The organism is Shewanella zhuhaiensis, from assembly GCF_022484835.1.
In the GTDB taxonomy this organism is placed as follows: domain Bacteria; phylum Pseudomonadota; class Gammaproteobacteria; order Enterobacterales; family Shewanellaceae; genus Shewanella; species Shewanella khirikhana.
Window position 1 is genome coordinate 230,687 of the sequence record NZ_JAKUDL010000003.1, and the last position, 56,262, is coordinate 286,948.

General features: G+C 55.4%; 56 protein-coding genes (2 of these 56 only partly in view). 31 read left to right on the forward strand and 25 right to left on the reverse strand.

Annotated features, from left to right (window positions below; all coding sequences use genetic code 11):
- The 6 genes from MJ923_RS10615 to MJ923_RS10640 form a co-directional block, all read left to right on the forward strand.
- Positions 1-794 carry the 3' portion of an FtsX-like permease family protein gene (locus MJ923_RS10615; RefSeq protein ID WP_240591059.1) on the forward strand. The gene continues 421 nt to the left of window position 1, outside the view, so 794 of the gene's 1,215 nt are visible here — the last part of the coding sequence; the start codon falls outside the window, past its left edge; it ends in the stop codon at positions 792-794.
- Positions 795-866: 72 nt separating this feature from the next.
- Positions 867-2,309: a sigma-54-dependent transcriptional regulator gene (locus tag MJ923_RS10620; protein WP_240591060.1), complete on the forward strand. Its 1,443-nt coding sequence runs from the start codon at positions 867-869 to the stop codon at positions 2,307-2,309.
- A gap of 5 nt (positions 2,310-2,314) precedes the next feature.
- Positions 2,315-3,664 (forward strand): sensor histidine kinase, encoded by a 1,350-nt coding sequence (locus tag MJ923_RS10625; RefSeq protein WP_240591061.1) that lies wholly within the window; start codon positions 2,315-2,317, stop codon positions 3,662-3,664.
- Between the two features lie 152 nt (positions 3,665-3,816).
- Complete coding sequence (locus tag MJ923_RS10630) at positions 3,817-4,230, forward strand: curli production assembly/transport protein CsgE (protein ID WP_420854458.1); 414 nt, start codon at positions 3,817-3,819, stop codon at positions 4,228-4,230.
- 2 nt (positions 4,231-4,232) lie between these two features.
- Complete coding sequence (locus MJ923_RS10635; protein ID WP_418856581.1) at positions 4,233-4,622, forward strand: curli assembly protein CsgF; 390 nt, start codon at positions 4,233-4,235, stop codon at positions 4,620-4,622.
- Positions 4,619-5,407 (forward strand): CsgG/HfaB family protein, encoded by a 789-nt coding sequence (locus tag MJ923_RS10640; protein WP_126168038.1) that lies wholly within the window; start codon positions 4,619-4,621, stop codon positions 5,405-5,407. The genes MJ923_RS10635 and MJ923_RS10640 overlap by 4 nt, the downstream gene beginning before the upstream one ends.
- Positions 5,408-5,475: 68 nt before the next feature.
- Here MJ923_RS10640 and MJ923_RS10645 read toward each other — a convergent pair whose 3' ends face one another.
- Both MJ923_RS10645 and MJ923_RS10650 read right to left on the reverse strand, forming a co-directional pair.
- On the reverse strand, positions 5,476-6,060 hold the full coding sequence (locus tag MJ923_RS10645; protein WP_240591062.1) for a TetR/AcrR family transcriptional regulator: 585 nt from the start codon (positions 6,058-6,060) through the stop codon (positions 5,476-5,478).
- A gap of 9 nt (positions 6,061-6,069) precedes the next feature.
- Complete coding sequence (locus MJ923_RS10650; protein WP_420854431.1) at positions 6,070-7,509, reverse strand: coniferyl aldehyde dehydrogenase; 1,440 nt, start codon at positions 7,507-7,509, stop codon at positions 6,070-6,072.
- 161 nt (positions 7,510-7,670) lie between these two features.
- Between MJ923_RS10650 and MJ923_RS10655 the strand changes: the two genes are divergently transcribed.
- Both MJ923_RS10655 and MJ923_RS10660 read left to right on the forward strand, forming a co-directional pair.
- Entirely contained in the window at positions 7,671-8,054 is a 384-nt protein-coding gene (locus MJ923_RS10655; protein WP_126168035.1) for a SpoIIAA family protein, read from the forward strand.
- 42 nt (positions 8,055-8,096) lie between these two features.
- Positions 8,097-8,528 (forward strand): universal stress protein, encoded by a 432-nt coding sequence (locus MJ923_RS10660; protein ID WP_240591063.1) that lies wholly within the window; start codon positions 8,097-8,099, stop codon positions 8,526-8,528.
- A 195-nt stretch (positions 8,529-8,723) separates the two neighbouring features.
- Here the strand turns inward: MJ923_RS10660 and MJ923_RS10665 are convergent, their stop codons facing one another.
- Both MJ923_RS10665 and MJ923_RS10670 read right to left on the reverse strand, forming a co-directional pair.
- A complete protein-coding gene (locus tag MJ923_RS10665; protein WP_240591064.1) occupies positions 8,724-10,259 on the reverse strand; it encodes an MFS transporter in 1,536 nt (511 codons plus the stop codon).
- 248 nt (positions 10,260-10,507) lie between these two features.
- Positions 10,508-10,870 carry a DoxX family protein gene (locus MJ923_RS10670; RefSeq protein ID WP_240591065.1) on the reverse strand — a complete coding sequence of 121 codons (363 nt, stop codon included), beginning with the start codon at positions 10,868-10,870 and terminating at the stop codon, positions 10,508-10,510.
- A gap of 100 nt (positions 10,871-10,970) precedes the next feature.
- Between MJ923_RS10670 and MJ923_RS10675 the strand changes: the two genes are divergently transcribed.
- Positions 10,971-11,864, forward strand: a complete 894-nt coding sequence (locus tag MJ923_RS10675) for a LysR family transcriptional regulator (RefSeq protein ID WP_240591066.1) — start codon at positions 10,971-10,973, stop codon at positions 11,862-11,864.
- Positions 11,865-11,881: 17 nt separating this feature from the next.
- Here the strand turns inward: MJ923_RS10675 and MJ923_RS10680 are convergent, their stop codons facing one another.
- The gene (locus MJ923_RS10680) at positions 11,882-13,192 is read right to left on the reverse strand and encodes a DUF5666 domain-containing protein (RefSeq protein ID WP_240591067.1); all 1,311 of its coding nucleotides are present in this window, start codon (positions 13,190-13,192) and stop codon (positions 11,882-11,884) included.
- Positions 13,193-13,423: 231 nt separating this feature from the next.
- On the opposite strand from MJ923_RS10680, the gene MJ923_RS10685 reads away from it, so the two are divergent.
- Together MJ923_RS10685 and MJ923_RS10690 are read left to right on the forward strand one after the other, a co-directional pair.
- Positions 13,424-14,164, forward strand: coding sequence for a sporulation protein (locus tag MJ923_RS10685; protein WP_240591068.1), 741 nt, complete (start codon positions 13,424-13,426; stop codon positions 14,162-14,164).
- Between the two features lie 209 nt (positions 14,165-14,373).
- The gene (locus MJ923_RS10690; RefSeq protein WP_240591069.1) at positions 14,374-15,657 is read left to right on the forward strand and encodes an MFS transporter; all 1,284 of its coding nucleotides are present in this window, start codon (positions 14,374-14,376) and stop codon (positions 15,655-15,657) included.
- Between the two features lie 86 nt (positions 15,658-15,743).
- Here the strand turns inward: MJ923_RS10690 and MJ923_RS10695 are convergent, their stop codons facing one another.
- The 4 genes from MJ923_RS10695 to MJ923_RS10710 all read right to left on the reverse strand — a co-directional run bounded on the left by MJ923_RS10695 (position 15,744) and on the right by MJ923_RS10710 (position 20,560).
- Positions 15,744-15,962, reverse strand: a complete 219-nt coding sequence (locus tag MJ923_RS10695; RefSeq protein WP_240591070.1) for a hypothetical protein — start codon at positions 15,960-15,962, stop codon at positions 15,744-15,746.
- A 100-nt stretch (positions 15,963-16,062) separates the two neighbouring features.
- Positions 16,063-16,356 (reverse strand): hypothetical protein, encoded by a 294-nt coding sequence (locus MJ923_RS10700; RefSeq protein ID WP_240591071.1) that lies wholly within the window; start codon positions 16,354-16,356, stop codon positions 16,063-16,065.
- Between the two features lie 1,180 nt (positions 16,357-17,536).
- Complete coding sequence (gene pntB, locus MJ923_RS10705) at positions 17,537-19,021, reverse strand: Re/Si-specific NAD(P)(+) transhydrogenase subunit beta (RefSeq protein WP_240591072.1); 1,485 nt, start codon at positions 19,019-19,021, stop codon at positions 17,537-17,539.
- 12 nt (positions 19,022-19,033) lie between these two features.
- Complete coding sequence (locus MJ923_RS10710; protein WP_240591073.1) at positions 19,034-20,560, reverse strand: Re/Si-specific NAD(P)(+) transhydrogenase subunit alpha; 1,527 nt, start codon at positions 20,558-20,560, stop codon at positions 19,034-19,036.
- A 349-nt stretch (positions 20,561-20,909) separates the two neighbouring features.
- On the opposite strand from MJ923_RS10710, the gene MJ923_RS10715 reads away from it, so the two are divergent.
- The 3 genes from MJ923_RS10715 to MJ923_RS10725 all read left to right on the forward strand — a co-directional run bounded on the left by MJ923_RS10715 (position 20,910) and on the right by MJ923_RS10725 (position 25,259).
- Positions 20,910-22,718, forward strand: a complete 1,809-nt coding sequence (locus tag MJ923_RS10715; RefSeq protein ID WP_240591074.1) for an assimilatory sulfite reductase (NADPH) flavoprotein subunit — start codon at positions 20,910-20,912, stop codon at positions 22,716-22,718.
- The gene (cysI, locus tag MJ923_RS10720; protein WP_240591075.1) at positions 22,718-24,433 is read left to right on the forward strand and encodes an assimilatory sulfite reductase (NADPH) hemoprotein subunit; all 1,716 of its coding nucleotides are present in this window, start codon (positions 22,718-22,720) and stop codon (positions 24,431-24,433) included. Before MJ923_RS10715 ends, cysI begins: the two co-directional genes overlap by 1 nt.
- A 97-nt stretch (positions 24,434-24,530) precedes the next feature.
- Positions 24,531-25,259 (forward strand): phosphoadenylyl-sulfate reductase, encoded by a 729-nt coding sequence (locus MJ923_RS10725; protein WP_240591076.1) that lies wholly within the window; start codon positions 24,531-24,533, stop codon positions 25,257-25,259.
- Positions 25,260-25,317: 58 nt separating this feature from the next.
- Here the strand turns inward: MJ923_RS10725 and MJ923_RS10730 are convergent, their stop codons facing one another.
- The 3 genes from MJ923_RS10730 to MJ923_RS10740 all read right to left on the reverse strand — a co-directional run bounded on the left by MJ923_RS10730 (position 25,318) and on the right by MJ923_RS10740 (position 29,122).
- The gene (locus MJ923_RS10730; protein WP_126168020.1) at positions 25,318-25,860 is read right to left on the reverse strand and encodes a thioredoxin family protein; all 543 of its coding nucleotides are present in this window, start codon (positions 25,858-25,860) and stop codon (positions 25,318-25,320) included.
- Between the two features lie 114 nt (positions 25,861-25,974).
- Positions 25,975-27,429: a cytochrome c oxidase accessory protein CcoG gene (ccoG, locus tag MJ923_RS10735; RefSeq protein ID WP_240591276.1), complete on the reverse strand. Its 1,455-nt coding sequence runs from the start codon at positions 27,427-27,429 to the stop codon at positions 25,975-25,977.
- A gap of 265 nt (positions 27,430-27,694) precedes the next feature.
- Positions 27,695-29,122, reverse strand: a complete 1,428-nt coding sequence (locus MJ923_RS10740) for a sigma-54 interaction domain-containing protein (RefSeq protein WP_240591077.1) — start codon at positions 29,120-29,122, stop codon at positions 27,695-27,697.
- 247 nt (positions 29,123-29,369) lie between these two features.
- Here MJ923_RS10740 and MJ923_RS10745 point away from each other — a divergent pair, with 247 nt between their 5' ends.
- Positions 29,370-30,875: a S10 family peptidase gene (locus MJ923_RS10745; RefSeq protein WP_240591078.1), complete on the forward strand. Its 1,506-nt coding sequence runs from the start codon at positions 29,370-29,372 to the stop codon at positions 30,873-30,875.
- Between the two features lie 37 nt (positions 30,876-30,912).
- Complete coding sequence (locus MJ923_RS10750) at positions 30,913-31,539, forward strand: LysE family translocator (RefSeq protein WP_240591079.1); 627 nt, start codon at positions 30,913-30,915, stop codon at positions 31,537-31,539.
- Positions 31,540-31,602: 63 nt separating this feature from the next.
- Here MJ923_RS10750 and MJ923_RS10755 read toward each other — a convergent pair whose 3' ends face one another.
- Positions 31,603-31,923, reverse strand: a complete 321-nt coding sequence (locus tag MJ923_RS10755) for a DUF3144 domain-containing protein (RefSeq protein WP_240591080.1) — start codon at positions 31,921-31,923, stop codon at positions 31,603-31,605.
- Positions 31,924-32,099: 176 nt separating this feature from the next.
- On the opposite strand from MJ923_RS10755, the gene ung reads away from it, so the two are divergent.
- Positions 32,100-32,765, forward strand: a complete 666-nt coding sequence (gene ung / locus MJ923_RS10760) for a uracil-DNA glycosylase (protein ID WP_240591081.1) — start codon at positions 32,100-32,102, stop codon at positions 32,763-32,765.
- A 110-nt stretch (positions 32,766-32,875) separates the two neighbouring features.
- Here ung and ispB read toward each other — a convergent pair whose 3' ends face one another.
- Positions 32,876-33,847 carry an octaprenyl diphosphate synthase gene (ispB, locus tag MJ923_RS10765; protein WP_240591082.1) on the reverse strand — a complete coding sequence of 324 codons (972 nt, stop codon included), beginning with the start codon at positions 33,845-33,847 and terminating at the stop codon, positions 32,876-32,878.
- Between the two features lie 283 nt (positions 33,848-34,130).
- Between ispB and rplU the strand changes: the two genes are divergently transcribed.
- From rplU to MJ923_RS10800, 7 genes are all read left to right on the forward strand, one after another.
- Positions 34,131-34,442: a 50S ribosomal protein L21 gene (rplU, locus tag MJ923_RS10770; protein WP_126168012.1), complete on the forward strand. Its 312-nt coding sequence runs from the start codon at positions 34,131-34,133 to the stop codon at positions 34,440-34,442.
- A gap of 14 nt (positions 34,443-34,456) precedes the next feature.
- Complete coding sequence (gene rpmA, locus MJ923_RS10775) at positions 34,457-34,711, forward strand: 50S ribosomal protein L27 (protein ID WP_037439204.1); 255 nt, start codon at positions 34,457-34,459, stop codon at positions 34,709-34,711.
- Positions 34,712-34,840: 129 nt separating this feature from the next.
- A complete protein-coding gene (gene cgtA, locus MJ923_RS10780; RefSeq protein WP_240591083.1) occupies positions 34,841-36,013 on the forward strand; it encodes an Obg family GTPase CgtA in 1,173 nt (390 codons plus the stop codon).
- Between the two features lie 20 nt (positions 36,014-36,033).
- Positions 36,034-36,795, forward strand: coding sequence for a threonine/serine exporter family protein (locus MJ923_RS10785; RefSeq protein WP_126168010.1), 762 nt, complete (start codon positions 36,034-36,036; stop codon positions 36,793-36,795).
- Positions 36,792-37,259: a threonine/serine exporter family protein gene (locus tag MJ923_RS10790; RefSeq protein WP_126168009.1), complete on the forward strand. Its 468-nt coding sequence runs from the start codon at positions 36,792-36,794 to the stop codon at positions 37,257-37,259. Before MJ923_RS10785 ends, MJ923_RS10790 begins: the two co-directional genes overlap by 4 nt.
- Before the next feature lie 23 nt (positions 37,260-37,282).
- Entirely contained in the window at positions 37,283-37,765 is a 483-nt protein-coding gene (folA, locus tag MJ923_RS10795) for a type 3 dihydrofolate reductase (RefSeq protein ID WP_240591084.1), read from the forward strand.
- Between the two features lie 85 nt (positions 37,766-37,850).
- Entirely contained in the window at positions 37,851-38,255 is a 405-nt protein-coding gene (locus MJ923_RS10800) for a DUF3718 domain-containing protein (protein WP_240591085.1), read from the forward strand.
- A 179-nt stretch (positions 38,256-38,434) separates the two neighbouring features.
- On the opposite strand, the gene MJ923_RS10805 is transcribed toward MJ923_RS10800, so the two are convergent.
- The 7 genes from MJ923_RS10805 to lptD all read right to left on the reverse strand — a co-directional run bounded on the left by MJ923_RS10805 (position 38,435) and on the right by lptD (position 47,312).
- Positions 38,435-40,456, reverse strand: coding sequence for a methyl-accepting chemotaxis protein (locus MJ923_RS10805; RefSeq protein ID WP_240591086.1), 2,022 nt, complete (start codon positions 40,454-40,456; stop codon positions 38,435-38,437).
- Positions 40,457-40,560: 104 nt separating this feature from the next.
- Positions 40,561-41,370 carry a symmetrical bis(5'-nucleosyl)-tetraphosphatase gene (locus MJ923_RS10810; protein WP_240591087.1) on the reverse strand — a complete coding sequence of 270 codons (810 nt, stop codon included), beginning with the start codon at positions 41,368-41,370 and terminating at the stop codon, positions 40,561-40,563.
- A gap of 1 nt (position 41,371) precedes the next feature.
- Positions 41,372-41,752 (reverse strand): Co2+/Mg2+ efflux protein ApaG, encoded by a 381-nt coding sequence (gene apaG, locus MJ923_RS10815; RefSeq protein WP_126168004.1) that lies wholly within the window; start codon positions 41,750-41,752, stop codon positions 41,372-41,374.
- 33 nt (positions 41,753-41,785) lie between these two features.
- Positions 41,786-42,589, reverse strand: a complete 804-nt coding sequence (gene rsmA, locus MJ923_RS10820) for a 16S rRNA (adenine(1518)-N(6)/adenine(1519)-N(6))-dimethyltransferase RsmA (RefSeq protein WP_240591088.1) — start codon at positions 42,587-42,589, stop codon at positions 41,786-41,788.
- Between the two features lie 9 nt (positions 42,590-42,598).
- Entirely contained in the window at positions 42,599-43,588 is a 990-nt protein-coding gene (gene pdxA / locus MJ923_RS10825; protein ID WP_240591089.1) for a 4-hydroxythreonine-4-phosphate dehydrogenase PdxA, read from the reverse strand.
- 3 nt (positions 43,589-43,591) lie between these two features.
- Complete coding sequence (gene surA / locus MJ923_RS10830; RefSeq protein WP_126168001.1) at positions 43,592-44,896, reverse strand: peptidylprolyl isomerase SurA; 1,305 nt, start codon at positions 44,894-44,896, stop codon at positions 43,592-43,594.
- Between the two features lie 121 nt (positions 44,897-45,017).
- Positions 45,018-47,312, reverse strand: a complete 2,295-nt coding sequence (gene lptD / locus MJ923_RS10835) for an LPS assembly protein LptD (RefSeq protein ID WP_240591090.1) — start codon at positions 47,310-47,312, stop codon at positions 45,018-45,020.
- Between the two features lie 157 nt (positions 47,313-47,469).
- Between lptD and MJ923_RS10840 the strand changes: the two genes are divergently transcribed.
- The 5 genes from MJ923_RS10840 to MJ923_RS10860 are packed head-to-tail and all read left to right on the forward strand — an operon-like array spanning position 47,470 to position 51,548.
- On the forward strand, positions 47,470-48,516 hold the full coding sequence (locus tag MJ923_RS10840) for an aminoglycoside phosphotransferase family protein (RefSeq protein ID WP_240591091.1): 1,047 nt from the start codon (positions 47,470-47,472) through the stop codon (positions 48,514-48,516).
- Positions 48,513-49,184 carry an N-acetylmuramate alpha-1-phosphate uridylyltransferase MurU gene (gene murU / locus MJ923_RS10845; RefSeq protein WP_240591092.1) on the forward strand — a complete coding sequence of 224 codons (672 nt, stop codon included), beginning with the start codon at positions 48,513-48,515 and terminating at the stop codon, positions 49,182-49,184. Before MJ923_RS10840 ends, murU begins: the two co-directional genes overlap by 4 nt.
- Before the next feature lie 9 nt (positions 49,185-49,193).
- Positions 49,194-49,964, forward strand: a complete 771-nt coding sequence (gene djlA, locus MJ923_RS10850) for a co-chaperone DjlA (protein WP_240591093.1) — start codon at positions 49,194-49,196, stop codon at positions 49,962-49,964.
- 16 nt (positions 49,965-49,980) lie between these two features.
- Positions 49,981-50,592, forward strand: a complete 612-nt coding sequence (locus MJ923_RS10855) for an outer membrane beta-barrel protein (RefSeq protein ID WP_240591094.1) — start codon at positions 49,981-49,983, stop codon at positions 50,590-50,592.
- Between the two features lie 2 nt (positions 50,593-50,594).
- Positions 50,595-51,548 carry a D-2-hydroxyacid dehydrogenase gene (locus tag MJ923_RS10860; protein ID WP_240591095.1) on the forward strand — a complete coding sequence of 318 codons (954 nt, stop codon included), beginning with the start codon at positions 50,595-50,597 and terminating at the stop codon, positions 51,546-51,548.
- A gap of 25 nt (positions 51,549-51,573) precedes the next feature.
- Here MJ923_RS10860 and MJ923_RS10865 read toward each other — a convergent pair whose 3' ends face one another.
- From MJ923_RS10865 to purT, 4 genes are all read right to left on the reverse strand, one after another.
- A complete protein-coding gene (locus MJ923_RS10865; RefSeq protein WP_240591096.1) occupies positions 51,574-52,386 on the reverse strand; it encodes a DUF4198 domain-containing protein in 813 nt (270 codons plus the stop codon).
- An 8-nt stretch (positions 52,387-52,394) separates the two neighbouring features.
- Positions 52,395-52,901: a DUF2271 domain-containing protein gene (locus MJ923_RS10870; protein WP_240591097.1), complete on the reverse strand. Its 507-nt coding sequence runs from the start codon at positions 52,899-52,901 to the stop codon at positions 52,395-52,397.
- Between the two features lie 7 nt (positions 52,902-52,908).
- Positions 52,909-53,514, reverse strand: coding sequence for a PepSY-associated TM helix domain-containing protein (locus tag MJ923_RS10875; RefSeq protein ID WP_240591098.1), 606 nt, complete (start codon positions 53,512-53,514; stop codon positions 52,909-52,911).
- A gap of 325 nt (positions 53,515-53,839) precedes the next feature.
- Positions 53,840-55,018, reverse strand: a complete 1,179-nt coding sequence (gene purT, locus MJ923_RS10880; protein WP_240591099.1) for a formate-dependent phosphoribosylglycinamide formyltransferase — start codon at positions 55,016-55,018, stop codon at positions 53,840-53,842.
- 197 nt (positions 55,019-55,215) lie between these two features.
- Between purT and MJ923_RS10885 the strand changes: the two genes are divergently transcribed.
- Both MJ923_RS10885 and MJ923_RS10890 read left to right on the forward strand, forming a co-directional pair.
- Complete coding sequence (locus tag MJ923_RS10885) at positions 55,216-55,656, forward strand: DUF3302 domain-containing protein (protein ID WP_240591100.1); 441 nt, start codon at positions 55,216-55,218, stop codon at positions 55,654-55,656.
- Positions 55,657-55,658: 2 nt separating this feature from the next.
- Positions 55,659-56,262, forward strand: partial view of an HlyD family secretion protein gene (locus MJ923_RS10890; RefSeq protein ID WP_240591101.1) — the 5' portion only. It continues 542 nt past the right edge of the window; 604 of the gene's 1,146 nt are visible here — the first part of the coding sequence; its start codon is at positions 55,659-55,661; the stop codon falls past the right edge of the window.

A 56,262-nucleotide genomic window follows, 5' to 3' on the forward strand; every position in this document is an offset into this window, starting at 1 on the left:
TTGAGGGGCGCAACTTCCTGCCCGGTCGTATCGCTCAGGGCCTGGATGATACTGAGGTGCCCCGTGAGGTACTGGTCACCAAAACCTATGCCAAGGAAGCCTTTGGTGATGAAAGCCCCATCGGCAAGCGGGTGTATGAGGGCAGCAAGGTATTCACTATTGTCGGTGTGGTTGAGAAACTCCAGGGCGCCTGGGTGAATAATGACGACATCGAAAACAGCGTGATGGTGAACGTCAATATGAATGGCGGCGGGCAGTTCAACACCATAGTGGTGCGCGCCGATGCGGTGGATCACTCTTATCTGCGGGAAGCCATTAAGGAAGCGCTGCACAAGGATGACCCTCGCCGGGTGCTGTTTTCCTTCAGAAGCATCGCCGAATACCGCGAACGGGCTTATGCGCAACACGCCATGATGGCCTTTGTGCTCGGGGCCATGATAGTGCTGTTGCTGGGCATTACCGCGCTGGGGCTGTCGGGCATGGTGATGTTCAATATCGAGCGGCGCACCAAGCAAATCGGCACCCGTCGGGCGCTTGGGGCCACCCGTGGCAATATTCTGGGCTGGTTCCTGACCGAAAACTATCTGCTGTTGGCGGCTGGCGCTCTGATAGGCTCGCTGCTGGCTTTTGAACTCAGCCGTCAGCTGATGGCGTTTTTCAGCCTGGATGCCCTGGCCTGGCAATATCCGGCGATGACAGTGGCGCTGCTGTTTTTGGTAACGACAGTTGCGGTGATTATCCCGGCCAGAAAGGCGGCGGCAATCTCCCCATCCATCGCCACCCGAAGCGTATAAGCTGTCTAACGAGGGCTCGCAAATTGCGGGCCCTTAAGTTAAGGTTTAGCAAAATTACTCAAAATGAATCAAATGGATAAGATACTCATCGTCGACGACAATCTGGATGTTTGTCAGGCGCTTTCGCTGATGCTCGAGCTGAACGGCTATAAAAGCCATTGTGTGCAGAGCCCGGAAGCGGCGTTGAAGGCCATTGGCGAGCATGAATTTGCGCTGGTGATCCAGGACATGAACTTCACCCGCGATACCACCAGTGGTGAGGAAGGGCGAGAGCTGTTCCATGCCATCCGCGCTGAATGTCCATCCATTCCTATCATTTTGCTGACCGCCTGGACCGAGCTTGAAATGGCGGTGGAGCTGATGAAAGCCGGCGCCGCTGATTATCAGGGCAAGCCCTGGGACGATGCCAAGCTGCTCATCAGTATCGGCAACCTGATTTCGCTGCATAAGCTGTCCCGCGAAAATGGAGAGCTTAAGCGCCAGAAGGCGGAACGTACTGCGGTATTTGATGAAGCCGACCTTTGCGGTTTGGTGTTTGGCAGCCCGGCGATGGAGCGCTGCGTGGACTTGGCGCTGCAGCTGGCCAAATCCGATGTCTCTGTGCTTATCACAGGCCCCAACGGCGCCGGAAAAGACCGCCTCGCCGATATACTGCACGCCAACTCGCCGTTAAAAGATAAGCCCTTTATCAAGGTGAATGTGGGGGCGCTGCCGATAGAGCTGATGGAAGCCGAGCTTTTTGGTGCCGAGGCCGGCGCCTTTACCGGCGCTACCAAGGCGCGGATTGGCCGTTTTGAAGCTGCCGATGGCGGCACCCTGTTTCTGGATGAAATTGGCAATCTGCCACTCTCCGGCCAAATCAAGTTGCTGCGGGTGCTGCAAACCGGTGAGTTTGAGCGTCTTGGCAGCCATCAAACCCGCAAGTGCAAGGTGCGGGTGCTGAGTGCGACCAATGCGGACCTGCGGCAGGACATTGTCGATGGTCGTTTCCGGGAAGACCTTTTCTATCGCCTCAATGTGGTCGAGCTGGCATTGCCGCCATTGGCGGAGCGTAAAGACGACGTGCTGCCGCTGGTGGCGTACTTTACCGGCGGTCGCGAGCTGGATGATCAGGCCAGGGCGGCGCTGCTGGCCCACAACTGGCCGGGCAACGTGCGTGAGCTTGAAAACGCCTGCAAACGCGCATCTATCCTGGCACGGGCCGAGGCCCTGAGCGCTGCCGATTTCGGCCTGGCGGCGGTGTCACCCGTTAATTCAGCCGCCAGCGCAACCTCGCCGGCAGCGGCATTTGCGGCATCCGCTCAGATTTCTGAGTCAGTTGCGACTGCCGCTACAGCAGCGGCTCCTGAGTCAATCAACAGCGAGCCCGATCGCAGTGAGATTGAAGCGGCACTCGCAGAGCATCGCGGGGTAATAGCCCGGGTGGCCAAGTCCTTCGGCCTTAGCCGTCAGGCTCTGTACCGGCGCATGGAGAAGTTCGGCATTGAGGGCAAGCCCTCCAAAGAGAGTGAGTAAAGTCCTTGGCGGATGATAAACACGAACCCCTGGCGGCGCTGGGATTAAGAGCAAGACTGCTGCTGGCCATTGCGTTCAGCTGGGCGCTTGGCAGTGCTCTGGTGTGGTTGGTGGTGAGCCGCTTTGGCGTTGACTGGCTGATGCCGTCGCTGGCGCTGGGCGCGCTTGTGTCGCTGATGCTCAGCGCCTGGCTGACCCGCAGGCTCAGCAATGCCCTTAAGTCGATGGAGCTTGGGCTGCTTAATCTTATCGATAACGACTTCAGCGCCTCGCTGCCGGGCAGTGACGACCCAGTGCTCAGTAAACTCTCGTCGCTGTTTAACCGCGCCAGCGAGACATTGCGCCGTGAGCGGCAGCATCTGTATCAGCGCGAACTGCTGCTCGATAAGGTGATCCAAAACTCTCCCAACCTGATGTTGCTGCTTGATAGCAGCGGCCACATCATTTATGCCAATGATTCTGCCCGCCATGAACTCCATGGCGGCAAAGGCATCACAGGCATGACCCTGACAGCCCTCGCTGCCGCCATCGGTGAGCCCATGGCGCCCATTCTGACCGGTGACACCGACGGCCTGTTCACCCTAGAGCGGGAAGGCGACAGCGAGACCTGGCATATCAGCCGTGGCCGCTTCACCCTGAATGGTTTTGAACATCAGCTTATTTTGCTTAAGCAGATGACCCGCGAGCTCAGTCGTCAGGAAGTAGCAGTGTGGAAAAAGGTCATACGGGTTATCAGCCACGAGCTGAATAACTCGCTGGCGCCGATGCGCTCCATGGTGAACTCGGGCCGTATGCTGGCGGGCAAGTTGGATGAGCCCAGGCTCAATCTGATTTTCGATACCATAGACAAGCGCACGGCACATTTGGGCGAGTTTATTGAGGGCTACGCCCGCTTTGCCCGCCTGCCTCGGCCCATCAAGGCGCCGGTGGATATGGCGCGGCTGTGCCATGAACTCGGGCTGCAAACCCCATTTGTGGTGGTTGGTGAACTGCCCACCGAGCCCTTGATTGCCGATGAAGTGCAGCTGGAGCAGGTGCTGCTGAACCTTTTGAAAAACGCCCACGAAAGTGGCTCGGCGCCTCAGGAGGTGGCCATGGCGGTTCGGACTCAGCCTGCTTCGGCTGCCAGCCCCGCAGGGGTTGTGATTGAAGTGATGGACAGAGGGCCGGGGATGTCGCCGGAAGTGCTGTCTCAGGCACTGTTGCCGTTTTACTCAACCAAGCAGCAGGGCACCGGGCTTGGGCTTGCCCTTTGCCGCGAAATCATCGAGGCTCACGATGGCCGCATCAGCCTGCAAAATCGCAGTGGTGGCGGCTTGGCAGTGCAGCTGTTTTTGCCCGCCCAGGGCGCCTGAACAAAAGTATTAGTCGCCAGTTTGCTATCTATACCTTTGGGCTAATTTGCTGTAAAGATTAGCCTTTTATGATGACCTTTCCGAGCCATTCCTGATAAATTGCTTGCTTGTTCGTGAGTGATGTAGCGGGACACTGCGGCCTAAGGAGAGGCATCTTGAAGCAGGCATTATTGACAGCCTTATTGCTGTCCTTGTTATCGTTTTCACCGTTTTCTGCCAAGGCAAATGACGATGAAGTGGAGATCAGTGGTCTGGTTATCGACCGAACCCTGACCCGTTTTGGCAAGGAATTCAGCTTCTATTACTCCTCCTATTGGCGCGAGTTGCCCTTTACCCAGGGCTTTAATGTGACCCTTACCGAAACCGTATTTCCCCAGGCCGGCACCCTGCTGGTGATGGAGATTAACGGCACCAAGATTTACAGCACTCACTTTGGCCGCAGAGCCAGCTCAATCAAGGATAAGGCCGAGCAGGCGGTACTTATCACGGTGGACTATTTGGCGCAGGTCAGGGCCAATGCCATCGTCGGTGATGACATAGAACTCGGACACAGCAAACAGGAATGACAATGAAAAGGATGTTAGTGATGGCGGTGCTGGCGCTCGGCTTTTCCGCCCAGGGGACCGAATTGGTCTACACCCCGATAAATCCGAGCTTCGGCGGCTCGCCGCTCAATGGCTCGTTTCTGCTGAACAAGGCCCAAAGCCAAAACGATAACCAGTCGCCTTCCAACGAAAAAGACTTCGTGACCCGCTTTAAAGAGTCGCTGGAGCGCAACATTATCAACTCCATCACCCGCAAGGTGGCCGATGGCGATATCACTGACGGCGTCTATGACACCGGCGATTATCGCATTGAGGTGGCCTCCAATGGCGCCGGGGTTATCCTCACTATCACCAACCAGCTCACCGGCGAAGTGACAGTGATTGAGATGCCCGTGTATGGAGGTAACCCATGAGACTCTTAGCCGCCGCTTTGCTGCTTTCTCTGGGTGGTTGCAGCCTTGTGCCCAAGCCGGATCTGAATATCACCGAGGCACAGGTAAATCCACTGAGCCAGACCATGGAGTCGCTCAAGGCTCAGCCCGGCCCCAAATTCCCCATTCCTGTGGCCGTGTACTCCTTCCGTGACCAAACCGGGCAATATAAACCGCAGGCCAACGTAAGCAGCTTCTCCACCGCCGTGACCCAGGGCGCCACCTCCATGCTGGTGCAAACCCTGCTGGATTCGGGCTGGTTTACACCGGTGGAACGTGAAGGGCTGCAAAACCTGCTGACCGAGCGTAAGTTTATCAATCGCCAGAAGAAAGGCGATGAGCTGCCCACCATGGCCAATGCCAGACTGCTGCTTGAAGGCGGCATTATCAGCTACGAAACCAACACCAGCACAGGTGGTGTGGGGGTTGAATACTACGGCATTGGCGCCTCTGAAATGTACCGTGAAGATCAGGTGACCATCTATTTGCGCGCAGTGGATGTGCACAGCGGTAAGGTACTGATGTCGGTAAACACCACCAAGCGGGTGATGTCCCAGGAGATGCGCGCCGGGCTGTTTCGCTTCACCAGCCTCAATCGCCTGGCGGAGGCCGAGGTAGGCTTTACCACCAATGAGCCGGTGCAGTTTTGTGTGCAGCAAGCCATTGAAGTTGCTGTGGCCGAGCTGATTGAAAAAGGCATTCGCCAGGGTTACTGGTCTGCCTCGCAAACTGCCCCCGGCAGCCAGCAGCTGGAGCAGGAAGGCTGATGTAGCCTGTTCCCCAATAACAAAAAGGGTGCCTTTGGCACCCTTTTTGTTTGTCACAGTCCTGTTCATCAGGGGCGCATGGCACGCCAGAACAGCTGAAAGCTCGCGTCTCTGTGCTCTGGGTCCAGGGCAAGTTCGGGGCGGTCCAGAAAAAAGCGGGTGGCAGACAGATACTGGCCGTGGCAGTTCTCCAGCATTATCGGCAGCGGCAAACGGGCGAGAATCCCTTGCTGTTGCCCCTGGCTAATCATGGTGCCGATAAAGCCGAGGATCCCCTGCATCGCTTGTTCCCGAAGGGCTAGCGGGATTTCCACCGACAGTGAAAACTGCTGGAAAAACTGCTGCTTGTCCGGGTTGCTTATGCCCCAGTCGAGGGCGCCGAGCCAGAGGGTTTTGGCCTGCTGCTCCAGGTCGCTGCCGGGCAATGCCATGGCGCCAAGGGCATCGGCAAACTCCTTTTTCACTGTCAGAAACAGCGTTTCCAGCAGTGCTTCCTTGGTGGGAAAGTGGTGAAACAGGGTGCCGGTTGCCACCCCCGCCGCCTTGGCGATGCTGGCGGTGGAGGTGCCATGAAAGCCCTGTGAATTAAAAAGCTTCAGGGCTGCATCCAGGATCTGGCTGCGTTTATCTGCGCCGCCGCTGACTTTGCTCATAGCCAAACCTCAGCGCAAGAATACTTTCATCAGCAACTGCTGAATGGCATTGCCGTAGGGCGGATGCACCAGCTTGCCGGTATTCAGGCGGCCGCGCTTGAGCACGGTTTTGGCGTGGCTGAAGGTGCGAAAGCCTTCTTCGCCGTGATAGTGCCCCATGCCAGATGGACCTATGCCGCCAAAGGGGGCATCGTCTGCGGCTACGTGGAATACGGTTTCATTGAGGCAGACACCGCCGGAGTGGGTGGCCTTGAGCACCTTGTCCTGGGTCTGGCCATCGAAGCTCATCAGGTACAGCGCCAGCGGTCTTGGGCGGGCATTGATGTACGCGATGGCGTCTTCAAGACTGGCGTAGGGAATGATTGGCAGCAGCGGGCCGAAGATTTCCTCCTGCAACACCTGCATCTCATCATTCACATTGGTCAAAAGCTGGGTCGGCAACTTGCGGATGGCATCGAGCGGCGCTTCACCGCTGGCACTGTGCACTGTCGCGCCCTTGGCTTTGGCATCGTCCAGTACAGTCATCAGCCGTTGCCACTGGCGCTCGTTGATAATGGCGCCATAGTCGTTATTGGTTTCAACCTTGCCATAGAGGGCGGCAAATTTGGCCTGATAGGCGGCAATAAAGGCATCTTCCTTGCCCTGAGGCACCAGTACATAGTCGGGTGCTACGCAGATTTGTCCTGCATTCAGGCACTTGCCATAAATCATCCGCTCAACGGCGGTATCCATGTCCATGTCTGGCGCCACAATCACCGGCGACTTGCCGCCAAGCTCCAGTGTAACCGGCGTCAGATTGGCACTGGCAGCGCGCATCACATGCTTGCCCACAGCAGTGGAGCCGGTAAATAGAATATGGTCGAAGGCGAGCGCCGAAAACGCGGCGGCCACATCGGCTTCGCCTTCAACAACCGCCACCTGATGTTCGGCAAAAACCTTTGCCAGCAGGGATTTAAGCACCTTGTTGGTTTCGGGGGTAAATTCCGACATCTTCAGCATGGCACTGTTACCGGCGGCAATGGCGGTGACCAGCGGCCCCAGGCTCAGCATCACCGGGAAGTTCCAGGGCACGATAATGCCAATAACCCCTTTGGGCTGATACTCCACCTTCACACTGGCCGGTGCCAGCAGTATGCCTGCATGGCGGCGGCTGGGTTTGGTCCAGCGCTTGAGGTTGGACAGGGTGTAGTTGATGTGATTCACCACCGGCATGATGTCGGAGATACGGCTGTCGTCGGCGCTGCGATGGCCATAATCCCGGGAAAGCGCAGCTATTAGCGCATCCTGTTGTTCGAGCAGTGCGGCTTTCAGTGATTGCAGTGCGGCTTTGCGGCTGCTTAAGTCCGGATAGCTGTGGCTGGCAAAGTGCGAGCGCTGGCTGGCAAAAATCTGCTGCATTGCGGCTATTTCGCCGGATGTGGCTTGCTGCATCTGGGTGGCTGCATTCATGGTGATATCCTTGCTGAAAATAAAACCGACTGATTAGTCGGTCTATGGTAGTCCGGGGGACGGATTTTGACAATGCCTTCGAGAAAAACTTGATCGGGATCACCTTTGGCAGGGGCAATGCCTGCCTACAATAAACAGAGAAAGTGGTGAAGGAGCACAATATGACAACTCTCAGACACGGACTCACCATTGGCGTTGAACGCCATGGCAAAGATGATTTCTTTGTGGTGCTCAAGGTGGTTGGCACTTTAACCCACGAAGACTACGAGCGCATGGTGCCTGTGCTGGAAGGCGCCATTGAAGGCGTAAAAGACCCTGACATCTACATGCTGGTGGATGCCACCGAGCTGGAAGGCTGGGAAGCGCGGGCCATGTGGGACGACCTGAAGCTTGGCATCAAACACGGGCGGCACTTTGAAAAGATTGCCGTGGTGGGTAAACCCGGCTGGCAAGAGTGGCTGACCAAGCTTGCCGACTGGTTTACCCCGGCCGATGCCAGGTTCTTTGTTGACCGTCAGGATGCGCTGGAGTGGCTTGGCGATTGACGTCAGGCATGCACATTAACCAGGCTGGATCTGGAGGTAATTATGGTCAGTAACGCAATTTTGTGGCCGACCGACTTTTCGGAAACGGCATCCCATGCCCTCAGGTATGCGGTGGAAATGGCCAACCTGTATCAGGTGGGGCTGAAAATTTTGCACGTGGTCCCAAGGCCCATGGGCGATGAAAACTTTATGATTTTGGCTATCACTCCAGAGGAGCTGGCCAAGAGCATGGAGGAGGCGGCCGCCGAGAAGATGAAGTCGCTGCTCGCCAAACTCAATACCGATTTGCAGGTGGAAACCAAAATCCGTATGGGTGAGGCCGCCGATGAAATCATCACAGAGGCCAACGAGTCTGACGTGGGCATGGTAGTGATTGCCAGCCACGGATACTCAGGCATTCGCCACTTTTTGCACGCCAATGTGGCTGAAGCTGTGGCCAATGGTGCCAAGTGCCCTGTGCTGGTGGTGAAGTAAACCACGAATGAGGTGGTGACGCAGGTTTCGAGCGGGGCTGTGTTGTGCGGGCTTATGTCTTGAAGGCGCAAGCCCAGGAAGGTTGTATGCTCACAAACCTACGGGGATCCCCGTTTGTCTGTCGCTTTGCCAACATGACAATAAAAAAGCAGCCCTGTGGCTGCTTTTTTGAGGTTAACGCGTATTCAGGCTATCTCAGGCGCTTTGCTGCTGCATCTTCAGCAGCCACTTGCCGTAGATAAAAATTCCCACCGCCGAGATGGTGCCGATGGCGGCGATGATGTACCAGGCCATGCCAATGTTGTGGGCATTGTAGAGCACTTCCGTCAGCTCGCGGCTGCCGCGGCCGGTGAATTCCACCAGGCGGGTAAAGGCTTCACCTTGGGGGATGGCGGCCACATCAGCCGGACTCATGCCTTCTTCACCCAGCATCTGGCGGGCGAACTTTTCTTTAGAGGCGTACATCTCATACAGCTTGGGGCCGAAGTAGCCTTCCAGGCCCCAACCTATGCCCTGTGGCAGCATCACAAAGCCCAGATACATGGCTTTTTTGCCCTCGGGGGCGATATTGCCCATAAACTCGTTCTTTTTCGGGCTAATCATCATTTCGCCCACAGAGAACATGGCAATCGCCAGCACTATGTACCAGGCGGCGTGGGTGGCGCCAATCATCACAAAGGCACCGATGGACAGCAGACAACCCCACAGCATGGCGGTGGTGATGCGGTACTTGGCGGTCAGCGCGGCCACCAAGAAGCAGCTTGTCATGATAAGGCCTGCGTTCAGGTTCAGCATGCCTTCTGGCATTACCTTGGTGCCTTCGTTATTCAGCCCCAGCCAAAACTGCAAAATGCCGCTGCGGGTGCCTTCTTCGCCAAACAGGGTCGAAACAATCACGCTGGTATCCACCCATTCGGCAATGTGAATGGGCAGTACATCAAACAGCGAGTTAAACAAAAACCAGAAACCGGCAAACACCAGCATGTAGTAGATCACCACCGGCTTTTTCAGCTCGTTCCAGGCATCCTTCCACAGGAAGTCCTGCTTCAGCTCGCCGGCCTTGATTTTACGCTGGCGCTCGAGACGGGCTTCTTTGCCGGGCTCTTTATAGGTAAGCAAAAACAAAAAGTTAAGCGAGATAATTGCGGCGCATGCGTAGAACACATTGTCCCAGGAGAGCTGGCGCATATGCACGGCTACCAAGGGGCCGAGGAAGCCGCCGATATTCACCACCTGATAGAAAATCCCCCAGGCCATGGAGCTGTTGTCGCGCCTTGTTGCCAGCACCAGGGTGCCCTGAATACCTGGCTTAAAGATACCTGTACCGGCCGCAAGCAGCATGGCGCCTGCCAAAAAGCCCCAAAAGCTTGGGAAAAACGCCATGCACAGATAACCGCAGATTTTAATGATGGTGGAGGCGAAGATGGTTTCTTTGTAGCCCACCCGGTCGGAAATACCGCCGGTAAAAACCGGAATAAAGGTCTGTAAAATCGCCCAGCTGGAAATAATAATGCCGTAGTCAGACAGGGTAATGCCCAGACCGCCTTCGGACACAGGCGCTTTGGCATACAGACCGGCACTGGCTTTTACGCCGTAGTAGGCAATGCGCTCCACCAGTTCCATGCCGCCAACCAGCCAGAAAATGTAACCCAGGCTCATGATGGAGGCCCACATGCCGAGCTGTTTGACCTCGGTAAGGTCGTTGCCCGACAAATTGCTTGATTGACTCATGACTTGTCCTTCTCTTTGTCTTTTTTTATTGGTGTTGTTATCGCGGCACGACATCAAGGGTAATGCCGCTTCCGGGGGAGTCTGCCGCCGGAATAGGCCACTTTACCCTGTTTGCTGGTAAAGGCCAAAAAATGCGGCCGAAGATGTGGCACAGCGCGGCCTGTCTGAGGGGAGAAAAGGACAAAAAAAGGGGAGCCTGAGAAACTCCCTTCCAGATGGAAAATCGCTGCATTAAAGGCCGGTGAACCCTAGAAGGGATACCAGATAGCCTCTTTACGGCGCAGGTTGATGATATAGAAACAAAGCGCCATAAAGATCAGCGCCGGAAAGGGTGAGGGCACATCGAAGGCAATATGAAAACCTGCCGCGCCAGCCATTATTGGCACAAGTCCGGTGGCGGCAAGGGCGCTCCAGCGGGGCAGCAGCAAGCCGATACCGGCGGCCACTTCGGCAGCGCCAATAAAGTAGCCAAACCAGGCAGGCAAGTTCATGGCATGAAAGGCACGGTGCAGCTCGGGCACGCCAGCCAGTTTGGCGGCGCCAAATCCAAGCATGGGCAGCGCCAGCAAAACAATGGGCGCGAGCTTTAATATGCCTTTGAGCTTACTCATAAAATGCTCCGATGTTGATGAACCGTCCTCAGTATTCACAGGTTAAAAAATAAATTATATTGATGTTAATTTATCAGGATGATTTATCAGGTTTATCTTTATGCCCTCTATCGATCAGCTCAAGGTGCTTAAAGCCGTGGTGGAATGCGGCTCGCTGCGCCTCGCCGCCGACAGCCTGTGCAAGACCCAACCGGCGCTGACCCACGCCATTCGGCAGTTGGAGTCCCAACTCGGGCTGCGTCTTTTCAGTCGTGAGGCTTACCGGCTGGCGCTTACCGACGAAGGCAAACGCATCCATCAACTGGCGCTGCGGACCCTGGAGACCCATAACGAGCTGTTGCAGGTGGCGACCTTCCTGGCGGGAGGGAACGAGGCCTCAGTCACGCTGGCGGTGGAAGCCTCTTTTGAGCTGGCGCCGATATTGCCGGCTTTTGAGACGGTGCAGGCCGAGTTTCCCGCCTGCGAAATCGTTATCCGTCAGGAATACTTAACCGGTGCGGTGGAGCTGGTGCAAAAAGATCTGGCCGAGCTTTGCATCAGCCCGGTGAATCCGGCACTGAGCCCCGGAGTGAGATTGCAAAGCCAATTCCTGACCCGGGGCGAGATGGTGAATGTGGTGTCGCCCAAACTGCTTGCCCGTCACCCAGAGCTTCACTCGGTGGCGCAGCTGAAGGATGAATACCAGATCCTGGTGCAGGACAGCGGCAGCGGCACCCGTGGCCTCAAGCTTGGGGTGCAAAGCGCCCAGCGCCACTGGTACGTCAACAGCTTTGCCACCAAGCTGTCACTGATTGAACAGGGGATGGGCTGGGGGCGCTTGCCGTTGTGGATGATAAAAACGGCCCTCGAAGAAGGCCGTTTATTGGTGCCGGCACTGAATGATTGCAGTGCCCGAGAACAGTTTGGATACTCACTGGTGCGCCGTGCCGATGGCGCGCCGGGCCCCGTGGCCACGCGGCTGTGGCAGGCGCTTGCGGGGATGGCCGCGTTGTAAGCATCCATTTTCAAGCGTTAGTTATCGATGACACAGCCGCTGATTTGCTGATTGGCGCCCAGGGTGCATTCAAACTCGCCGTGCTTGCCAACAAAGGCATTCAGGCTGCCATCCACGGTTTGATAACCGAAGAGTCCGGCCTCGGCGTCCAGCGCCTGGACCTTACCTTCGAGTTCGATGCGGCTGGTTAGCTGCTCGGCCTCGATTTCAGTCACGATAAATTCGCCCGACTGCTCGTAACCTGAGAGCGCTACCCAGTTGCTGCCGTTGACATCGGTGGGCAAGAGGTCATCAAACTCGGCGGCGGATGACAGGGTCAGGCTGATGCCATTAAGGCTGATGCCATTAAGGCTGATGCGGCCATTGGCATCCAGGATGGCAAAGCCAGGAGCTTCAAATTCACGCTCATCCAGCTCAAGGCCGCTGTCGCCCTTGTGCTCAAATTCAATTTCTTTGGCCACCAGGTTCATAGCGCCCAGATCCCAGCTGCCTTCCACTTCAATTTGGTTACCCACCTTCAGTTCGGCGGCGCTGCCGTCTTCAAAACGGGTCTGGTCGGTGATGGCCACCGAGGTTTGCTGATTGAGCAGCAGGTGCGAGCCGTCCTGACTCATCCAGCTGATTAGCCCTTCGGCCTCGATTTCATCGCCCTGATTATGCTCGCGGTTTTGCTTTTCGATACTGCTGGCCTTGAGGTTCAGACCATCGAGCAGGCCTTCAACTTCGACCAGGTCGCCGTTGTTCAGGCTGATGGAACTGGCGCTGTAGTCAACGGTTACTTTGCCGAGTTTGAACTGTTTCGCCGCGGTACTCAGCGCCGTGACCACACCTTCGAGTTCGCTGTGGCTGTCGTCGCTTTGCTCAATAAAGCTGGCTTTAAGCTGATCGCCATCGAGGTAAAAGCCACTCACTTCCAGCATATCGCCTACCTTGATGGCACTGAGGCTCAGGCCATCATCGAAGCGAGCCTCTTTGGTGAGCACCCGAATGCCCGCCATGGTCAGCACATCGCCATCAATATTACTCACCGGGGCCTGTAATTCGCTGTTGAGGATCACGTCGGTAGCGACGCCTTTTTCCGTTTTAATGTCGAGCACCATGCCGGGCTTAAGCTCAGATAAGCTGGTGCCTTCGAAGCGGGCACCGGCGGCGTCCAGGCTGCGGCCATTGATGTTAAGGATGCTGCCGGATACGGCTTCGAGCTCACCGGAAATACTGGCCGCGGCGGCTGGGATAACAGGCTGGCCACTGTCGTTATTGTCGCTGCCGCCGCAGGCGGTGAGGCTGGCGACCAGGGGAATAAGTGTCAGAGAAGCTAACTTCTTCATGTTGCAAAGTACTCCTTATTGCAATCGGGTTATCAGGGAAGGGCGCGGATTCTAGCGCCGCAGATGGCGGCCAGAGAAGGGATGTGAACCACAATTAATCCTGATTTAACCTCGGCGGGAGAAGATGTGATCCAGGCCAAATTGGCCGTGTAAATGACTGTGAACCCGGGCTTTACCCGGGCCGGGCACAACCGCATAATGCCCGCTTCTTTTGATACTGTGGATGGATACATGTTCAAGAAACTTCTAGCTGCCGTTGGTATTGGCAGCGCCAAAGTTGATACCCAATTGCACCAAAGCCGCCTGTTCCCCGGACAGGAATTCGAGGCGACTATCGTTATTCAGGGCGGCGATGTGCCGCAAAAAGTCGAGGGTATCGATCTTGCTCTGATGACCCGCGTGAAAGTAAGCGGTGAGAACGGCGACTTTTTTAAAAACCATTGCCTGGCCAAGTGGCGGGTGGCCAAGTCGTTTGAAATCCAGCCCGGCCAGGTGCTTGAAATCCCCTTCAAGGGCCAACTGCATCCGGAAACCCCCTTCACCGCGCTGCCGGTGCGCAACAACCAGTGTCAGGTTTGGCTGCAAACCGGGGTGGACATAGACGTTGCCCTCGACCCATCCGATAACGATGCCATTGAAATTTTGCCCACTCCGGTACTGGAACATGTGCTGACCGCCATGAACGAGCTGGGCTTTGCCCTCACCAAGGCCGATGTGGAGCAGGGCTTTTTGAATGCCCCAGGTTTCCGCTCCCGCTCCGGTTGCTATCAGGAGCTGGAATTCCACCCCCGCAGCTTCGGCTTCTCCAGCCTGCGTGAAGTGGAAATTTCATTGGTGTGCGACACAGCCGAAACCCATCTTTTGATTGAACTTGACCGCGCCTTTCGTGGCGATGGCTACACCGCCTTCTCGCTGGCCAATAACGCCAGCGCCAGTGACGTGCTTACCAGACTCAAACAGCATATCCGCTGACAACAACCTCCCCCCCAAAGGCGCCTGATGGCGCCTTTGTTATTTGCAGTTTTGCTGTATTCAGGTGGCGCCCCCAAGCGCCTTTCTTCTGCTTCGCGTTTATTTCAGCGCTTATTCCGCAGACATGTTATGTTGTAAAAACGTTAAAGCATGAGTAAGTTAGGCCGCTTCCAGGCAGTTTGCTTTATGCCCCAGCCCAGAGATGGATTATGCAAAGCGATATTTCCCTTGCCAGAGTGAAGCAGTTTCCGCGTCTGATGTGGATTTTGCTGTTTGGCTCTTTTATTACCCGTGGCAGCTACTACATGGTGTGGCCGTTTCTGGCGGTGATCCTCTACGAGCGCTTTGGGTTGTCGGCCACCGAGGTGGGGCTGATTTTATCTGCGGCGGCGCTGGTGTCTGTGCTGGTAAGTTTTATCGGCAGTGCCCTGTCGGACAAAGTTGGCAGGCAAAAGATGATGTATGGTGCAGGCGTGCTCTACATTATCTCGTTTTCGCTGCTGGCCGAAGCCGATTCGGTGCCCGGATTTGCATTGGTCATCACCCTCTGCTCTATTGCCGCATCGCTGTGGCGGCCTTTGGTGGCGGCCCTGATTGGTGACATCATCCACGAGCCCCAAACCCGCGAGCTTGCGATGCAGAGTCTGTATTTTATCGTGAATGTGGGCTGCGCCGTGGGACCCATTGCCGGTGTCTGGCTGGGGTTAACCGGCGAGCAGTCGAGTTTTTACATCACCACTGTGGCCTTTGCGATTTTGCTGTTGCTGCTCTGGTGGGGATTTGCCAACCACGAGTTTAGCCAGGTGACTCATCAGGGTCAGTTCGGCGAGGAAGGGAATGCGGCCAACTCTGGCAGCGATGACCAGGCTGCATCCGGGATGCGCTATACCCTGCGGGTACTTGCCAAAGACAGGCTGCTGCAAAGCCTTATTCTGGCCAATGTTATCTGCATGTTTATCTTCGGCCAGATGGATGGCTCTCTGGTGCAGTACCTAAGCCGCGCCGGGGTGCCCAATGTGCTTGAGCTTATTTCGTCGATGATTTTCACCAATGCCATGATCATCATCACCTGCCAGTTTTTGCTGCTCAAACTGATGGCTCACTGGTCTTTGGTCAAGCGTATTCAAGTGGCGCTGGTGCTGCTAATCGCATCGCAGCTGTGGATGGGGCTAAACCCGGTCGACTTATTCTGGGGCTGGATTGGCGCCGTGGTAGTGATGAGTCTGGCGGAGGCGGTGCTCTTTCCCACCATGAACGTGCATATCGACCGCATTGCCCCGCGCCATCTGCGCGGTGCCTATTTTGGTGCATCATCCTTCTATGAATTTGGCTTTGCCCTGGCGCCCCTGGGCGGCGGCATAGTGCTGGATCTGCTAAACGGCTCCTGGCTGTTCCTTAGCTGCGCCGCCCTCACCCTGCTGGTGATGTATTTGTACAGCAAGCTGGAAAACCTGTCCCGCCCCGACTTTGCGACCGAGCTTGCAGGGGACTAACGCCCCTCTAATAAGTGAACCATATGCTGGCGGGCGATTTGCACTGCAAATGGCATGACAGCCTTGATGAATCTTAATTAAGAGGCTTATTTGGTGAATATTAAGAAACTGACTGAAACAACTAAACAAGAAACACCAAGCAACCTGTAAAGTTTTCTAGCCTTTTTCACACCTGCTTCTTTGTCTTCAGCATGTTCATATAGCCAGCGTCCTGTTTGACCATCAAACGCTAAGATGAACTCTGTCGGTAGCAAGATCAGCAAAACACCAATTATTCCAATAACGCTCAACATGAAGGTAACCATAGCCAGAACCTAACGCTTTGTTAAGGGGCTGGCGCCATGCGCCAGTCCCACGGAGCCAGCCGAGGCTGGCGGAGTAAACTTGAGCAACTGGTTATGTGGGCTAATGATTTGCACCAACTTTGCCCCAATCACCGTTCAAAACTTCATCGATAAATTCCTGAGCATTACCTTCCGTTTCAATGTTGAAACACGAATAACCATAACCAAGGCTGGCAATTTCAGTGCCGTAAGTAGCAAATTTATGACCATCACTGTCAATCAACATACCTTGGGTGGCTCCGTAACCGCGAATCAAACATGTAAACGTTTCAAAACCGTGAGATAGAGACAATTGAAAAGGGCTGACTATATCGATACTTGGATGCTCAATTAATTGGCGTAGCAGAGTTGTCATAGTTTACCCACATAACGCTTTGCTAATGGGCTGCCGCAGCGCAGGTAGGCAGTCCCGTGGAGGCCACGCTTTTTTGTGGCCGTAACGAAATTAAGCAATTTGTTAGAGCTACTTTTTATTTGGTTTAAGTAATATTAAGCGTATTAATGGGCGAGCAATCAATAAAATAAACGCCAACGAGGCCACAAAAAGGACACCTAACTGATAAAATGGGTTCAGACCGTACAACAAGGAACTTTCACTAGGCTGTGTAATTTGAAAATAGAGAAATACACTAACAGCACTTACCGCTATCATTATGACCACAAGTAAAATTGTATTTAATGGTTCACTGTATTTAAACTCTATTTTTTTTTCGTCGCTCAAAATACACTCCAATCCATAGGTAGCTCTAACAGTTGTATAGTGCGCATGCGCATAATCTCCCCACGTGGCGCGCAGAAGGCTTTGGCTCTCGCTAAAAATGCAAGACTATTTGCATTTTTGCCACTTACGCGGCCGCTAACGCCGTCAGGCTACTTGGCGAAATCACTCGCAACACGCTGTTTTTAAATTTGATTATTGAACTTAGCAAAAATCACCTTGGGTGGAAAGCGCGCATGCGCATGATTTGCGCCCGTTTTGTTTCGTGCACCATCTTGCGTGAGAAAGAGTCAGGCCAACCAAAACACCTTTGCTGAGGAATATAGAATATAGGACAGGCATAACTCCTAGATTGCAGGATACTGTCTTCATCCCCATCGGTGCCGCTGAGGGTGTTGGGATTGGGCGCGTAGACGAGACAGGATGTCGAGTCTGGTTCGGCCGAACAGGGATGTGAGTCCGAACCAGTAGCGAGCAATCCCATAAAGCCGAGGGGCTTTCGGCGCCGTCTGGGGCGGCAGGGACTCTTATTCATAAATCGGCAAGAGGGGATTGCTGTAGATCCCCTCTTGGTCGGGTGTGGGTTGGCGAGTGTCGCAAAGCGACAGGCTTACGAACGAGAACCAGGGATGGCGAGCTGGCCATTAAGCATGGATGCATTTGACCCACGACCTTAAGCCGCTTGAAAAGCGGCTCTACAGAACAAGACAAGTCACCCCAATGGCAATTGGAACTGTCGGAAAGCCGGGATAAAAAGGGCGCCCGATGGCGCCCTTTTCAGAGGTTATCAATGATGCTTATCGTAAGCATCCAAGGCTTACAGCGCCTTCAAAATCGCCTCGACACTGTCCTTGGCATCGCCAAACAACATCTGGGTGTTATCGCGGAAGAACAGCGGGTTCTGTACCCCGGCGTAGCCTGTGTTCATGGAGCGCTTAAAGCCGATAACGGTTTGGGCTTTCCATACTTCCAGCACCGGCATACCGGCGATGGGGCTGGCTGGGTCTTCCGAGGCCGCCGGGTTTACGGTGTCGTTGGCACCAATCACCAGCACTACGTCGGTCTCGGGGAAGTCGTCATTGATTTCATCCATTTCCAGCACTATGTCGTAAGGCACCTTGGCCTCGGCCAGGAGTACGTTCATGTGGCCCGGCAGACGACCGGCAACCGGGTGGATACCGAAGCGTACTTCAATACCACGGTCACGCAGCTTCTGGGTGATTTCGGCCACTGGATACTGGGCCTGTGCCACTGCCATACCGTAGCCGGGGGTGATGATGACTGAGCTTGCGTTTTTCAGCATGTCGGCCACATCTTCGGCGTTGGTTTCGCGGTATTCACCCAGGTCTTCATCACCGCTGGATACGGCACCGTCAGTACCAAAGCCACCGGCAATCACCGAGATAAACGAGCGGTTCATCGCCTTACACATGATGTAAGACAGGATGGCACCGGAGGAGCCCACCAGGGCACCGGTAACGATCAGCAGGTCGTTGGAGAGCATAAAGCCCGCCGCCGCGGCCGCCCAGCCTGAGTAGGAGTTCAGCATCGACACCACCACTGGCATGTCGGCGCCGCCGATGCTTGCCACCAGATGCCAGCCAAAGGCGAAGGCAATCAGGGTCATGATGATAAGCGGCAGCATGGCGCCGTCGGCTTTGACAAACAGCACCATCAGGCCGAAGGATACCAATACCGCCAGCAGGTTCAGCTTGTGGCGATGGGGCAGCATCAGTGGCTTGGAGGAAATCAGCCCGCGCAGCTTACCAAAGGCGACCACAGAGCCGGTGAAGGTCACGGCACCGATAAAGACGCCAAGGAACACTTCCACCAGATGGATGCTGAGCATGGCTCCGGAGAGGTGATGACCTTCGGCGGCTTTGCTGGCTTCCTGCAATGCGGCTTTGGCGGCTTCCAGGCTCTGGTCGATGTCGCCACCTACGCTAATCACCACTTCGGTGACCGCCTGGGGATGCAGGTCGATAAAGCTGTTAAAGCCAACCAGAACCGCAGCCATACCCACAAAGCTGTGGAGAATGGCCACCAGTTCCGGCATCTCGGTCATTTCCACCTTGAGGGCCAGACGCACGCCAATGGCGCCGCCGATAACCATGGCGAGAATAATCCAGTGTACGCCACTGGTTTCCGGGTTGAGGATAGTGGCAATAAGCGCAATGCTCATGCCGGTGATACCAAAGAGGTTACCCTGCTTGGCGGTCTCCTGACGGGACAGGCCCGCGAGACTCAAAATAAAACACAGCGCTGCTACTATGTAGGCTGCTGTTACCAGTCCTTGAGACACAGTGATTCCCCCTTAATCCTTACGGAACATCTTCAGCATGCGATGAGTGACAGTAAAGCCACCGAAGATGTTGATACTGGCAATAAGCACGGCGACAAAGGCCAGCGCGGTAACCAGGGTCGAGCCGCCGCCAATCTGCAGCAGTGCGCCCACCACGATAATGCCCGAAATGGCATTGGTGACCGACATCAGCGGCGTGTGCAGCGCGTGAGTTACGTTCCACACCACGTAGTAGCCCACCACGCAGGAGAGCAAAAACACGGTGAAGTGGGACAAGAACTCAGGCGGTGCAACGCTTGCCACGGCGCCAAAGCCAATCAGACCCAAAGCGCCCAGAATGTACTTGAGCTTGGAAGGCTCCTTGGGCTCGGCTTTTTTCAGCTCTACCTTGGGGGCGGCCTTGGCCGGAGCGGCAGACACGGAAATCTGTGGTGGCGGGAAGGTCACTTCACCGGCTTTGACCACAGTCATGTTGCGCATCACTACATCGTCAAAGTCGATAACGGCATTGCCGTCTTTGTCTTTGCACATCAGCTTCATCAGGTTCACCAGGTTGGTGCCGTAAAGCTGGGAAGACTGCGCAGGCAGGCGGCCTGGCAGGTCGGTGTAACCAATCACCTTCACGCCGTTTGCAGTCACAAACAGCTCGCCCGGGACCGTGTATTCACAGTTACCGCCGGTGGCGGCCGCCATGTCCACAATCACAGAGCCGCTCTTCATCGAATCCACCATTTCCTTGGTGATAAGACGCGGTGCTGGCTTACCCGGAATAAGGGCGGTGGTAACAATAATGTCCACTTCTTTGGCCTGTTCGGCAAAGAGGGCCATCTCGGCCTTGATAAACTCTTCACTCATGACCTTGGCGTAGCCGTCGGAGGATGAGCCGTCTTCGCCGCCGAAGTCGAGTTTGAGGAATTGGCCACCCATGGACTCGATTTGCTCTGCCACTTCCAGGCGTGTGTCAAAGGCGCGAACCACGGCGCCGAGGGAGCCTGCGGTACCAATGGCGGCAAGACCGGCCACACCGGCACCAATCACCAGCACCTTGGCGGGCGGGACCTTACCGGCTGCGGTGATCTGGCCCGTGAAGAAGCGGCCAAACTCGTGGGCGGCTTCCACCACGGCGCGGTAGCCGCCGATGTTGGCCATGGATGACAGGGCATCCAGCGACTGGGCGCGGGAAATACGCGGCACCATGTCCATCGCCATTACGTTGATATTGCGCTGTGATAATTTCTCAACCAGCTCAGGGTTCTGAGCGGGCCAGATAAAACTCACCAAGGTTGCGCCGTCTTTGATTTCTTTTATTTCATCTTCGGTTGGGGCATTGACCTTAAAAATAAGGTCAGCCTGCCATACGGAGGGTACTACGCTGGCACCCGCCGCCTCGAAGGCTGCATCACTGAAGCTGGCAAGGGTGCCGGCACCAGATTCGATAGCCACTTCAAAGCCGAGCTTTTTAAGTTGCTCTACCGTGGCCGGGGTCGCAGCGACCCGGGTTTCACCGGCGAGACTCTCTCTCGGAATTCCAATTTGCATGACGATTCCCTGATGGTTGAAAAAACATGAACACACCGTGTCCTGTGTCGGGCGAAACAGGGCAAGACTGATTGAACCGTTCGGTTCAAGCGACTGTCTGTAGGGGACAGAGCTTTCCACGGCGTGAGCTCATTGTGGCAAGTCTTCCTGCTGACACAAGCGCATATTCTTCATGTGGCGACTTAAGCCACTGGTCGGAGCAAAAATTTTGCGCCAAGCCACACTTTTGTAGCTTAAAAAATCGACTCTGCATATTCCTAAAGTGAATTAAAAATTAATATTTATTCTTTTTTGCTTTGGAAAAACTTCACTAAGCTAGCATCCATCAAAATGTCACTGGGTCGTCCTCATGCTGTTAAAAGAATTATCATCCCTCGCGTCCCCGCTCAGTGCCGAGCAGGTGGACAAGCTCAAGACACTGACCTTTGAGCTCAATGCCGTGCAACTGGCCTGGGTCAGTGGTTATCTGGCTGCAAACGCGCAATTTGCCGCTGGCGGGGCTTTTGCTGCAGCACCAGCAGCCCAGGAAGCAGCTACCTTAACTGTGCTTTACGCATCGCAGACCGGCAATGCCAAAGGCGTGGCCAGTAAAATCAAAGCGGCGGCCGAAAGCCGTGGCTTAGCTGTGCAGTTGCAGGACATTGCCTCGTATAAAACCAATGCGTTGGCAAAAGAGAAATTCTTAATCATTGTTGCCTCGACCTATGGCGAGGGTGAGCCACCCGAGAGCGCGGTGAGTTTCTATAAGTTCCTGTTTGGTAAAAAAGCACCTAAGTTACCCGAGCTGCAATTTGCCGTGTTGGGCCTTGGCGATACCAGCTATGAGTTTTTCTGCAAAACCGCCACTGACTTTGACAGCCAACTGGCTGCATTAGGTGCAAAACGCCTGCATGAACCGGCCCTGCTGGATGTTGATTATGGCGACGGCGCGAAAAACTGGCAGGAAGCGGCCTTGGATGTGTTTGCACCGCTGCTTAAAGCATCTGGCGCCGCCAGCGAGAAAGTGATTGCATGGCCAGGCGCGACTGGCACCGCGGCTAGCCACAGCCAGTATGATAAGCAAAACCCAGCCACAGCTGAGTTAAGTGTTAATCAAAAGATCACGGCGCGTAATTCCACCAAAGACGTGCGTCATATCGAGATCTCGCTGGAAGGCACCGGCCTGACCTATCAGCCGGGTGACGCGTTAGGGGTGTATTTCCGCAATGCACCTGAGCTTGTCGCCAGCGTGCTGGCCGCCACAGGGTTAACCGGCAGCGAGCAGGTTGAACTGTCTGGCAAAACCTTAACGTTGCAAGCGGCGTTAACCGACGAGCTGGAGCTTACCCAAGCTTATCCTTCGCTGGTGACCAAGTACGCAGAGGCGAGCAACAATGCCGAACTGCAAGCGCTTGGCGCGGACAAGGACGCGCTGCGCGCTTATCTGGCCGATAAGCAAAGCGCCGATGTGATTGTGCAAAACCCTGCCAACATCAGCGCACAGCAGCTGGTGGACAGCCTGCGCAAAGTGCAGCCACGCCTGTATTCCATCGCCTCAAGCCAAGCCGAAGTGGGCGAAGAAGTGCATTTAACCGTGGGCGTGGTGCGTTACGATGCCTTTGACAGCACCCATTTGGGTGGCGCGTCAGGCTTTTTGGCTGAGCGCCTGGCCGAAGGTGAGCCGGTGAAAGTCTTTGTTGAACACAATGACAACTTCCGCCTGCCAAGCCCCGATACGCCAGTGTTGATGATTGGCCCTGGCACAGGTATTGCGCCGTTTAGGGCGTTCTTGCAAGAGCGTGATAACGCAGGTGCGACCGGCCAAAACTGGCTGTTCTTTGGCAACCCGCATTTCACCCGTGATTTCTTATATCAGGTGGAGCTTCAAGACTACTTGAAGCGTGGCGTGTTAACCCACCTGGATGTGGCATTTAGCCGCGACCAAGCACAAAAAGTGTATGTGCAGGACAAACTGACAGCCAAAGGCGCCGAAGTCTGGTCTTGGCTGCAACAAGGCGCCCACTTATATATTTGTGGTGACGGCAACCGAATGGCCAAAGATGTGCATCAGGCGTTATTGCACATTGCCCAAACCCACGGTGGCTTGTCTGCCGAAGCAGCCGACGAATATTTAGAAGAGTTACGCGAGAGCAAACGTTATCAGAAGGATGTTTATTAATGAGCCAGTATCCAATTAAGCCTGAACTGCAAGTGCAGGGCCAGTTGTCTGATAACGAGCGCCTGAAAGCTGAAAGCAACCACTTGCGTGGCACTATCACCACAGATCTAAAAGACGAAATTACCGGTGGTTTTACCGGTGATAACTTCATGTTGGTGCGTTTTCACGGCATGTATCAGCAAGATGACCGCGATTTACGGGCTGAACGCGCAGAGCAAAAGCTGGAGCCGCTGCACAATGTGATGCTGCGGGCGCGCATGCCCGGCGGCATTATCAAACCTGAGCAATGGCTGGCGATTGATGAGTTTGCCCGCGAGCACACCATGTACGGCTCAATTCGGTTAACTACCCGTCAGACTTTCCAGTTCCATGGCGTGTTTAAACCGAACATCAAGCCGATGCACCAGATGCTGAACAAAATCGGCATCGACTCGATTGCCACCGCCGGTGACGTAAACCGCAACGTGCTGTGTACCTCAAACCCGGTGGAATCGGAGTTGCACCAGCAAGCCTATGAGTGGGCTGCGAAAATCTCTGAACACCTGCTGCCAAAAACCCGCGCCTATGCCGAGATTTGGCTGGGTGAGGAAAAAGTAGAAACCACGGAAACCGAGCCGGTGCTGGGTGATAGCTACCTGCCGCGTAAGTTTAAAACCACAGTGGTGATCCCACCGCACAACGATGTCGACGTTCATGCCAATGACCTGAACTTTGTCGCTATCGCCGAAAATGGCCAGTTGGTTGGTTTTAACGTGTTGGTTGGTGGCGGCCTTGCGATGACCCACGGCGATAAATCGACTTATCCGCGCCGGGCAGAAGATTTGGGCTTTATCGGTCTTGAGCATGTGCTGAAAGTCGCAGAGCACGTGGTGACTGTGCAGCGTGACTACGGTGATCGGGTTAACCGCAAAAATGCCAAAACCAAATACACGATAGATCGTATCGGCGTCGATGCTTTTAAAGCAGAAGTGGAACAACGGGTTGGCGTGGCCTTTGGCCCAAGCCGTCCTTACGAGTTTACCCACCGCGGCGATCGCTTTGGTTGGGTGGAAGGCATTGATGGCAAGCACCATTTAACCCTGTTTATCGAAAACGGCCGTTTGCTGGATTACCCGGGTAAGCCGCTGAAAACCGGTGTTGCTGAAATTGCCAAAGTGCATAAAGGCGATTTGCGCATGACGGCAAACCAGAACCTCATCATCGCAGGGGTTGCCGCTGAAGATAAAGCGCAGATTGAGCAGTTGGCCCGCGAGCATGGTCTGCTAGAGAACGTCACCACCCAGCGTAAAAACTCGATGGCGTGCGTGTCACTGCCAACCTGTCCGCTGGCGATGGCCGAAGCCGAACGCTACCTGCCAACGTTGGTCACCCACGTTGAAGGCATTTTAAGCAAGCACGGCATTGCAGACGACCATATCATCCTGCGCGTCGTGGGCTGCCCCAATGGCTGTGGCCGCGCCATGTTGGCTGAAGCCGGTTTAGTGGGCCGTGGTCCGGGCAAATACAACCTGTATCTGGGTGGTAACACTGCCGGTACCCGTATTCCAAAATTGTATTTGGATAACGTAGCCGAAGCGGAAATTCTGGCGGCACTGGATAGCTTGATTGGCCGCTGGTCTGTTGAGCGCAACCCAGGTGAATGTTTTGGTGATTTTGTGATCCGGGTGGGTGTTGTTGCCGAAGTGAAAGTCAGTAAAACCGACTTCCACGCCTGAGACCAGTCAGGGGGAAGCAAGGCTTCCCCCGTTTGTTTTGGCCGCTCGTTGGCCTGTGCCAAGACGTGAAGCGTCGCCAGAACCCTTGGAGATAAGCATGAATTATCACGATTTACTCAGTCTGGACGCAGCCGAGCAAGCGGCCGCGCTTGAGGACATCAATCTACAGCTGGCTAAGGCCACGCCTACAGAGCGGGTAGAATTTGCGCTGCGTGAATTACCCGGCGAGCATATTTTAAGTTCCAGTTTTGGTATCCAGGCGGCAGTGATGCTGCATTTGGTGACCCAGGTAAAAAGCGATGTGCCTGTGGTGCTAACCGATACCGGGTATTTGTTCCCCGAGACTTACCGCTTTATCGATGAGCTGACCGAGCGTTTAAAACTGAATCTGCAGGTGTACCGCTCGCCGCTGACTGCCGCCTGGCAGGAAGCCCGCTTCGGTAAGCTGTGGGAGCAGGGGCTGGACGGCCTGGAGCGCTACAACCGTATCAACAAGGTTGAGCCTATGCAGCGGGCACTGGAAGAGCTTGACGTGGGTACCTGGTTTGCCGGCCTGCGTCGCACTCAGGCCTCGACCCGTGAAGCGCTGCCTATCCTTGCCATTCACGGTAAGCGTTTTAAATTGCTGCCGATTATTGAGTGGAGCAACAAGGATGTGCATGAATACCTGACCAAGTTCGGACTGCCTTACCACCCGCTGTGGGAGCAGGGCTATGTGTCTGTGGGCGATACCCACTCCACCAAACCGCTGGAGCTGGGCATGAGTGAAGAAGATACCCGCTTCAATGGCATGAAGCGCGAGTGTGGTCTGCACTACGAAATCTAAGGGAGATGCAAACAAAAACGCCGGCAATCGCCGGCGTTTTTTATGGGGAACTCAATTGTCAGCCATGGCCCTTGGCGGCATGGATAGCGGTTATCACGTCTTTTTCGCTAAGCTCGCCTGGCAGAATTCTGCCCTTTGGCAGCGACGGGCCGTAGACCTTATTAAAGGGGGCGCCCGGCGCGGCGACATTGCCGTAATAAGGCGCGATACGTTCGGCTTCCTGGCTCCAGTTGGCTTGCATCAGTACCACCTTGCCTGACAGCAGGGTGCTGACTACCTCGGGGCGATGCAGCACGCCAACCCGATTGGTCTGGCAGGCCATGCACCAGTCAGAGTGCAAATCGACAAATACGGTATAGCCGCCCTGAACCAGCATGGGGATTTTATCCACCGCCAGCGGCTGCCACAGCAGTTCACGGTAATCCTGCTGATCGCTGGCTCTATGCACAAAATAGGTGGCCGAGCCCACCATCAGCGCCATCAGGCCAATCACGGGTATGACCGCCAGCGGTATGGGTTTGCCCTTGCTGCGGGCAATGATCAGCGCCACCACGGCGGTAACAAGAAGCAGGGTCATCAGGGTGCTGAGAGTGAGGATCATCGGTTATTCCTTATGCAATCACCCCTTCAGCATAAAGAAGCGCCCTTAAGCCAAGGTGAAAGCGGCCGACTGTACGGCCGCCCTTTGACCTGGCGCACACCCCGAATTGCGCCGTTATGGGGCGAAGAACACCGATTCCTGTCGGACAGTTTCTGAGTCATCCCCGTTATCGCTCACCCTGAATACAAGCTTGCTGCGACTGTCTGGAAAGGTGCCAGTCGCCGTCAGCGTCAACGGCAGCTCAATTTGCTCGCCGGGCCCAATGCTGACAAAACTCGCCGAAACTGCCAGCGGCATTGGGCTTACCACCGTGATGCTGTATTCCCGTGGCTGCTGGGTTTTGTTGCGGATTTTCAAAAGGTAAGTATTTTCGAGGCCGCCGGTGCCGGTTTGACGATAGAGGCTTTGGCGGTCACGCAGCACATTGAGTTCGATAGCGCTGCGGCTTGCCATATCCAGCCCCATGGTGGTGAGGATAACCACCAGTGCCAGGCCATAGCCGATAAAACGTTTGCGCTGCCACAATGGCGGCGTTTGCCCCTTAAGCTCGGCCTCACTGGTGAAGGCGATAAGGTCGGGTTTGTAGCCAAAATTGGCCATGGTCTGATTACAGGCATCGACACAGGCGCCGCAGTTAATGCACTCATACTGCAGGCCATTGCGAATATCGATGCCGGTGGGGCACACCTCAACGCACAGATTGCAGTCGACGCAGTCGCCAAGGTCGGTGGCGGCCTTACGCTTGCGTGGCCCCCGGCTTTCGCCCCGGGCTGCATCGTAAGTTACTGTTTTGGTGAACTCATCAAACATGGCCGACTGAAACCGGGCGTAGGGGCAGCAATGCAGGCACATTTGCTCGCGCATCCACCCAGCGTTGAGGTAGGTACAAATAGCAAAAAACCACACCCAGGCGGTGTCCCAGAATCCGGCATTGAAGCTGAAGATGGCCGGGTAAAGCTCCCGCGCCGGTACAAAATAGGCGATAAAGCCGCAGCCGGTCAGCAGTGACATCAGTAGCCAACTGCTGTGCTTCCCAACACGTTTGGCGAGTTTTTCCCGGCTCCAGGGCGCCTTGTCGAGCTTGATGCGTTGATTGCGGCTGCCTTCAAACTTCTCTTCGACCCAGGCAAACATAAAGGTCCACTGGGTTTGTGGGCATAAGAAGCCGCACCAGACCCGGCCCCAAAACAGAGTCACGAAAAACAGACCAAAGGCGGCGGCAATAAACACCCAGGCCAGCAGGGTAAAATCCTGGGGCCACAGACTGGTGCCAAAGAAGTAAAACTGCTGATTGCTCAAATCAAACCAGATGGCCTGGCGGCCGTGCCAGCTGATAAAGGGCAGCAGAAAAAACAGCACAATCAGGCCTGCACCTGAGGCAGTGCGCCAGCGCTGAAACAGCCCTGACTGGCTTCGAAACTGAATTTTGCCACTGCTTTTGGCCGCCGTTTTTGGGGAGGGTTTATGGCCAGTTGAAGGCTGTATTGCTGAAGGCTCTCTTTTCGCTGAAGGCTCTTTTGCGGCTGAAGGCTCTCTTGCTGCTGAAGGCTCTTGGTCTGCGGATGGGATAAAAGTGACGGGAATGCTTCCCTGAGATTGATTGCTTTGTTGCACCTTGGTTGTTCCTGAATGACTCACACAAGGCGTTAATGGCAAGAGTTGTGCCAGTCGAGTGTTGCGCTAACTCATTGATTGTAAATGGATGATGTCTTTAGGTGGCACTATGGGGTCACGATATATCGTTATATTGCGATATATCGTGACTTTTACTGGCATTGAGCTGCACTTTGCATTTGTTTGTTGGCTCAGATGGGGGGAATCGGCAGGCTTCTTGTTATTGACCCAACCCGGGGCGATGGATCTTAAGCTTTTGCATCCGTGAACGCAGGGTGCTTGGGGGCAGCCCCAGGGCTGCTGCGGCGCCGGATGGCCCCGAGATCCGCCAGTGACAGGCATCCAGGGTCGCGCGAATGTGGCTTGCTTCCACTTCGGCCAGGGTGTTTCCCGCCGTTGGCATATTACTGCTGCCAGGGATGGAGCTGACCTTGAGGATAGGTTCGCGGCTCAGAATTGCTTCCCGCTCCAGCAGGTTTTGCAGCTCACGCACATTGCCGGGCCAATTGTACTGTTGCAGCCGCTTAAGGCTGGCGCTGTCGACTCCGGCAAGGGGCTTGCCAAGCTTTTGCGACAGGCCTTTGAGCAGCTGCTGCACCAGCTCGGGAATATCCTCGGTGCGTTGGCGCAGCGGTGGAACCCGCAGCGGAAACACATTCAGGCGGTAGAAAAGATCCATCCGGAATAGCCCCTGTTCGACCCGTTTTTGCAAATCATGGTGACTGGCGGCAATCAGGCGAATATCCACCTTGATGCGTTCGCTGCCGCCGAGGCGTTCAAACTCCTGCTCCTGAATAACCCGCAGCAGCTTGGACTGCGCCTCCAGACTAAGCTCGGCCACTTCATCCAAAAACAAGGTGCCACGGTGGGCCAGCTCGAAGCGGCCCTTGCGACGGCTGCTGGCGCCGGTAAAGGCACCTTTTTCATGGCCGAACAACTCGCTTTCGAGCAGTGACGCCGAGAAGGCGGCGCAGTTTACCGAGATCATCGGTTTGTCGCGGCGACTGCTGAGCTGATGAAGCTCGCGGGCAACCAGCTCCTTGCCTGTGCCGTTCTCGCCCTGAATGAGCACAGTACTGCCGGTGTTGGCCACCAGACGGATTTGTTTTTGCAGATTTTGAATGCACTCGCTGCTGCCGGTGATTTGTGAGGGACCGCGCTTGTCCTCAAGCTCGGCCTGCAGCAGTGAGTTTTCCGATGCCAGCTGCTCTGACAGCGCCTGCACCTGCTCGAGCGCCTGGCGCAGTGACTGCTCGGTTTGCCTTTGTAAACTAATATCGCGAAATATCGCGACTACGCCCTTGAGCTTACCATTCTGCCACACCGGGGTTGAGCTGTAGTGCACCGGAAAGCTGCTGCCATCCTTGCGCCAGAACACTTCATTACTGATTTCCCGGGCCTTGCCGTCTTTCAATGTTTGATAGATGGGGCAGTCTTCCTGGGGATAGTGGCTGCCATCTTCATGGCTGTGGTGGTGGAAGTTATGGATGGTTTTACCGAGCAGTTCCTGTGCCTGCCAGCCGGTCATGCGTTCGGCCGCGGGATTGATAAATACGGCATTCCCATCCAAATCAAAACCATAGATACCTTCGCTGACTGCATCCAGCAGCAGACGATTTTCCGGCAAAAAGCTTTCCTGTTTGGCCATGGGCGTTTCCGGGTGGCGGTGGTATTGAGGGCATTATAGGGCTGGGAGCGCTGGGCGTCATGCTTCTGCTGTGATAAGTCACCAAATATCGTGACTTAATCGCACTTTTGCCAGGCAACGAGAAAGCATTTGCTTGCAATTGTCCTTTTGCCTGAGGCAGACGCAATTTGTACTCTTGCTGTTTTGGCTTTTTTGTTGCCGGAAATCGCCTTAACCCTGTCTCTAAAATAACTACAGGAATGACACCATGAAACGACTGCTTCCCTTGCTGCTGGGGCTGTGCCTGCCGGGATTGGCCTTGGCCGCCGACGATAAAGCGCCCGCAAACAATGCCGCAACGCCTCAGAGCTTTACCACCGAACATCGCGCCGATGTGGGTGGCCAGCGCATGGCCTATAAGGTGGTGGCCGGGGAAACCGTGCTGCAAAACGACAAAGACAAGGATATCGCCTCAATCTTTTCAGTGAGTTATTTCCGCACCGATGTGAAGTCTCCCAAAGCGCGGCCGGTTACCTTTGTGTTTAACGGCGGCCCAGGTTCAGCCTCTTTGTGGTTGCATCTTGGGATCTTTGGCCCCAAGCGGGTGGTGGTACCCGGTGATGCCCGTGATGATGGCGCCGCCCCTTTTACCTTGGTGGATAACCAGTATTCCCTGCTGGACGTATCAGATCTGGTGTTTATCGACCCCGTGGGCACAGGCTTCTCCCGCGCTTTGGGGGAGAGTCAGGGCAAAGACTTCTGGGGTGTGCGTGAAGATGCCGAATCTCTGGCGGAATTCATTCGCATATGGCTTACCGAAAATGGCCGCTGGAACAGCCCCAAGTATCTGGCCGGCGAAAGCTATGGCACCACCCGCGCAGTGGCGCTGTTGGATGAGCTGCAGGGCGGCTGGACCGATATTGCCGTTAATGGTGTGATGCTGATTTCATCTGTGCTGGATTTCAGTCACTCCCGTTTCCAAAACGGCAACAATCAACCCTATATTGGATTTTTGCCGACTATGGCGGCCACGGCCTTCTACCACAATAAGGTGAGTGAGACCGACCGCAGCATGGGCCTGGCCGCCTTTGTAGAGGCCTCGCGCCAGTTTGCTCTGGGTGACTATGCCACGGCGCTGCTGCTTGGGAATCGTCTGGACAAAGACCAATATGATGCCGTGCTCAAACAGCTGGCGCGCTTTACTGGCCTTTCGAGCGAGTATTTGCAGCGGGTGAACCTGCGGGTGTCCGGCAGCCGCTATACCAAGGAGCTGCTGCGTGATCGCAGCCAAACCGTGGGCAGGCTCGACAGCCGCTACACCGGCCGAGACTATGACGATGGCGGCGAGCGAACCGATAACGACCCATCCGGCTACGGCATCGATGCCGCCTACACAGCTGCCATTCACGAATATTTGTTTGGTGAGCTCGGCGTGAAAATCAAACGGCCTTTCAATGTGTTATCTGTTGATGTGAATCGTACTTGGAACTGGCAGATGGGCAATGGCGGCGCGGCCAGCAACGTCAATGTGGCGCCTCTGCTTGGCAAGGCGCAGCGGGAAAACAGCGATCTGCGGGTATTTGTCGCCAATGGTTACTTTGACTTTGCCACGCCTTTTTTCGCCACTGAAAACACTTTTGCTGACAATGGTATTTCCGCCGATGGCGTAACCATGACCTACTATGAGGCCGGGCACATGATGTATATTGAGCCGGCATCCCTCGAGGCATTGGCCCGGGATCTGCGCCAGTTTTATAAAGAAGGCAAAAAGTAATAGCCGCGTCGATTAAGAAACAAGTTTTGGGGGAAAGATGAGTTTCAGTGTTTGGCTGGCCCTGCTGGCCGTGTGTTGTTTGGGGGCCATGTCGCCGGGACCGAGTCTGGCGATGGTGGTGCGCCACACCCTGGGCGGCGGCCGCGGTGCCGGTATTGCCTGCGCCTGGCCCCATGCCCTCGGCATTGGGGTGTACGCACTTATTACCCTGCTGGGGCTGGCGCTGGCCATGAAAGAGGCGCCGCTGCTGTTCAATGGCATTGCGCTGATTGGTGCCCTGTACCTGATGTGGATGGGTTGGGGCGCGCTTAATTCAAAAGGCGGTATGGAGGAGAAGCTGGCGGCGGGCAAGGTCTCTACCCTGAGTGAAGCTGCCCGGGATGGCATTGCCATTTCGCTGTTTAACCCCAAGATTTTGCTGTTCTTTCTGGCGCTGTTCAGCCAGTTTGTGATGGCCTCATCCACACTGGAGGGTAAGGCGATTATCGTGCTGACGCCACTGGTGGTAGATGGTCTGTGGTACACCCTGGTGGCGCTGATGCTGTCGCATCCAAGATTGTTGCCCAAATTGCGTGAGCAGGCGGGGATTATCGACAAGCTGTCGGGAGCAATTTTAATCCTGCTTGGCCTGCGGGTGATCTGGACCCTGTGGCAGGGGATTTGACGAGTTAGCCGCGCATGAAAAAGGCCGCATGATGCGGCCTTTTTGCTGGATAAAAAACGGCGCTCAGAGCTTAAAGGTCTGCACGGCGTTATCAATAGCAGGCTCGGCTTCCGGGGTGGCGACCACTGGCGGATTGGCAATATGGTCGTCGAGATTGTCGTTCAGCATGTCCTGATAATCATCACTGAACCACTTGAGGGCATTGGCCTTTTCTGTCTGCAGATCGGCTGATTTGATGGCGGCCTCGAAGGCGTTGAAGCGCGCGGCCGCAAATCGCAATGCGGTACCTACTTTACCCACATCGCCCTCGGCGGCGCTGAGCTCATTGGCCAGTGAAATAAATTTATCGGCAAGTTCAAACAGGTTGGTATTCGTCTCAGACATAGTCGGGTCCTGTATTTTCATCTTTGCTGATTCTACATGATCCGGCTTTGCTGACCACTGCCTTCGGCCCTGATTGGGATCTGCATCGGCTCTCATCAGGCCGGCAGGCAACTGCGGCTGATTTGGCGGCGACTATGGGGTACACTGCAGCCTTTGAATTTTGACCCGGATGCCCCATGGCCATTGCAAGCTGGCAGGACTTTATTGCCGCCGAATCTGATAAGCCCTACTTCAAGACCCTCATCGACTTCGTGGCCGCTGAGCGCCAAAGTGGCAAAACCATTTATCCTCCTGAAGAGGAAGTATTTGCTGCGTTTGAGCACACGCCTCTGGATAAAGTAAGGGTAGTGCTGATTGGCCAGGACCCTTATCACGGTGCCGGTCAGGCCCATGGACTGTGCTTTTCGGTGAAGCCTGGAGTTAAGCCGCCGCCATCGCTGGTAAACATGTATAAAGAGCTTTGCACCGATATTCCCGGCTTTGAAACGCCCTCCCACGGCTATTTGCTGCCCTGGGCGAAACAAGGGGTGCTGATGCTCAATACCGTGCTGACCGTGGAGGAGGGCAAGGCGCACTCCCACGCCAAGGCGGGCTGGGAAACCTTTACTTCGGCAGCGCTTAAGCTTTTGAATGAAAAAGAGACGCCAATCATTTTTGTGCTTTGGGGCAGTCACGCGATTAAAAAGGGCAAGGGCATAACTGCGCCTCAGCATCAGGTGCTGTCCGGGGTGCATCCATCACCCCTGTCGGCTTATCGCGGCTTTTTCGGTTGCGGCCACTTCTCGAAAATCAATGAGTTGCTCAAAGCTCAGGGTGGCGAGCCTATCGATTGGCGTTTATAGCCGCTCAAACGTGACGGAATTGATGACAATAAAAAACCTCGCAGATGCGAGGTTTTTTATTGAGTGAAGTGCGCAATCAGTTGCTGCGGACTATCAGTTGCTGCGGACTATCAGTTGCTGCGAGAGACTGCGATTTTGGCCAGCGACTCAAGCGCTGTCTTAAAGTCGCCTTCCGGCAGTACGCTCAGGGCCGCGATGGCCTTATCAGCCTCTTCCTCGGCGCGTCTGCGGGTATAGTCCAGGGCGCCACAGCGGTGCAGGGCAGCGAGGATCTCCTCAATGGCGCCTGTGCCGTCAGCCTTTTCGATGGCGGTGCGGATAAGGCCGCGCTCGTGCTCGTTACCGTTACTGATGGCATAAATCAGTGGCAGGGTTGGCTTGCCTTCGGCCAAATCATCACCAATGTTTTTACCAAGCTCTTCGGCATCGCTGGTGTAATCCAGCAGGTCATCAATCAACTGGAAAGCGGTGCCCAGGAATTTGCCGTAATCGGCCAGGGCTTCTTCAACCTTTTCGTCACTGCCTGCCAGTACCGCAGCCAGACGGGTAGCCGCTTCAAACAGCTTGGCGGTTTTGCAGTAGATAACCCGCATGTAGCTTTCTTCGGTGGTGTCCGGGTCGTTGCAGTTCATCAACTGCAATACTTCGCCTTCGGCCAGCACGTTGGTGGCATCGGCCAGCACCTGCAGCACCTTCATGCTGCCAAGCTCAGTCATCATCTGGAATGAACGGGTATAAAGGAAGTCACCCACCAGAACGCTGGCGCTGTTACCAAACAGGGCGTTGGCGGTTTCACGGCCGCGGCGCAGGGTGGATTCGTCCACTACATCATCGTGCAGTAAAGAAGCAGTATGGATGAACTCAATAATGGCAGCGAGTTTAAGGTGACCTTCGCCTTCATAGTTCACGGCGCGGGCCGCCAGTACCGACAGTAATGGCCGCAGGCGCTTGCCGCCACCATTAATAATATAGAAGCCCAGCTGGTTAATCAGGGCAACGTCGGATTCCAGTTGTTTGTAGATCAGCTGATTGACCGCCTGCATGTCGGCGTCGGCCAGCTGTCGAATCGCATTCAAATCCATAGCAGACTCTGGTGTTCAGGGCAGGGTATAATCAGGCCCTGTTTTAGGCATAAGTGTTATATTAGACGCGATCTTACCTAAAAATATTGCAGAAGGCAGCAGTTGCCCGGTCAATGTGGGAGTTATGCGGATCTTTTTTTAAACTTTGCTAATTAGGGCTTGTCAGCTGGGCATTCTTCGCGTAAACTCCGCGCCCATTGTCATTAAAGTTTTTTGTGGCGAATCGCCCCTATCCCGAGGGACTCAGGGCCGAGGCGTCAGAAATTTTCGGAGTAAAATAGCTATGTACGCTGTTTTTCAAAGTGGCGGCAAGCAGCACCGTGTTGCTGAAGGCCATACTGTACGTTTGGAAAAAATTGAAGTTGCTACCGGTGAAACCATCGAGTTCGATCAGGTTCTGTTGGTTGCTGATGGCGAAAACGTGAAAGTGGGTGCTCCACTGGTTGAAGGCGGCAAGGTAGTTGCTACTGTTGTTGCTCACGGCCGCGGCGAAAAGGTAACTATCCAGAAGTTCCGTCGTCGTAAGCACCACGAGAAGAAGATGGGCCACCGTCAGTGGTTCACCGAAGTTAAAATCACTGCTATCAACGCTTAATAGGAGTCTGACTCATGGCACACAAAAAAGCTGGCGGTTCTACTCGTAACGGCCGCGATTCAGAAAGCAAACGCCTTGGTGTAAAGCGCTTCGGCGGCGAATCAGTTCTGGCTGGTAACATCATTGTTCGTCAGCGTGGTACCAAGTTCCACGCCGGTGTGAACGTAGGTATTGGTCGTGACCATACCCTGTTCGCTCTGACTGACGGCAAGGTGAAGTTCGAAGTTAAAGGTCCTAACAACCGCAAGTTCGTTAGCATCGAAGAATAAGCTTCGTAACAGCTATGCTGATTAAGCCCCGCCTTTGGTGGGGCTTTTGTTTTGTCTGGGGCTATAGAGAGTTTTGGTCTGCCACGCTGCAGGCGGTATAATTGCCCTATTCTGTGGTGAGGAGTTGATATGAAGTTCGTCGACGAGGCGGTCATCAAGGTTCAGGCCGGTGACGGTGGCAGCGGTTGCGTAAGTTTCCGCCGCGAAAAATATATTCCCGACGGTGGTCCCGATGGGGGCGACGGTGGTGATGGTGGCAGTGTGTATCTGGTCGCTGACGCCAGCCTCAACACCCTGATTGATTATCGCTTCGAGCGCTTTTACCTGGCCGAGCGTGGCGAGAACGGCCGCGGTCGCGACTGTACCGGTAAAGGCGGCGAAGATCTTTACCTGCGCGTGCCTGTGGGTACCCGCGCTGTGGACATAGACACAGACGAAGTGCTGGGCGACCTGACTGAAATCGGTCAAAAGCTGTTGGTTGCCAAAGGTGGTTTCCATGGCTTGGGTAACACCCGCTTTAAGAGCAGTGTGAACCGCGCCCCACGTCAAAAGACCTTGGGTACCAAGGGTGAAGTGCGTGAGCTGCGTCTTGAGCTGTTGCTGCTGGCTGACGTAGGTTTGCTGGGTATGCCAAACGCCGGTAAATCAACCTTTATCCGCGCCGTGTCCCGCGCAACACCTAAAGTTGCCGATTACCCCTTTACTACCCTGGTGCCAAACCTGGGTGTGGTGAATCCGCGTCCCGGTCAAAGCTTTGTGGTTGCCGACATCCCTGGTTTGATTGAAGGTGCCGCCGAAGGTGCCGGTCTGGGTATTCGCTTCCTGAAGCACCTGGAGCGTTGCCGCGTACTGCTGCACATCCTGGATATCGAGCCAATTGATGGCTCAAGTCCGGCGGAAAGCGCCCGTGCTATTCTGGCTGAGCTTGAAAAATACTCACCTGAGCTGGCTGCCAAGCCACGTTGGTTGGTTTTTAACAAAACCGACCTGCTGCTGGAAGAAGAGCTGCAGGAACGTGTGGATGCCATTGTGGCTGAGCTTGGCTGGGAAGGCGATGTGTACACCATGTCTGCTGCAACCCGCGAAGGCACCAAGGCGCTCAGCGAGAAGCTGTACGACTTCATCAAGAGTCTGCCGGATGAAGCGGCCAGCGCCGATCCTGATAAGGAAGTGGAGTTCAAGTGGGACAACTACCACAAGGCTCAGCTTGACGATCTGAACCCGGATTTCGATGATTCGGATGACGACGATGATGATTTCGACGATGACGACTACGACGTGGAAGTCATTTACCAGAGATAAGCCTTCAATCGGGGATTGCTGTGTACGCAGATACCCAGAATGACATAACCCGGCAGGTGGTGCGCGTTGCGCAGCTCCTGCTGGCCTACGGCGCCGAGTCTGATCTGGTGGAAGAGATCAGCCAGCGCCTCGGCCGGGCCCTCGGGCTTGGGAGCATTGAACTTTCCATCTCTTCCAACTCGCTGGTGCTCACCAGCCTGGTTCACGGCCGCTGTATCACCACTACCCGCCGCATTCGCGAGCATGGCATTAACATGCGTGTGGTGTGCGAGTTGCAGCGTATCTGCCTGCTGGCAGAAAAAGGCCTTTACGGCCCCAACGAGGTGCGTAAACGCCTCGCCCGCATCGCCCCCAAAACCTATCCAGCCATGCTGGTTATTCCCATGATTGGTCTTTCCTGTGCCAGCTTTTGCCACCTGTTTGGCGGTGACTGGATGGCCTCTGCCATAACCTTCCTGGCGGCGGCAATTGGCATGGCGGCGCGGCTGTTTTTAGCCAAGCGCCACTTCAACCCTCTGGTGGTGTTTTCTCTGACAGCTTTTGTGACCACAGCGGTGGCGCAGCTTGGGTATGAGTGCCCGCTCACCAAGACCCCTGAGCTTGCCATGGCCGCCAGTGTGCTGATGCTGGTGCCGGGCTTTCCGATGATCAATGCCATTTCTGACATGGTAAAAGGCCATATGAACGTGGGGATTTCCCGTTGGGGGCATGCCACCTTGCTGACGGTAGCCTCGGTGATTGGCATTACCATTGCCATGCAACTGGGGGGCAAATTTCTGTGAATCTTTTGCTGACCCTGCTCAATGATGCCTTCTTCTCCGCCATTCCGGCCGTGGGCTTTGCCATGGTGTTCAACGTGCCGAAGCGGTTTTTGCCATACTGCGCGCTGGCAGGTGCTTTGGGGCACAGTTTCCGTACCCTGATTCTGCACTTTGGATTGCCCATTGAATGGGCGACCTTTGCTGCCGCCGCTCTGGTTGGCATGATCACCATAGGGTTTGCCAAGCGTCATCTGGCGCCACCGCTGCTGTATGCGGTAGCGGCGATTATCCCGATGATCCCGGGCACCTACGCATTTAATACCGTGATTGCTTTGGTGCAACTCACAGCCCAGTCGCAGGTGAGCCCAGAGCTAACCGGCGCCGTTATCAGTAATGGTCTGAAAACCGTGTTTATTCTTGGCGCCCTGTCGGTTGGATTGGCGCTGCCTAGCTTGCTGTATTACCGTACCCGTCCCGTCATATAACCACAAACAAAGAGGGAACTTAGATGCGTATCGCCATGATTGCCGCGATGGCCAATAACCGTGTGATTGGCAAAGACAATCAGATGCCCTGGCATCTGCCGGAAGATTTGAAACATTTCAAAGCCATGACCCTGGGCAAGCCGGTGGTCATGGGACGCAAGACTTTCGAATCCATCGGTCGCCCCTTACCCGGGCGCCACAATATCGTGATTTCCCGTCAGACCGATTACCCCCACGAAGGTATTAGTCTGGTCTCTTCCTTCGAAGAGGCCATGGCCCTGGCCGGTGATTGTGAAGAACTGGTCGTAATTGGTGGTGGTCAGCTCTATAAAACCCTGCTTCCACGCGCAGATAAGCTATATTTAACCGAGATAGCACTGGATGTCGAAGGCGATACCCATTTCCCCGATTGGGATGATGGTTCATGGGAAGCGATTGAAACTACTCAACATGTATCAGCCAAAGGGCTGGAATATCGCTTTATCACCTTGGTAAAAAAGTGTTAAATTAGCTGTGCTTGTATGTACCCTACAGGTAAAGCCGATTTATCGGTTTTATACATAAATAAAATAACAAACCAAGGAGTATCAGATGCGTGTGTTGCCCCTGGCCCTTGCAGCTGTGATAGCTGCTTCTTTTATTCCCACACAAGCCAAGGCAAATACCGATCCATTGGTGGCCAGTATTTGTGATTACGTGAAAGCGAACGACAAAAACCGTCTTCGTAAAAAGCTCAAGGAAAGCCGCGTTAAACTGCGTAACATCTATGCTGGCATAAGCTGTGATGGTACCAGTCTGCTGCGCACCGCAATGGGAGCCGGTGCCAACGACGTGGGTGAATTCATTGCCAAGCGTTTGTCCGCAAGCGAGCTTGGTGCGACTGAAGGCGATGGCATGACAATCGTGGCTTGGGCAGAAGCCAATGGTCATGGTGGCAGCCCTATTACAGCCGCAATCAAAGACCGTCTCTCAGGCGGTGGTGGCGAGGAAGATTGATCGCCGCTCAGTATGTGTGAACCGCAGTATCGAAAAGGCCGGGTTTTCCCGGTTTTTTTTGTACCTCGAATTTAGTGTGGGTAACTTTGACTCAGGATTTCTGCCAATAAAAAAGCCCCATCTGAGGGGCTTTTTTTGTATCGTATTTAGGGCTCCCAGCGGGCCTTAAGCGTGCCTGCTTACACTCTGAACTCTTTTACTGAGCTTTGCAGTTCTTCTGCAAGGCGAGCCACCTCATGGCTGGATTTGGCAGTTTGCTCGGCGCCAAGGGCGGTTTCTTCAGAGATAGACGCGATGTGCTCCAGCTTCTCAGACACCTGCTGGCTGACCAGGTTTTGCTCCTGAGCCGCCTGGGCAATATGAGTGCCGGCATCATAGGCCTGATGTACCGACTGACTGATGGTTTGCAGCGCCTGGTTGGCCTGTTCGGTCTTCTCGACGCAGCTTTGCGCCTGATTCTGACCAAGCTGCATCACTCCCACAGCTTCCTGAGTGCCTTGCTGCAGCACTTCAATCATCTGCTGGATTTCGCGGGTGGAATCCTGGGTGCGGGAAGCGAGGCTACGCACTTCATCGGCTACCACGGCAAAGCCTCGGCCCTGCTCACCGGCGCGGGCCGCTTCGATGGCAGCGTTGAGCGCCAGCAGGTTGGTTTGCTCGGCAATACCGCGGATCACATCGAGGATTGAGCCGATGGAAGCACTGTCGGAATGTACCTTGTTAATCACCTTGCTGGCTTTAGCGACTTCGTCGGCCAACGACAAAATGGTGCGCTTGTTCTCATCGGCAATGGCCCGCATATGCTGGGTTTCATCATCGGCTTTCTTGATTTGATTCAGGGCGTCATCGGCGCTCATGTTTACCTGATGGGCGCTGGAGCTGAGTTCGGTTGTGGCGGTAGCGACCTGGTCCACCTGGCTCTTTTGCTCCTGAATGCCGATGGTGGTTTGCGAGGTGATGGCTGAGGTTTCTTCGGCCGCTGCTGCAAGCTGGTTGGAGCGGTCGAGAATACCGGCAATCAGACTGCGCAGGCTATCCACCAGACGGTTACAGTTACGGGAAAGGTCGGCAAATTCATCATGGCCTGAGTCATCCAGCTTATGGGTGAGGTCACCGGAGGCGAGTACGTTCAGGGCATCATTGACCTGATCCAGCGAGCGCTTGAGCGGACGAACCACCGCAATACTGATCACCACGGCAACCACAATGGCAATCACCACTAAAACGAGGGTTTGCAGTGAGGCACGGTTGATATCAGACAACGCCTGATTACTGATGTCGTTGGTGACAGACTCAATGTCTTTGGCCAGACGTTTCATCTGCTCGGTCACTGTCTGAGCGTTCTTTTCTACGTTGGTCAGTTTTTCAGACGCGAGGCGGGCACTGGCAAGCTGCTTGGCTTTGAGGGTCACCAGCGTATCTGGTCCCTCCAGCATTTTGAGCACCTTGCTGGTGTCCTGTTTGAGGGTATCGACCAGCTCTTCATCGATTACACCTTCGCCGTGGCGGGCAACGTATTCCATCTTGGTTTTGACTTCACCAAGCATGTAGTCGAGCTCTTTGGCAATCAGCTCGTACTTGCTTTGCTCTTCGGTTCCAACCAGATCGTACACTGTGGTGATGATGCCGGTCATGGTGGTGTCAATCGCACTGGCTGCTGCCGCAATTTCACGCTCAGTGGCATTCTCGCTGCTTTCCAAATCGATTAGGTCAAACAGGTTGGATGACGCGTCATCGGCGCTGTTTTCCAGCTTCTCTCTCAGCTTGAGCAAGGCTTCCTGCTGCGACAGTGACTCAAAGCGAGCCTTCAGCATGGCGTCACTGTTGTTGTCGAGGGCCTGATAGCTGCCGTTAAGGGCGCTCAGTTGGCCGGCAAAGTTGTCTCTGTCCTGCAGCAAAGAGGAGAGGGTGGAGAACTTGCTTTGAAATTCGTTACCCAGTTGCACAAAGGATTTTTCCAGCGGCGGCACGGCACTCGATGCCTTGCTGTGGAAAGCCTTGAGAATAAGGCGCTGCTGTTCGCTGAGGGTTTCTGATAAATGACTGGTCGCCTCAAGTGCCGGCATGCTGAGATTTTGCATGATGGCGGTGCTTTCTTTGAGACTGTTGTTGGTGACCAGCGAAGCGCCACCGAGTATGACCAAAAGAAGGGTGACAAAACCAAACCCGCCAATGACTCTGGTGGCGACTTTTACTTTCATAGGATACTCCGGCGATGTTTTAGTTGTTTTCCCGAATCAAAAAGCATCTTGCGATGGTATTGCGCGGCTCTTATTTATCGGCCGATGCAAGCTTTAGTTTAACCCTAATTTAACTTCTTTTGGGTAATTTTTTCCCCGGTTTCAAGCAGCCACAGGGTGAGATCTTCGCCCCAGCAACAGCCGGTATCCAGTGCAATTCGGTTGGCTTTTCCCGTGTGTCCCATCAGGGCCGCCCAATGACCAAATACCAGCGTGTAATCATCCAGTTGTGATGGGAACTCAAACCAGGGTTTCAGTTCACTGTCATTATCCTGCGGCGGCTTTTTACAGGCGAAATCCAGGCGGCCATCCGGGTACAAAAAGCGCATCCGGGTTAAGGCATCGATGCAATAACGGTGGCGCAGATAGCCGGAAAGGTTAGGGTCCCAGCCTTCCGGTTCTTCGGTGTACATGCTCTCAATCAGCTCAAGGTAGCTGTCGCTCTTGAGCACCTGGCTGACTTCATTCGCTTCGGTTTTCAGCGTCTGTAAGTCCCACTGGGGCGGCACCCCGGCATGGGTCATGATGAGCTTGTGCTCAGGCAGTTCCCGCATCAAAGGTTGATGGCGAACCCAGTCGATAAACCTCGGCAGGTGTTTGGATTCCAGAAGCTTTTTCAGCTTGTCACTGGGTTTGGGCTTTTTAAGGCCAGCGGTGATGGCAAGCAGGTGCAAATCGTGATTGCCAAGCACTACCCTGGCCGCATCACCAAAAGAGCTCAGTAGTCCCAATACCTTGTGGGATTGAGGCCCGCGGGCAACCAGGTCGCCGACTGACCACAGCTCGTCTTTGGAGGGATGAAAATCCACCCGTAGCAGCAACAGCATCAGCTCTTCGTAACAACCCTGAATGTCGCCAACAAAGTACTTTGCCATCTCAGTGCAGTACACCCGGCACGGCTAAGCGAAAGGCGGGAATGGCTGCCGAAAAGGATTTGCCATCTTCCCAGACCATACCGTAGCGACCTTCCATAAAGCCGACAGGCGTGTCCATTACGGTACCGCTGGTGTATTGATAGGCGGTGTTGGGCGGTATGGTTGGCGTTTCGCCCACCACACCGGCGCCCTGCACCTCGGTGATATGGCCATTGGCATCGGTGATAAGCCAATGGCGGGTCTCGAGTTTGGCCGCTCTGTCGCCCAGATTGATAATGGTGATGGTGTAGCTGAATACGTACTTGTCGTCAGCGGGCGTGGACTGCTCTTCGAGGTATTCGGTATCCACCTGAACCTTGATGGCGGGATCTACGTCGGTCATCGTCATTTCAATAAAGCCGTTCTCTTGGAATGGTTAACGCTTGTCGAACAGATAGTTGGCCATGGCAACGTATTGCTGCACGCTGATGTCTTCGGGGCGAAGACCGGCATCAATGCCCAGCGCCTCAAAATCGGCGTCATTCAGCAGCGGCTTTAAGTTGTTGCGCAGGGTTTTGCGGCGCATGTTGAAGGCGGTATTACACACCTTACGCAGCAGTTCCACGTCTTTGGCTGGCCATGGCTTCTGGGCATATGGCACCAGACGTACTACGGCTGAGTCGACCTTGGGCGGCGGGGTGAAGCAGCCGGGCGGCACTTCCAGCACAGGCACAACCTGGCAGTAGTACTGTGCCATTACAGTCAGCTTGCCGTAAGCCTTGGTGCCGGGTGAGGCAGACAGGCGCAGCACCACTTCTTTTTGCAGCATAAAGTGCATGTTCTCAATGTGTTCAGCAAATTCGAACAGATGGAACATCAGTGGCGTGGAGATGTTGTATGGCAAGTTACCAAATACCTTGAGCTTGCGGCCGGGCACAACCAGTTGGCCGAAGTCGAACTTCATGGCATCGCCCTGATGGATAGTGAGTTTATCCTTCAGGGTGGGGTGTACTTTCAGGCGCTCGGCCAGATCGCGGTCGAGTTCGATAACTGTGAGGTTGTCGATGGATAGTGCCACCGGTTCGGTCAGGGCCGCAAGACCCGGGCCGATTTCCACCATCACGTGGTCGTTATCGGGGGCAATGGCGCCCACGATACGATTGATGATATTGCCGTCGGTCAAAAAGTTCTGACCGAAACGTTTTCTGGCCGTGTGGCCCAAATGCACTTTATTACTCATGACTCTCTATCAGTTGGTCTTGGCTGCCAGTTCGATGGCCTTGTTCAGAGCGCAAACGAAGCTGCCGATGTCGGCGCGGCCGGTTCCTGCCAGCTCCAGGGCGGTACCATGGTCCACCGAGGTGCGAATATAAGGCAGGCCCAGGGTGATGTTCACCGCCTTGCCAAATCCCTGTGCCTTCAATACCGGCAGGCCCTGATCGTGGTACATCGCCAGCACTACGTCGGCGTCATCCAGATACTTGGGTTGGAACAGAGTATCGGCAGGCAGGGGGCCGACGATATTATAGTTCAGCTCTTCCCTGAGTTCGTTGAGGGCCGGGATAATGATATCCAGTTCCTCGCGGCCGAGGTGTCCATCTTCCCCGGCGTGGGGGTTCAGGCCGCAGACATAAATTTTCGGATCGTTGATGCCGAATTTGCTGACCAGATCGTCATGTAAAATCCTGATGATCTTGTGCAGTCGCTCGCGGGTAATGGCCTTGGCCACGTACGCCAGCGGAATATGGGTTGTGACCAAGGCCACCTGCAGACCGGGGCAGGCCAGCAACATGACCACGTCCTGGCAGTTTGCCTGATTGGCAAAAAACTCAGTGTGACCGCTGAAGGAAATCCCGGCCTGGTTGATGATGCCCTTGTGAACCGGGCCTGTGACCACGGCGTCGAACTCGCCGCTCATGTTCTTTTCCCCGGCAAAGCGCAGGGTATCGACCACGTAGCTGCCGTTTTGCTCATTGAGCTTGCCGCATTCCACCTCGGCTGTCAGTGCAAAAGGCACAATTGACAGGGTGCCGGCAGCCTGAGGCTTGGCCGGCGCCGCGGGGTCATATGGCTCAAGGGTAATGGGCAAACCCAGCTTGCGGGCACGGGATTCCAGCAACTCAGGGCTGGCGCACACTACAAGCTGTACCGGCCAGTCCTGCTGGGCCAGTTGGATCACCAGATCCGGGCCAATGCCCGATGGTTCTCCGGGGGTAACGGCAATGCGTTTCACAGTCACAGATTAACCTCGGTTGGCTTCAGGCTCCCACACATCAATGTGGGCTTCACTGCGGATTTCATCAAGCCAGCTTTGCAGTTCTTCGTTGAACTTGCGGCGGAAGATAAGCTGATGCGCCCGGTTGGTGTTGAACTTGTCGGTGGCATCTGTCTTACGCTTCTCTTCCAGCTGCACTATGTGCCAGCCATGTGAGGTGCGGAATGGGTCACTGATTTCATCCAGGCTGAGCTGCCCCAGCATCTGGGCGAATTCAGGAACATAGATACCTGGCTCGGCCCAGCCCAGTTCGCCGCCCTTGGTGGCAGAACCCGGGTCTTCCGAGTACTGACGGGCAATATCCTCAAACTTGGCTTCGCCGCTGCGAATTTGCTTAACGAACTGATCCAGCATCGCCTTGGCGCGCTCTTCCGACAAAATCGGTGACGGCTTCAGCAGCACGTGACGGGCGCGCACTTCTTCGATTTCACGGGTTTGCAGGCCGCGGATGTCCATGATTTTCAGAATGTGGAAACCAGAGCCGCTCTTGATGGGGCCAATGATTTCGTCTTTCTTGGCATCACCAACCACTTCGGCAAACAGGGTGGGCATCTCGTTGATGTTCATGTAATCCCACACACCACCTTCCAGCGCCTTGGGGCCGGACGAAGCGGCAATGGCAATGGAGCGGAAGTCGTTACCGCTGTTGAGGCGATCGAGAACTGCCTGGGCGCGCTTGCTGGCAGCTTCCAGTTCGGCGCTGCTTGGGTTGCTTGGCACTTCAATCAGGATGTGGCCGATTTGGTATTCCACATCTTTGTTGCCTTGCTCTTCAATCATCTTCACCAGGTTGTTGATTTCCTGAGGAGATACCTGAATACGGCGCTGCACCTGAATACGCTGAATTTCACCCAGGGTGATTTCTTCACGCAGCTGCTCGCGGTATTGGGCAAAGCTCATGCCTTCAGATTCGATGGCCTGTTGCATCTGCGCCACGCTCATCTTCTGTTCGCGGGCGATGTTTTCGATAGCCTGGTCGAGTTGCAGGTCGCCGATGTGCAGACCGATACGCTCGGCCATCTGCAACTGCAGACGGGTGAGGATCAGACGTTCGATAACCTGGGTGCGCAGGGCGTCGTCAGAAGGCAGCGTCTGGCCCGCAGCACTGGCATTTTTCTTAACGTTATCAACCATGTTCTGGATTTCACTTTCCAGTACGATGCCGTCGTTCACTTGTACGGCAACACGGTCGAGCAACTGGGGAGCAGCAATGCTCTGGGCGCTGAGCGCCATTGCCAGAGCGGCAAAAATCAGTTTCTTACAGGGTTTCATCCAAATAAATCCTTGGCTTTCTTCAGTTTTCATCCACCCACGGGCAGAGAAAACCCGGCAGTGTTAACCTGTTTGGACAACGCGTCCTGAATGTGGTTTCGCAATCTACCACATTTCTGCATTAATTCCTCAGATAAAGCGGCTTTCTGTAGTTGAACAGCCCTTCATCCAACATGTCGCTGACCCCCATGGGGCCTGAGCCACCGAGGCCTTTGATGACGAAGTTCAGGTACACACCGCTTTCAAACAATTCGCGGTTATCCTGCACCGGATTGAAATCGTCTTCGTAGTTGGTCTTGATGCGGTAGTGGTAACTGAGGCGAACCGCCCAGCAGCAGCTTTCGTATTGGAAACCTGTGTAAGTCTCCACCGCGCGGCTCTCGTTGAGGTCGTAGTACCAGTTGCCAACAAAGTAGAGGTTGTCGGTCAACGGCCAGGTGGTTCTGAAACCTGTTTGGCTGATGCTGACTTCATCATTGGTGTTGGTGTTAATCAAATCAGGTACATAGCGGTAGCTGAATTGCACCAGCTTGTCGCCACCCGGACGGTAATCCAGGGTCACTTCCGACTTTTTGTTCTCGCGGGTACGGGCGTCGTACTGAATGGCGCCGCTGACGAACCAATCGTCGGTAATGCGGGCATCCAGCTCGGCGGCAATGGCTGAGGCGCTGGGGCGCTCTTCAATCAGGCCTTCCGACAGCGATACCTTGCTTTCGGAGAAGTAAATAATCTGACCCACGCTGAGTTTGAATTGCTCCAGGTTGTGGTCATCGAAGAAGCGGGTGGTCAAACCCAGGGTAAGCTGGTTGGCGTCGGCAATCCGGTCCAGACCGGAGAAACGGCGGGCGCGGAACAGACCATAGTAGTCGTCCTGCAGGGTGGCACTGTCGTAAATGCCAATGCCGTCCTGATCTTCATAGCCAGCGTACAGGTACTGGAACTGAGGCTCCAGCGTCTGACGATAGGGCTCACCCAGCCAGGAGGTGTCACGCTCGAGGTTAATCTGGCCGTGGATCTTTGCCCGTGGAATGGTGCGGCTGACGTTGTCATCCAGCGCATCTTCTCCCATCAGCTCGGTATTGCGCTGCCAGTAATTGGTTTGCAGTAAGGTCAGTTCACTGGTGAGTGAACCGGCCGGACCGTGGATGGGCAGACTTAGAGTTGGCTGGAGGTGTAAACGGGTGGCGGTGACCTGATCGCTGTCTTTGTGCTCAAAGTTACTGGCTTCACCGAAGAAGCTGAATTCGAGTGTGTTGAGCAGATCGCGGCTGCGGTAATTAAACGCCAGTTGCGGCATGACCTGATAGGGCACTTCGTCTTCGCCCAGAACCTTGATGTCCTGCACCCGGGCGCTGACGTTCCAGTCGTTCTCGAAATAGCTCATCTCACCGATGCGGGAGATCTGGTTGTCGGTGGCGCGGGCCACGGCCGAGTCGAGATCGTTAAAGTAGTTGTTGTCGGACACATCGGTGAAAGCGGCGTTGACACGCCAGTGCTTGTCGATGGCGCCCTGATGTTCCCAGTGATACAGGTAGCGGTCGCTGTTGTTTTCCAGCATGCGGTCGCTGCCGAGGTATTCCAGATTTAAGCGGCCCGCCTGGGCGTCACCGGCCAGATAACGGAATTCACTCTGCAAATACAGGCCCCGCGCCGACATATAATGTGGCGTCAGGGTCAGGTCGTATTCGGGGGCAATGTTCCAGTACCAGGGCGTGGCGATTTCCACCCCGTTGGTGGTGCTGGTGCTGAAGCTGGGGAACAGGAAACCGGTTTTGCGTTTGTCCGACACAGGTACCGTCATGTACGGCATGTAAAACACGGGCACATCGCCGATACGCAGCTTGGCGTTCCAGATTTCGCCCCATTCTTCACTGGAGTCGATTTTGATGCGCTCGGCTTGCAGTAACCAGGAGCTGTCGCCGGGTGGACAGGTGGTAAAGTCGGTGCCATTCAGAATGAGATTGTTGTCTTTGGTAATCTCAAGCTTCTGGGCGTTGCCGTGCACCTGCTGCCCGTGGAGCCAATATTTGGCACCCTGCAGCTTGGCGCTGTTGTCCTTGAGCTGAGCGCTCAGGCTGTCGGCGGTCACAGTGAACTGGCTGTCCTGAAACACCAGGCTGCCGGCGGCATCCAGGCGTTGCTGCTCGTAATCCATGCTGGCTTTATCGGCCAAAATGGAGCGACTGCCCTGACGAAACTTCACGTCACCTTCGAAGGTGGCGTTTTTGTTCATGATGGCATTGGAGCTGTCGGAGAGGATTTCAACCTGTCCTGTGGCGGATTCGGCCACAGCACCTTCTGGCACCGGAATGGGAGGCACCACCAGACATTGGTCCTGGGCGGGCGTTTCCACGGCGGTATCTGCCAGCGCCGGATAGGGAAACAGGCCAAGGGCCAGTAAGTAACGGATTTGCATCTTATGAGTATTCAGTTTGAAATTCTTTATCTGGACGTTTTTCTGGTTCTTTAACCGGACTCTACTGTGGACATGGCGGGGCGGGAAAAGTTGCACCTGCTCCCTGTACAACCAAGCCAAAAATCCAGTGTCGACGAATTGGCTGTTTCCAATAAATATGCTGGCTATAATAAAGCAATTTTTTGCCAAGAGCCATGGAACGACCGTGTCAGACTCCAGATTTCTTTCCCTTAATCATTGGCTTTCCCACACCTTTGGGGAGGGCCTGTCGCCGCAGCTGATTTCCGGTGATGCCAGTTTCCGCCGCTACTTTCGCGCCAGCTTTCAGGGCCGGGACATGGTTATCATGGATACCCCGGTGGCGCTTATTCCCACGGAGCCCTTCGTGGCGGTGCGCGATGCTTACGCTAAAGCCGGTTTACCTGTGCCGGCCATTATTGCCAAAGACGATGAGCAAGGCTTTATGGCGCTTGAAGATTTTGGTGATGTGCAGCTGCTGTCGCTGCTGGATCGCCAAAGTGTGCGTCAATGGTACCCCAAGGCGCTGGCGCTCTTGCCGGGCATTGCCTCGGTGACTGAGACCGAACTTGGTCCTTTACCTGATTATGATGAGGCCTTTGTACGCCGCGAGCTGGGTATTTTCACCGAATGGCTGCTTGGCACCCATCTGCAACTGACATTGACCGCAGAGGAAGACGCCATCCTCACGGCAGCCTTTGACATGCTCACTGACAATGCGCTGGCGCAGCCCAAGGTTGGCATGCACAGAGATTTTCACAGCCGCAACCTGATGGTGGTGGATAACGAGCTGAAACTGCTTGATTTTCAGGATGCGGTGCGTGGCCCTGTGACCTATGATGCAGTCTCCCTGCTCCGGGATTGTTACATTCGCTGGAGTGAAGATCTGGTGGATGACATCTTGGTGGAGTACTTTGTGCTCGCTCACGAACATGGTCTGGTGCCGCCAGACACCGACATGGTGGTCTTCCGCCGCTGGTTTGAATTGATGGGGCTGCAGCGTCACATTAAGGCCGCCGGCATTTTTGCCCGCCTGAACCACAGAGACGGTAAGGCCGGTTATCTGAAGGATATTCCGCTGACCATGCACTACATTCGCGACGTGGCCGTGCGCTACAAGGAGCTGGGGGACTTCGCCCAGTTCATTATGGGCCGGGTGATGCCTGCGCTGGAGGCCAAAGCATGAAGGCGATGATCCTGGCTGCCGGGCGCGGCGAGCGCCTGCGCCCGTTAACCGACTCGTTGCCCAAGCCTTTGGTGGCTGCGGCCGGTAAGCCGCTTATCGAATATCACCTCGAAAAGCTCGCCGGTGCAGGTATCCACGAGGTGGTGATCAACACCGCCTGGCTTGGCGAAAAACTGGTGCAAACCCTCGGGGATGGCAGCCGGTTCGGTGTGGCGATTCAATACAGCCACGAGCAAGAAGCGCTTGAGACCGCAGGCGGCATTTTACAAGCGCTGCCGCTGCTCGGTGATGAGCCGTTTTTGGTGATAAATGGCGATATCTTTATCGATAGCTTGCCGCTGTTGCCCGAGCGTCTTGCTGACGGCGTGCTGGCCCATGTGTATCTGGTGGACAACCCGCCGCAGCATCCACAGGGCGATTTTGCCCTGAACCAGAGCCTTGTGGTGCAAGAGGGCGCGGATAAACTCACCTTCTCCGGCATGGGGATTTACCATCCGGCACTTTTTGCCGGACTTGCTCCCGGCCGTCACGCTCTGGGGCCGCTGCTGCGCCAGAAAATGGCGTTGCAGCAAGTGACCGGCGAGCGCTTTGAACACTATTGGTGCGATGTGGGTACCCTTGACCGGCTTGATGCCCTCAATCAACGACTCTTGGGCCAAGGAGTGTAATCCCCGCTTATGAAGTACAAAGGCAAGCTGTTTGGTTTTCTTATCGGCTTTATGTTCGGCAAGGTTTTCGGCGCTCTTCTCGGGCTGGTGGTTGGCCATTGGCTCGATAAAAAATTTGCCGGTGGCGCAGGCGCTGGCAGCAAGCGTCAACAGGTGTTTTTTAGCACTACCTTTGCGGTGATGGGCCACATGGCCAAGGCCTCGGGTCGCGTAACCGAAGCCGATATTCGCCTCGCCAGTGACCTGATGAACCAGCTGAACCTTGATGCCGAGGCCCGGCGGCAGGCGCAGCAGGCGTTTCGCGACGGCAAGGCAGGAGACTTTGACCTTAAGGGTAATCTGCGTGCGTTCAGGCTGCTGTCCATGGGCCGTAACGATTTGTTGCAGATGTTCCTTGAGATCCAAATTCAGGTGGCGCTTGCCGATGGCGAGCTGCATCCCAATGAGCATCGGATCCTCAAGGTTGTCGCATCCGAGCTGGGTTTCAGCGAGCAGGCACTGGAAATGCTGCTTGGCCGCTGGCAGGCCGAGTTTAATTTTGCCCGCAAAGGCGGCAGCGACAAACGCTCGCTCGCCGATGCCTACGGCTTGTTAGGCATTGAGGAATCTGCTACTAATCAGGATGTTAAGCGGGCGTACCGTAAACTGATGAATGAGCACCACCCCGACAAGTTGGTGGCCAAGGGCTTGCCGGAAGAAATGATGGAACTGGCCAAACGTAAGGCACAGGATATTCAGGCCGCTTACGAAGCCGTAAAGGCTGCCCGCGGCATGCGTTGATTTCAGGGAGAAGCCTATGAACACCCCCGCTCGTGTGGTTTTGGCTGCCCTTTGCCTGGCTCCGGCCCTGGCATCGGCAGATGTGTATGTCACCCCGTTTGCCGGTTACAGCTTTGCAGCCAGCAGCCTGGATGCCAGCAAGGATGACAGCCTCGGCAGTGTCAGCGCCGAAGAGTCATCCCACTATGGCATTATGCTGGGCACCACAACCCGCCACCCCGGCAATATGTACGTGCTCTACTCAAGCCAGAGCACCGACTTGAGAGCAGGCGGCGCCTTTTCCAATCAGCGTGTCACCTCGCTCAAACTCGATTATGCCCATGTGGGCGGCAGCCTGTATTTTCCCAAGGGCAACTTCCTGCCCTATGTCACCGCGTCCATGGGCCTGACCCAGATGCGTCCCGGCGATGACTACAGTAATGAAACCCGCTTCTCACTCGGTTTGGGAACGGGGGTGGAATACCGTTTGGGAGACAACCTGGCGCTAATTGCCGATGTGCGCGCCTTTGCCACCTTTATCGACAGCGAAAATGACCTGTTTTGCGATGCCAGCAACTGTATCTGGAAGGTGAATGCCGACCTGATGTGGCAAGGACAGGCCAACCTTGGCGTGAGTTTCAGGTTCTGATGATGGCCAATGTTTGTGTGCTCGATGGTTACACCTTAAACCCCGGCGATCTCGACTGGTCGGTACTGGCTCCCTTCGGAGATTATGAAGTCTATGACCGTACCGCTGCTGAGGAGCTGCTGACCCGGGCCGCTGCAAGCTCGGTGCTGCTTACCAATAAAACGCCGCTGGATGCAGCCACGTTGGCAGCGCTGCCTGAGCTTAGGTACATAGGTGTGCTCGCCACCGGCACCAATGTGGTGGATCTGGAAGCCGCACGCCGCCTCGGCATAGCGGTAACCAATGTGCCTGGCTATGGCCCGGATGCGGTGGCGCAGATGGCGTTTGCCCATGTGCTGCATCACACATCCAGGGTTGCAGCACATCATCAGGCGGTGATAAGCGGCGCCTGGTCAGCGCAGCCGGATTTCTGTTTCACCCTGGGCACCCTCGAGTCGCTTTCAGGCAAAACCCTGGGGTTGGTGGGCTTTGGTGATATTGCCAAACAAATGGCCCGTATCGGTCAGGCGTTCGGAATGCAGCTGTTGGTGCATAGCCGCAGTCAACCCAAAGACTTGCCTGTGGACGCAGAGTTCGTCTCCCTCGATGCGCTCTTTGCCCGCTCTGATGTGCTGTCGCTGCACTGCCCGTTAACGGCGCAAACTCAGCATATGGTGAATGAAGCAAGCCTTGCGCTGATGAAGCCCGGCGCCCTGATAGTCAATACCGCCCGCGGCGGCCTGGTGGATGAGCCGGCACTTGCCAGTGCGCTGCATCAGGGACGGGTAAGGGCGGCGGTGGATGTGCTTTCCAGCGAGCCGCCTGCTGCCGATAATCCGCTGCTGCATGCGCCCAATATCAGTATTACCCCCCACAATGCCTGGGCAACCCAGAAGGCCCGGCAACGGCTGCTGGACATTGCCATTGCCAACCTTGCTGCCTTTGTGGCGGGCGAAAAACAAAACCGGGTCGATTGACCCGGTTTTTCTTTGGCAAAAACGCTTACTGCAAGCCCGCTTCGAAACTCAGGAAGATTTCGCTCACGCTCTTGTCGGCAAGGCGGGTGTCTTTCAGCTTTTCTTCGTGCTCGGCGTGCAGCAGATAACGTCCGGCGCGGGGCAGGGTAAACTCAACCACGCCTTCGTCATTGCTGGTGAGCTTCAGCTCGTTTAGCTGATTGCGATAGCGGGTGCCATCGGCCACCAGAGTCACTTCCACGCCCGCCTTGGGCTTGCCGTTGTACAGCAGTTTCAGGCTGATTGGCTCACCTTCGACAAAGTCGGCCGGATGGGTCAGCGGCACAAGCTCCAGATACTCACCGGTTGGGCTGAATGCCTTATCTGAGGGCTTATTCAGGGTGACAAAGGATTCGATACGGGAGAAATACAGTGCGCCTTCAAGCTCGTAGCCATCTTTGGGCATCTGAGCGCGGGTGCTCTCTTTATCGACGCTGCTGCGCACCGGCTTGTCCTGACCTTTGACTTTGTAGCGCGAGAAGTACCTTGGCTTGGCTTCCTTGGTCAGCTTGTAGGTGCCATCTTCGGCCAGCAGGTAGTCAAACACAGAGCGGCGGCTGCCACGGTAGCTGGAGCTGGGGCGCTCGGTTTTACCGGCGGGGGTAATGATCAACACATCTTCGGCGCCGAAGGCTTTATCGAACTCGAACACCTGATTGCTGGCGCTGACATCGGCCGACAGCCACACGCCTTTGCCGTCTTCGGCGGAGACATTGAAATGGCTCGGTAAAATCCAGCGGTCATGGGCCTGGGCGAGGGGGGCGAGCAGCAACAGGCTCAGCGGAATAAGTGATTTCATGGGGCTCCTTAGCGGGTGGCTGAACGGGTGAAACGAATGTGGCCCGGACCGGTTTCCGTGGTGGCGGCCAGGGGGCTGTCAAAACTCTCGCCGGGCAGGCTGAACTTGTGGCGGATAAGCTCGCGGCCGCCGTGTTCCCGCACTACTTCAATAAACAGCTGATAGTCACCATCGGGCAGTGGTTTGCCGCTGTCGTCACTCAGATCCCAGCCAATGCGGTATTTGCCCGCCGGACGGGTAGCCGAGGAGATGGCATCGACCATGGCGGGGTTATCGCGCCCGGCCTTGCGCCACCAACGGCGGATGTCTTTAAACCACTTGTGGCCGTCGTGCTGAACCCACAGGGCGATGGTTTTCACCGACTGGCCTTTGGCATCTTCTACCCACACTGCGGTGTAGGGCCTGTGATATTGGCCGGTGGTGATTTCACTGAGGCTAAGCTCAACTTCCATATTGGCCTGTGCCAGCAGAGGCAGGCACAAGAGCGCGGCCAGCGATAATCTCTTCAGTTTCATAAGGTCCTCAGGTAGGAATAAACAGCCAGTAGATGGCGATGCAGACGCTGCTGACGGCCGTCATGTACCCCAGCGAGCGCTTGAGGCGGCGCTTTTGCGGTAACAGTAAAAAGGCGCCGGTAAGGGAAAACAGCAACATCAGCACCGCACTCAAATCGATTACCCAGCTCCACACAGCGCCGGAATTGCGGCCCTTGTGCAGGTCGTTCAGCAGCGCAACCAGGCCATAGTCGAGGGATTCGGCCACCACCACAGCCGCTTCGGTATCCAGCAGCACTGAGCGGTAGCGTCCGGGGCCTTTTTGCACCAGCAGCAATTCATCTTCACTCACTTCCACCTGCTGGCGGCTGGCCTGCCACTCGCTGGCGAGCCAGTGGGCGGCGGCTTCCTGCCAGTCGGCGGAATCGGCTTCGACCGGTAACAAAAAGTCGGGTAGCGGTTGCTCGGTTTCTTCCCGCAAGGCGTTGGATGCGCCAAACCAATCCGGGTGATTGAGGGTGATGCCGGTGAAGGCGAAAAACAGCATCAACAGCAGCAGCGCCATCGACACATAAATATGCAGGGTACGGGCGACGGACAGCGCCCACTTACCCGGGCGCAATGAAACAGACATGGATACGAATGAAGTAGCAGCAAATTGTGGCTCAAATCTAATTGAGAACTATTACTAATTGAATCGGCTTTACATTGTTTACAAATCCGCGATCGATTGGGGGCGGCGTTGTAACTGAAGGGGGCCGGCGAGCTGCTGAATGGGCTGCTGGGCGGAAGGCTTGGGAGCGGCGGTTGTTATCGGTAATGGGAATAAGCGGCAGTTTGCAGGGCGTCAGAATAAAAAGAGCTGCCTGATGGGGCAGCTCTATTGCGGTCGATTCAGAATCAGATTCAGGCTCAGATCCAAGCCAAAGCCGAGATCCAGGCACAGGCCCAGACCTGGCTTAGTTAAAGTGCACCTTGATGCAGGCGGCGCTTTTCAGGGCGCGGGCCACGGCGTCATCGATACTCTGAGCGCGGGCCAGAGCCACCCCAAGACGACGGCGGCCATGGATTTCGGGTTTGGCAAACAGCCGCAATTGGGTCCCTGGCTGGGCGAGGGCGTCGGCAAGACCTGAGTAACCTATGTTGCTGGAGTCGCCTTCCACCAGCACCACGGCCGAGGCGCAGGGGCCTTGCTGGATAATTTCACCAATCGGCAGGCCGAGAATGGCGCGCACATGCAGGGCAAATTCAGACAGATCCTGGCTTATCAGGGTAACCATGCCGGTGTCGTGGGGTCTTGGCGACACTTCCGAGAAGTACACCTCATCGCCCTTGATAAAGAGCTCCACCCCGAAGAGGCCGTAGCCGCCCAGGTTTTCCACCACGGCGCGGGCAATGCTCTGGGCACGCTCCAACGCCAGGGCGCTCATCGCCTGTGGCTGCCACGACTCACGGTAATCACCGTCTTCCTGACGATGGCCGATAGGGGCGCAGAAATGAATGCCGTCTATCGCCGAGATGGTCAGCAGGGTGATTTCATAATCAAAGTCGATAAAGCCTTCGACTATGATGCGGCCTTCGCCGGCGCGGCCACCGCTTTGGGCGTAGTCCCAGGCTTTTTGAATATCTTCATGGCTGCGGATCACGCTCTGGCCCTTGCCGGACGAGCTCATCACCGGCTTCACCACGCAGGGAATACCGGTTGTGTCGATGCCGGCTTCAAGCTCAGCCAGGCTGTCGCAAAAGACATAGGGTGAGGTGGGCAAGGCCAGGGTTTCGGCGGCCAGGCGGCGAATGCCTTCCCTGTCCATGGTCAGTCGGGTGGCCCGGGCGGTGGGCACCACCTTCAAACCATCGGCTTCCAGTTCCACCAGTGCCTGGGTGGCAATGGCCTCGATTTCCGGGATTACCAGATGGGGCTGCTCTGTGGCAATCAGGCCTTTCAGCGCGTTGGCATCCAGCATATTGATCACATGGCTGCGATGGGCCACCTGCATGGCCGGCGCATTGGGATAGCGGTCAACGGCGATGACCTCAACCCCAAGCCGGGTCAGCTCAATCGCCACTTCTTTGCCCAGCTCGCCTGAGCCCAGCAACATGGCGCGGGTTGCGCCCGGGGTGTAGGGGGTGCCTATCATGGTTTAATTACCTCGTTTTTGTTGGCAGTCAAAATCATAACCCGTCTTGGCGGAAAGTGTTGGGCTGGCATTCGTAAAATGTGGGAAAAATCAAACGGAAATTGCAAAACTATTGCGCTGGATTCTGGTATCGATGCTGCAAATTGCGCTACCCTTTGGTAACAAAATCAAATCAATTGGCATCGATGGAGGTGTCTGTGTTCTTGGACTACTTTGCCCTGGGGCTGCTGTTCTTTGTGGTGATAGTGATTTTCTACGGCATTATTGCTATTCACGATATCCCTTACGAAATTGCGAAAAAACGCAATCACCCACAACAGGATGCCCTGCATATCGCCGGATGGGTGAGCCTGTTTACCCTGCATGTGCTTTGGCCCTTCCTGTGGATTTGGGCCACCCTCTACCGCGAAGACCGCGGCTGGGGGTTTGGCACTGTGGTAAAGCGCGAGCTGGAGCTTGAAGAAAAGGTGAAAGAGCTGAGCGCCAATCTGCTGGAGCTTGAAAATCGCCTGCAGGCACTGGAGCTGGACAAAGCCAGCGCTGCCAGCCAATCCGCAGCCAGCCAATCCGCAGCCAACGCCAAGACGAGCGACGCGCCGCTGAATACGCCATCATCCACCAAGGCAGGGGAGGAATAACCATGGATCTGCTGCTTATCCTCACCTACACCGCGTTTTGCGTGGTGATTTTCAAAGTCTTCAAAATCCCCCTGACCAAGTGGACTGTGCCCACTGCGGTGCTGGGCGGCATAGTGCTGATTGGCACCTTGCTGCTGTTGATGAACTACAACCACCCTTACAGCCGCTTTGCCCGGGAATACTTTGTGTCTGTGCCCATTAATCCCTTGGTGACCGGTAAGGTGAACGAGGTGGCGGTAAAGCCCAATGTGCCGGTAAAACAAGGGGATGTACTGTTCAGGCTCGACCCCACTCCGTTTGAAGCGGCATTGGTGCAAAAGCGTGCGGCCCTGAAAGCGGCCGAACAGGAAGTGCCGCAACTGGAAGCCGCCTGGGAAACCGCCAAGGCCAGTGTTGAGCGTGCCCAGGCCGACAGAGACAGAACCCAGGCCGAGTACAATCGTTATCAGGCCGGTCGTAAAAAGGGCGGCGCCAACTCGCCCTTTACCGAGCTTGAGCTGGATAACAAGCGGCAGATGTACCTTGCCTCTGAAGCCCAGCTCACGGCAGCCAAGGCCGAAGAGATGCGGGTGCGTCTGGCCTACGAGTCCAATATCGATGGCGTAA

Coding starts and splice junctions, on each gene's coding strand:
- MJ923_RS10620 (WP_240591060.1), top strand. CDS start 867: ATGGATAAGATACTCATCGTCGACGACAATCTGGATGTTTGTCAGGCG.
- MJ923_RS10635 (WP_418856581.1), top strand. CDS start 4,233: ATGAAAAGGATGTTAGTGATGGCGGTGCTGGCGCTCGGCTTTTCCGCC.
- MJ923_RS10640 (WP_126168038.1), top strand. CDS start 4,619: ATGAGACTCTTAGCCGCCGCTTTGCTGCTTTCTCTGGGTGGTTGCAGC.
- MJ923_RS10645 (WP_240591062.1), bottom strand. CDS start 6,060: ATGAGCAAAGTCAGCGGCGGCGCAGATAAACGCAGCCAGATCCTGGAT.
- MJ923_RS10650 (WP_420854431.1), bottom strand. CDS start 7,509: ATGAATGCAGCCACCCAGATGCAGCAAGCCACATCCGGCGAAATAGCC.
- MJ923_RS10655 (WP_126168035.1), top strand. CDS start 7,671: ATGACAACTCTCAGACACGGACTCACCATTGGCGTTGAACGCCATGGC.
- MJ923_RS10660 (WP_240591063.1), top strand. CDS start 8,097: ATGGTCAGTAACGCAATTTTGTGGCCGACCGACTTTTCGGAAACGGCA.
- MJ923_RS10665 (WP_240591064.1), bottom strand. CDS start 10,259: ATGAGTCAATCAAGCAATTTGTCGGGCAACGACCTTACCGAGGTCAAA.
- MJ923_RS10670 (WP_240591065.1), bottom strand. CDS start 10,870: ATGAGTAAGCTCAAAGGCATATTAAAGCTCGCGCCCATTGTTTTGCTG.
- MJ923_RS10675 (WP_240591066.1), top strand. CDS start 10,971: ATGCCCTCTATCGATCAGCTCAAGGTGCTTAAAGCCGTGGTGGAATGC.
- MJ923_RS10680 (WP_240591067.1), bottom strand. CDS start 13,192: ATGAAGAAGTTAGCTTCTCTGACACTTATTCCCCTGGTCGCCAGCCTC.
- MJ923_RS10685 (WP_240591068.1), top strand. CDS start 13,424: ATGTTCAAGAAACTTCTAGCTGCCGTTGGTATTGGCAGCGCCAAAGTT.
- MJ923_RS10690 (WP_240591069.1), top strand. CDS start 14,374: ATGCAAAGCGATATTTCCCTTGCCAGAGTGAAGCAGTTTCCGCGTCTG.
- MJ923_RS10695 (WP_240591070.1), bottom strand. CDS start 15,962: ATGGTTACCTTCATGTTGAGCGTTATTGGAATAATTGGTGTTTTGCTG.
- MJ923_RS10700 (WP_240591071.1), bottom strand. CDS start 16,356: ATGACAACTCTGCTACGCCAATTAATTGAGCATCCAAGTATCGATATA.
- MJ923_RS10710 (WP_240591073.1), bottom strand. CDS start 20,560: ATGCAAATTGGAATTCCGAGAGAGAGTCTCGCCGGTGAAACCCGGGTC.
- MJ923_RS10715 (WP_240591074.1), top strand. CDS start 20,910: ATGCTGTTAAAAGAATTATCATCCCTCGCGTCCCCGCTCAGTGCCGAG.
- cysI (WP_240591075.1), top strand. CDS start 22,718: ATGAGCCAGTATCCAATTAAGCCTGAACTGCAAGTGCAGGGCCAGTTG.
- MJ923_RS10725 (WP_240591076.1), top strand. CDS start 24,531: ATGAATTATCACGATTTACTCAGTCTGGACGCAGCCGAGCAAGCGGCC.
- MJ923_RS10730 (WP_126168020.1), bottom strand. CDS start 25,860: ATGATCCTCACTCTCAGCACCCTGATGACCCTGCTTCTTGTTACCGCC.
- MJ923_RS10740 (WP_240591077.1), bottom strand. CDS start 29,122: ATGGCCAAACAGGAAAGCTTTTTGCCGGAAAATCGTCTGCTGCTGGAT.
- MJ923_RS10745 (WP_240591078.1), top strand. CDS start 29,370: ATGAAACGACTGCTTCCCTTGCTGCTGGGGCTGTGCCTGCCGGGATTG.
- MJ923_RS10750 (WP_240591079.1), top strand. CDS start 30,913: ATGAGTTTCAGTGTTTGGCTGGCCCTGCTGGCCGTGTGTTGTTTGGGG.
- MJ923_RS10755 (WP_240591080.1), bottom strand. CDS start 31,923: ATGTCTGAGACGAATACCAACCTGTTTGAACTTGCCGATAAATTTATT.
- ung (WP_240591081.1), top strand. CDS start 32,100: ATGGCCATTGCAAGCTGGCAGGACTTTATTGCCGCCGAATCTGATAAG.
- ispB (WP_240591082.1), bottom strand. CDS start 33,847: ATGGATTTGAATGCGATTCGACAGCTGGCCGACGCCGACATGCAGGCG.
- rplU (WP_126168012.1), top strand. CDS start 34,131: ATGTACGCTGTTTTTCAAAGTGGCGGCAAGCAGCACCGTGTTGCTGAA.
- rpmA (WP_037439204.1), top strand. CDS start 34,457: ATGGCACACAAAAAAGCTGGCGGTTCTACTCGTAACGGCCGCGATTCA.
- cgtA (WP_240591083.1), top strand. CDS start 34,841: ATGAAGTTCGTCGACGAGGCGGTCATCAAGGTTCAGGCCGGTGACGGT.
- folA (WP_240591084.1), top strand. CDS start 37,283: ATGCGTATCGCCATGATTGCCGCGATGGCCAATAACCGTGTGATTGGC.
- MJ923_RS10800 (WP_240591085.1), top strand. CDS start 37,851: ATGCGTGTGTTGCCCCTGGCCCTTGCAGCTGTGATAGCTGCTTCTTTT.
- MJ923_RS10805 (WP_240591086.1), bottom strand. CDS start 40,456: ATGAAAGTAAAAGTCGCCACCAGAGTCATTGGCGGGTTTGGTTTTGTC.
- MJ923_RS10810 (WP_240591087.1), bottom strand. CDS start 41,370: ATGGCAAAGTACTTTGTTGGCGACATTCAGGGTTGTTACGAAGAGCTG.
- apaG (WP_126168004.1), bottom strand. CDS start 41,752: ATGACCGACGTAGATCCCGCCATCAAGGTTCAGGTGGATACCGAATAC.
- rsmA (WP_240591088.1), bottom strand. CDS start 42,589: ATGAGTAATAAAGTGCATTTGGGCCACACGGCCAGAAAACGTTTCGGT.
- surA (WP_126168001.1), bottom strand. CDS start 44,896: ATGAAACCCTGTAAGAAACTGATTTTTGCCGCTCTGGCAATGGCGCTC.
- lptD (WP_240591090.1), bottom strand. CDS start 47,312: ATGCAAATCCGTTACTTACTGGCCCTTGGCCTGTTTCCCTATCCGGCG.
- MJ923_RS10840 (WP_240591091.1), top strand. CDS start 47,470: ATGCTGGCTATAATAAAGCAATTTTTTGCCAAGAGCCATGGAACGACC.
- murU (WP_240591092.1), top strand. CDS start 48,513: ATGAAGGCGATGATCCTGGCTGCCGGGCGCGGCGAGCGCCTGCGCCCG.
- djlA (WP_240591093.1), top strand. CDS start 49,194: ATGAAGTACAAAGGCAAGCTGTTTGGTTTTCTTATCGGCTTTATGTTC.
- MJ923_RS10855 (WP_240591094.1), top strand. CDS start 49,981: ATGAACACCCCCGCTCGTGTGGTTTTGGCTGCCCTTTGCCTGGCTCCG.
- MJ923_RS10860 (WP_240591095.1), top strand. CDS start 50,595: ATGGCCAATGTTTGTGTGCTCGATGGTTACACCTTAAACCCCGGCGAT.
- MJ923_RS10865 (WP_240591096.1), bottom strand. CDS start 52,386: ATGAAATCACTTATTCCGCTGAGCCTGTTGCTGCTCGCCCCCCTCGCC.
- MJ923_RS10870 (WP_240591097.1), bottom strand. CDS start 52,901: ATGAAACTGAAGAGATTATCGCTGGCCGCGCTCTTGTGCCTGCCTCTG.
- MJ923_RS10875 (WP_240591098.1), bottom strand. CDS start 53,514: ATGTCTGTTTCATTGCGCCCGGGTAAGTGGGCGCTGTCCGTCGCCCGT.
- purT (WP_240591099.1), bottom strand. CDS start 55,018: ATGATAGGCACCCCCTACACCCCGGGCGCAACCCGCGCCATGTTGCTG.